The 54,899-nt window shown below is 48.4% G+C and carries 60 protein-coding genes, 2 tRNA genes, 1 rRNA gene, 1 other RNA gene, 1 pseudogene and 2 other annotated features; of the genes and pseudogenes, 15 read left to right on the forward strand and 50 right to left on the reverse strand.

The genetic code is table 11. The features are described 5' to 3' along the window. Positions 1-192 precede the first annotated feature (192 nt). The 11 genes from spoVG to metG all read right to left on the reverse strand — a co-directional run bounded on the left by spoVG (position 193) and on the right by metG (position 9,555). Positions 193-480 carry a septation regulator SpoVG gene (gene spoVG, locus JOD01_RS18095; protein WP_204519702.1) on the reverse strand — a complete coding sequence of 96 codons (288 nt, stop codon included), beginning with the start codon at positions 478-480 and terminating at the stop codon, positions 193-195. Positions 481-609: 129 nt separating this feature from the next. Then, the gene (locus JOD01_RS18100; RefSeq protein ID WP_204519703.1) at positions 610-999 is read right to left on the reverse strand and encodes a RidA family protein; all 390 of its coding nucleotides are present in this window, start codon (positions 997-999) and stop codon (positions 610-612) included. A gap of 6 nt (positions 1,000-1,005) precedes the next feature. Beyond that, positions 1,006-1,833, reverse strand: coding sequence for a pur operon repressor (gene purR / locus JOD01_RS18105; protein ID WP_204519704.1), 828 nt, complete (start codon positions 1,831-1,833; stop codon positions 1,006-1,008). 55 nt (positions 1,834-1,888) lie between these two features. Next, entirely contained in the window at positions 1,889-2,767 is an 879-nt protein-coding gene (gene ispE, locus JOD01_RS18110) for a 4-(cytidine 5'-diphospho)-2-C-methyl-D-erythritol kinase (RefSeq protein WP_204519756.1), read from the reverse strand. Positions 2,768-2,915: 148 nt separating this feature from the next. Beyond that, positions 2,916-3,098: a small, acid-soluble spore protein, alpha/beta type gene (locus JOD01_RS18115; RefSeq protein ID WP_204519705.1), complete on the reverse strand. Its 183-nt coding sequence runs from the start codon at positions 3,096-3,098 to the stop codon at positions 2,916-2,918. Between the two features lie 109 nt (positions 3,099-3,207). Continuing rightward, a complete protein-coding gene (gene veg / locus JOD01_RS18120) occupies positions 3,208-3,480 on the reverse strand; it encodes a biofilm formation stimulator Veg (protein WP_204519706.1) in 273 nt (90 codons plus the stop codon). 204 nt (positions 3,481-3,684) lie between these two features. Next, positions 3,685-4,578 (reverse strand): 16S rRNA (adenine(1518)-N(6)/adenine(1519)-N(6))-dimethyltransferase RsmA, encoded by an 894-nt coding sequence (gene rsmA / locus JOD01_RS18125; protein WP_204519707.1) that lies wholly within the window; start codon positions 4,576-4,578, stop codon positions 3,685-3,687. Further along, a complete protein-coding gene (gene rnmV, locus JOD01_RS18130) occupies positions 4,575-5,129 on the reverse strand; it encodes a ribonuclease M5 (protein ID WP_204519708.1) in 555 nt (184 codons plus the stop codon). Before rnmV ends, rsmA begins: the two co-directional genes overlap by 4 nt. Positions 5,130-5,293: 164 nt before the next feature. After that, a complete protein-coding gene (locus JOD01_RS18135) occupies positions 5,294-6,394 on the reverse strand; it encodes a 3D domain-containing protein (RefSeq protein ID WP_204519709.1) in 1,101 nt (366 codons plus the stop codon). Between the two features lie 341 nt (positions 6,395-6,735). After that, positions 6,736-7,503 carry a TatD family hydrolase gene (locus tag JOD01_RS18140; RefSeq protein ID WP_204519710.1) on the reverse strand — a complete coding sequence of 256 codons (768 nt, stop codon included), beginning with the start codon at positions 7,501-7,503 and terminating at the stop codon, positions 6,736-6,738. 21 nt (positions 7,504-7,524) lie between these two features. After that, entirely contained in the window at positions 7,525-9,555 is a 2,031-nt protein-coding gene (gene metG, locus JOD01_RS18145) for a methionine--tRNA ligase (protein ID WP_204519711.1), read from the reverse strand. Positions 9,556-9,639: 84 nt separating this feature from the next. Next, positions 9,640-9,889, reverse strand: a binding site (T-box leader). Between the two features lie 421 nt (positions 9,890-10,310). Between metG and JOD01_RS18150 the strand changes: the two genes are divergently transcribed. Next, on the forward strand, positions 10,311-10,559 hold the full coding sequence (locus tag JOD01_RS18150; protein WP_204519712.1) for an AbrB/MazE/SpoVT family DNA-binding domain-containing protein: 249 nt from the start codon (positions 10,311-10,313) through the stop codon (positions 10,557-10,559). A 70-nt stretch (positions 10,560-10,629) separates the two neighbouring features. On the opposite strand, the gene rsmI is transcribed toward JOD01_RS18150, so the two are convergent. From rsmI to JOD01_RS18210, 12 genes are all read right to left on the reverse strand, one after another. Further along, on the reverse strand, positions 10,630-11,556 hold the full coding sequence (rsmI, locus tag JOD01_RS18155; protein WP_204519713.1) for a 16S rRNA (cytidine(1402)-2'-O)-methyltransferase: 927 nt from the start codon (positions 11,554-11,556) through the stop codon (positions 10,630-10,632). Then, the gene (locus JOD01_RS18160) at positions 11,531-11,854 is read right to left on the reverse strand and encodes a GIY-YIG nuclease family protein (RefSeq protein ID WP_204519714.1); all 324 of its coding nucleotides are present in this window, start codon (positions 11,852-11,854) and stop codon (positions 11,531-11,533) included. Before JOD01_RS18160 ends, rsmI begins: the two co-directional genes overlap by 26 nt. Next, complete coding sequence (locus tag JOD01_RS18165) at positions 11,829-12,596, reverse strand: tRNA1(Val) (adenine(37)-N6)-methyltransferase (RefSeq protein WP_204519715.1); 768 nt, start codon at positions 12,594-12,596, stop codon at positions 11,829-11,831. The genes JOD01_RS18160 and JOD01_RS18165 overlap by 26 nt, the downstream gene beginning before the upstream one ends. Before the next feature lie 83 nt (positions 12,597-12,679). Further along, positions 12,680-13,057 (reverse strand): DNA replication initiation control protein YabA, encoded by a 378-nt coding sequence (gene yabA / locus JOD01_RS18170; RefSeq protein WP_204519716.1) that lies wholly within the window; start codon positions 13,055-13,057, stop codon positions 12,680-12,682. A gap of 35 nt (positions 13,058-13,092) precedes the next feature. Beyond that, positions 13,093-13,911, reverse strand: a complete 819-nt coding sequence (locus tag JOD01_RS18175; protein ID WP_204519717.1) for a PSP1 domain-containing protein — start codon at positions 13,909-13,911, stop codon at positions 13,093-13,095. Positions 13,912-13,914: 3 nt separating this feature from the next. After that, on the reverse strand, positions 13,915-14,895 hold the full coding sequence (gene holB / locus JOD01_RS18180) for a DNA polymerase III subunit delta' (protein WP_204519718.1): 981 nt from the start codon (positions 14,893-14,895) through the stop codon (positions 13,915-13,917). Positions 14,896-14,908: 13 nt separating this feature from the next. Beyond that, positions 14,909-15,355, reverse strand: coding sequence for a YaaR family protein (locus JOD01_RS18185; protein ID WP_204519719.1), 447 nt, complete (start codon positions 15,353-15,355; stop codon positions 14,909-14,911). Between the two features lie 50 nt (positions 15,356-15,405). After that, positions 15,406-15,735 carry a cyclic-di-AMP receptor gene (locus tag JOD01_RS18190; RefSeq protein ID WP_204519720.1) on the reverse strand — a complete coding sequence of 110 codons (330 nt, stop codon included), beginning with the start codon at positions 15,733-15,735 and terminating at the stop codon, positions 15,406-15,408. A gap of 143 nt (positions 15,736-15,878) precedes the next feature. Further along, positions 15,879-16,514, reverse strand: a complete 636-nt coding sequence (gene tmk, locus JOD01_RS18195) for a dTMP kinase (RefSeq protein ID WP_204519721.1) — start codon at positions 16,512-16,514, stop codon at positions 15,879-15,881. Between the two features lie 47 nt (positions 16,515-16,561). Next, positions 16,562-18,037: an aminotransferase class I/II-fold pyridoxal phosphate-dependent enzyme gene (locus JOD01_RS18200; protein WP_204519722.1), complete on the reverse strand. Its 1,476-nt coding sequence runs from the start codon at positions 18,035-18,037 to the stop codon at positions 16,562-16,564. 123 nt (positions 18,038-18,160) lie between these two features. Beyond that, positions 18,161-18,343, reverse strand: a complete 183-nt coding sequence (locus JOD01_RS18205) for a sigma factor G inhibitor Gin (RefSeq protein WP_204519723.1) — start codon at positions 18,341-18,343, stop codon at positions 18,161-18,163. A gap of 35 nt (positions 18,344-18,378) precedes the next feature. After that, positions 18,379-19,410, reverse strand: coding sequence for a hypothetical protein (locus JOD01_RS18210; protein ID WP_204519724.1), 1,032 nt, complete (start codon positions 19,408-19,410; stop codon positions 18,379-18,381). 134 nt (positions 19,411-19,544) lie between these two features. Here JOD01_RS18210 and JOD01_RS18215 point away from each other — a divergent pair, with 134 nt between their 5' ends. After that, a complete protein-coding gene (locus JOD01_RS18215) occupies positions 19,545-20,063 on the forward strand; it encodes a hypothetical protein (RefSeq protein WP_204519725.1) in 519 nt (172 codons plus the stop codon). Positions 20,064-20,065: 2 nt separating this feature from the next. Here JOD01_RS18215 and JOD01_RS18220 read toward each other — a convergent pair whose 3' ends face one another. The 8 genes from JOD01_RS18220 to ffs form a co-directional block, all read right to left on the reverse strand. Further along, positions 20,066-20,332 (reverse strand): pro-sigmaK processing inhibitor BofA family protein, encoded by a 267-nt coding sequence (locus tag JOD01_RS18220; protein WP_204519726.1) that lies wholly within the window; start codon positions 20,330-20,332, stop codon positions 20,066-20,068. Next, positions 20,314-20,577 (reverse strand): YaaL family protein, encoded by a 264-nt coding sequence (locus JOD01_RS18225; RefSeq protein ID WP_204519727.1) that lies wholly within the window; start codon positions 20,575-20,577, stop codon positions 20,314-20,316. Before JOD01_RS18225 ends, JOD01_RS18220 begins: the two co-directional genes overlap by 19 nt. A 17-nt stretch (positions 20,578-20,594) precedes the next feature. Next, positions 20,595-21,563 carry a CPBP family intramembrane glutamic endopeptidase gene (locus tag JOD01_RS18230; protein ID WP_204519728.1) on the reverse strand — a complete coding sequence of 323 codons (969 nt, stop codon included), beginning with the start codon at positions 21,561-21,563 and terminating at the stop codon, positions 20,595-20,597. Positions 21,564-21,698: 135 nt separating this feature from the next. Continuing rightward, the gene (recR, locus tag JOD01_RS18235) at positions 21,699-22,295 is read right to left on the reverse strand and encodes a recombination mediator RecR (protein ID WP_204519729.1); all 597 of its coding nucleotides are present in this window, start codon (positions 22,293-22,295) and stop codon (positions 21,699-21,701) included. Between the two features lie 38 nt (positions 22,296-22,333). Further along, positions 22,334-22,645: a YbaB/EbfC family nucleoid-associated protein gene (locus tag JOD01_RS18240; RefSeq protein ID WP_204519730.1), complete on the reverse strand. Its 312-nt coding sequence runs from the start codon at positions 22,643-22,645 to the stop codon at positions 22,334-22,336. A gap of 24 nt (positions 22,646-22,669) precedes the next feature. After that, positions 22,670-24,373, reverse strand: a complete 1,704-nt coding sequence (dnaX, locus tag JOD01_RS18245) for a DNA polymerase III subunit gamma/tau (protein ID WP_204519731.1) — start codon at positions 24,371-24,373, stop codon at positions 22,670-22,672. A gap of 200 nt (positions 24,374-24,573) precedes the next feature. After that, positions 24,574-26,010 carry an ATP-binding protein gene (locus tag JOD01_RS18250; protein WP_420829103.1) on the reverse strand — a complete coding sequence of 479 codons (1,437 nt, stop codon included), beginning with the start codon at positions 26,008-26,010 and terminating at the stop codon, positions 24,574-24,576. Between the two features lie 238 nt (positions 26,011-26,248). Beyond that, positions 26,249-26,513, reverse strand: an RNA gene (gene ffs / locus JOD01_RS18255) — signal recognition particle sRNA large type. A 306-nt stretch (positions 26,514-26,819) separates the two neighbouring features. Here ffs and JOD01_RS18260 point away from each other — a divergent pair. From JOD01_RS18260 to JOD01_RS18275, 4 genes are all read left to right on the forward strand, one after another. Beyond that, positions 26,820-27,485 carry a PspA/IM30 family protein gene (locus JOD01_RS18260; protein ID WP_204519732.1) on the forward strand — a complete coding sequence of 222 codons (666 nt, stop codon included), beginning with the start codon at positions 26,820-26,822 and terminating at the stop codon, positions 27,483-27,485. A 100-nt stretch (positions 27,486-27,585) separates the two neighbouring features. Next, a complete protein-coding gene (locus JOD01_RS18265) occupies positions 27,586-27,987 on the forward strand; it encodes a DUF350 domain-containing protein (RefSeq protein WP_204519733.1) in 402 nt (133 codons plus the stop codon). A gap of 33 nt (positions 27,988-28,020) precedes the next feature. Continuing rightward, complete coding sequence (locus JOD01_RS18270; RefSeq protein ID WP_204519734.1) at positions 28,021-28,524, forward strand: DUF4178 domain-containing protein; 504 nt, start codon at positions 28,021-28,023, stop codon at positions 28,522-28,524. Between the two features lie 12 nt (positions 28,525-28,536). Next, on the forward strand, positions 28,537-29,304 hold the full coding sequence (locus JOD01_RS18275; RefSeq protein ID WP_204519735.1) for a DUF4247 domain-containing protein: 768 nt from the start codon (positions 28,537-28,539) through the stop codon (positions 29,302-29,304). Positions 29,305-29,328: 24 nt separating this feature from the next. Here JOD01_RS18275 and JOD01_RS18280 read toward each other — a convergent pair whose 3' ends face one another. Continuing rightward, positions 29,329-30,714: a sensor histidine kinase gene (locus JOD01_RS18280; protein ID WP_204519736.1), complete on the reverse strand. Its 1,386-nt coding sequence runs from the start codon at positions 30,712-30,714 to the stop codon at positions 29,329-29,331. A gap of 29 nt (positions 30,715-30,743) precedes the next feature. Beyond that, a complete protein-coding gene (locus JOD01_RS18285) occupies positions 30,744-31,433 on the reverse strand; it encodes a response regulator transcription factor (protein WP_204519737.1) in 690 nt (229 codons plus the stop codon). Positions 31,434-31,596: 163 nt separating this feature from the next. Here JOD01_RS18285 and JOD01_RS18290 point away from each other — a divergent pair, with 163 nt between their 5' ends. After that, positions 31,597-32,322, forward strand: coding sequence for a C40 family peptidase (locus tag JOD01_RS18290; protein ID WP_239565569.1), 726 nt, complete (start codon positions 31,597-31,599; stop codon positions 32,320-32,322). 113 nt (positions 32,323-32,435) lie between these two features. On the opposite strand, the gene JOD01_RS18295 is transcribed toward JOD01_RS18290, so the two are convergent. Together JOD01_RS18295 and JOD01_RS18300 are read right to left on the reverse strand one after the other, a co-directional pair. After that, positions 32,436-33,032: a DedA family protein gene (locus JOD01_RS18295; protein WP_239565570.1), complete on the reverse strand. Its 597-nt coding sequence runs from the start codon at positions 33,030-33,032 to the stop codon at positions 32,436-32,438. 215 nt (positions 33,033-33,247) lie between these two features. After that, positions 33,248-33,811, reverse strand: a complete 564-nt coding sequence (locus JOD01_RS18300; protein WP_204519759.1) for an FAD-dependent oxidoreductase — start codon at positions 33,809-33,811, stop codon at positions 33,248-33,250. Between the two features lie 181 nt (positions 33,812-33,992). Here JOD01_RS18300 and JOD01_RS18305 point away from each other — a divergent pair, with 181 nt between their 5' ends. After that, a complete protein-coding gene (locus JOD01_RS18305) occupies positions 33,993-34,379 on the forward strand; it encodes a VOC family protein (RefSeq protein WP_204519739.1) in 387 nt (128 codons plus the stop codon). Positions 34,380-34,430: 51 nt separating this feature from the next. Here the strand turns inward: JOD01_RS18305 and JOD01_RS18310 are convergent, their stop codons facing one another. From JOD01_RS18310 to JOD01_RS18325, 5 genes and pseudogenes are all read right to left on the reverse strand, one after another. Next, positions 34,431-34,517 (reverse strand): YjcZ family sporulation protein, encoded by an 87-nt coding sequence (locus JOD01_RS18310; RefSeq protein WP_204519760.1) that lies wholly within the window; start codon positions 34,515-34,517, stop codon positions 34,431-34,433. 105 nt (positions 34,518-34,622) lie between these two features. Then, a complete protein-coding gene (locus JOD01_RS19785) occupies positions 34,623-35,147 on the reverse strand; it encodes a GNAT family N-acetyltransferase (RefSeq protein WP_239565572.1) in 525 nt (174 codons plus the stop codon). Next, positions 35,136-35,543 (reverse strand): annotated as a pseudogene (gene fosB, locus JOD01_RS19790) (metallothiol transferase FosB); the annotation flags it as partial. The gene JOD01_RS19785 and the pseudogene fosB, both read right to left, overlap by 12 nt. Before the next feature lie 172 nt (positions 35,544-35,715). Beyond that, complete coding sequence (locus tag JOD01_RS18320; RefSeq protein WP_204519741.1) at positions 35,716-36,693, reverse strand: sporulation protein; 978 nt, start codon at positions 36,691-36,693, stop codon at positions 35,716-35,718. A gap of 86 nt (positions 36,694-36,779) precedes the next feature. Further along, positions 36,780-37,811, reverse strand: coding sequence for a YeiH family protein (locus tag JOD01_RS18325; protein WP_204519742.1), 1,032 nt, complete (start codon positions 37,809-37,811; stop codon positions 36,780-36,782). Between the two features lie 138 nt (positions 37,812-37,949). On the opposite strand from JOD01_RS18325, the gene JOD01_RS18330 reads away from it, so the two are divergent. Beyond that, positions 37,950-38,837 carry a LysR family transcriptional regulator gene (locus JOD01_RS18330; RefSeq protein WP_204519743.1) on the forward strand — a complete coding sequence of 296 codons (888 nt, stop codon included), beginning with the start codon at positions 37,950-37,952 and terminating at the stop codon, positions 38,835-38,837. Positions 38,838-38,989: 152 nt separating this feature from the next. Beyond that, entirely contained in the window at positions 38,990-39,616 is a 627-nt protein-coding gene (locus JOD01_RS18335) for an FMN-dependent NADH-azoreductase (RefSeq protein WP_204519744.1), read from the forward strand. A 118-nt stretch (positions 39,617-39,734) separates the two neighbouring features. On the opposite strand, the gene JOD01_RS18340 is transcribed toward JOD01_RS18335, so the two are convergent. Beyond that, a tRNA-Ser gene (locus JOD01_RS18340) sits at positions 39,735-39,826 on the reverse strand. A 149-nt stretch (positions 39,827-39,975) separates the two neighbouring features. Between JOD01_RS18340 and JOD01_RS18345 the strand changes: the two genes are divergently transcribed. Next, positions 39,976-40,692 (forward strand): pseudouridine synthase, encoded by a 717-nt coding sequence (locus tag JOD01_RS18345; RefSeq protein WP_204519745.1) that lies wholly within the window; start codon positions 39,976-39,978, stop codon positions 40,690-40,692. A gap of 44 nt (positions 40,693-40,736) precedes the next feature. Here the strand turns inward: JOD01_RS18345 and tadA are convergent, their stop codons facing one another. Continuing rightward, positions 40,737-41,201, reverse strand: coding sequence for a tRNA adenosine(34) deaminase TadA (gene tadA, locus JOD01_RS18350; RefSeq protein WP_204519761.1), 465 nt, complete (start codon positions 41,199-41,201; stop codon positions 40,737-40,739). Positions 41,202-41,498: 297 nt separating this feature from the next. Between tadA and JOD01_RS18355 the strand changes: the two genes are divergently transcribed. From JOD01_RS18355 to JOD01_RS18365, 3 genes are all read left to right on the forward strand, one after another. Next, positions 41,499-42,626: a copper resistance CopC/CopD family protein gene (locus JOD01_RS18355; RefSeq protein WP_204519746.1), complete on the forward strand. Its 1,128-nt coding sequence runs from the start codon at positions 41,499-41,501 to the stop codon at positions 42,624-42,626. A gap of 30 nt (positions 42,627-42,656) precedes the next feature. Continuing rightward, on the forward strand, positions 42,657-43,280 hold the full coding sequence (locus JOD01_RS18360; RefSeq protein WP_204519747.1) for a YcnI family copper-binding membrane protein: 624 nt from the start codon (positions 42,657-42,659) through the stop codon (positions 43,278-43,280). 176 nt (positions 43,281-43,456) lie between these two features. Continuing rightward, positions 43,457-43,963, forward strand: coding sequence for a ribonuclease H-like YkuK family protein (locus tag JOD01_RS18365; RefSeq protein WP_204519748.1), 507 nt, complete (start codon positions 43,457-43,459; stop codon positions 43,961-43,963). 47 nt (positions 43,964-44,010) lie between these two features. Here the strand turns inward: JOD01_RS18365 and JOD01_RS18370 are convergent, their stop codons facing one another. From JOD01_RS18370 to guaB, 7 genes are all read right to left on the reverse strand, one after another. Continuing rightward, entirely contained in the window at positions 44,011-46,857 is a 2,847-nt protein-coding gene (locus JOD01_RS18370; RefSeq protein ID WP_204519749.1) for an Ig-like domain-containing protein, read from the reverse strand. Positions 46,858-47,094: 237 nt separating this feature from the next. Further along, positions 47,095-47,171: transfer RNA gene (locus JOD01_RS18375), tRNA-Arg, on the reverse strand. A 99-nt stretch (positions 47,172-47,270) separates the two neighbouring features. Next, positions 47,271-48,551 (reverse strand): serine--tRNA ligase, encoded by a 1,281-nt coding sequence (gene serS / locus JOD01_RS18380; RefSeq protein ID WP_204519750.1) that lies wholly within the window; start codon positions 48,549-48,551, stop codon positions 47,271-47,273. Between the two features lie 63 nt (positions 48,552-48,614). After that, positions 48,615-48,842 (reverse strand) — a binding site (T-box leader). Positions 48,843-48,974: 132 nt separating this feature from the next. After that, positions 48,975-49,553: a pyridoxal 5'-phosphate synthase glutaminase subunit PdxT gene (gene pdxT / locus JOD01_RS18385; protein WP_204519751.1), complete on the reverse strand. Its 579-nt coding sequence runs from the start codon at positions 49,551-49,553 to the stop codon at positions 48,975-48,977. 10 nt (positions 49,554-49,563) lie between these two features. Then, complete coding sequence (gene pdxS / locus JOD01_RS18390; RefSeq protein ID WP_204519752.1) at positions 49,564-50,454, reverse strand: pyridoxal 5'-phosphate synthase lyase subunit PdxS; 891 nt, start codon at positions 50,452-50,454, stop codon at positions 49,564-49,566. Between the two features lie 107 nt (positions 50,455-50,561). Continuing rightward, positions 50,562-51,866 (reverse strand): D-alanyl-D-alanine carboxypeptidase family protein, encoded by a 1,305-nt coding sequence (locus JOD01_RS18395; protein ID WP_204519753.1) that lies wholly within the window; start codon positions 51,864-51,866, stop codon positions 50,562-50,564. 157 nt (positions 51,867-52,023) lie between these two features. After that, complete coding sequence (gene guaB, locus JOD01_RS18400; protein WP_204519754.1) at positions 52,024-53,484, reverse strand: IMP dehydrogenase; 1,461 nt, start codon at positions 53,482-53,484, stop codon at positions 52,024-52,026. 173 nt (positions 53,485-53,657) lie between these two features. Between guaB and JOD01_RS18405 the strand changes: the two genes are divergently transcribed. Next, the gene (locus tag JOD01_RS18405; RefSeq protein ID WP_204519755.1) at positions 53,658-54,626 is read left to right on the forward strand and encodes a YaaC family protein; all 969 of its coding nucleotides are present in this window, start codon (positions 53,658-53,660) and stop codon (positions 54,624-54,626) included. Between the two features lie 186 nt (positions 54,627-54,812). Here JOD01_RS18405 and JOD01_RS18410 read toward each other — a convergent pair. Beyond that, a 23S ribosomal RNA gene (locus JOD01_RS18410) occupies positions 54,813-54,899 on the reverse strand; the annotation flags it as partial.

A 54,899-nucleotide genomic window follows, 5' to 3' on the forward strand; every position in this document is an offset into this window, starting at 1 on the left:
ATATTCCATCACTCTTTCAATTCATTGTTACCGTATAATTCGGCAACACCGTGGGAAAAGCCTGCTTAGGCGGACTTTTTCACCGGACTTTTAGAGAAAATAAAAGTCATCAGACTCCATTTGGAATCTGATGACTTTCGGCAGTGAGTTTCTTCAGAAGTGAAGTTGGTTTTGGTGTTTGTCCTGATGGTATTAGGCGCCAGCTTCAATCGTGCTGTCTTCTTCCAATCCAACACGATCATATTCTGCCAATACTGCTGCTTGGATCTTTTCGCGCGTGGCCGATGAGATTGGATGGGCAATATCGCGGAATTCGCCATCCGGCGTGCGTTTGCTGGGCATGGCGACAAACATGCCATTGTTGCCGTCAATCACACGGATATCATGAACCACAAATTCATGGTCGATGGTAATAGAAGCAATAGCTTTCATTCTTCCATCGGTATTTACGCGGCGAAGTCTAACGTCTGTTACTTCCATCAAGTTCACTCCCTTTATCTATACAGCGTTTTGTAATACTTCCACATGCTGGGTAAATATTCCTTCTTCACTTCCGAAAAAATGTAAAAAAATCGTAACGATTTTTCCAACATTCTTCTGAAACCGCTACTATTCTCCCAAATATGCGATGATTTCGATCTCAACTTTGACATCCTTCGGCAACCGAGCGACTTCGACAGTGGAGCGAGCCGGTTGATGCGAACCGAAATATTGTCCATAAATCTCGTTTAAGCGGGCAAAATCATTCATATCTTTAATAAAGACAGTCGCTTTTACTACTTGCGACAGTGACCCTCCGGCCTCAGCCAGGATCGCTTGCAAATTTTGGAACACCTGATGGGTTTGCGCTTCGATGTCGCCTTCCACCAAACTGCCATCAGCTCGCAGAGGGATTTGCCCGGAAGTAAACAAAAACGGCCCTACTTTTGTCGCCTGACTGTACGGACCAATGGCTGCCGGAGCCTGTTCGGTTGCAATGACAGAAATTTGCTTGCTCATCAATGATCATCCTTCCACGGTAAAATAGCTGCCTAGTTCCAGCGCAATTTGCTTTTCTTTCAAATCTACTTCCTGCAGTTTGGCCAATGAGATATATTCGTCGACCAATCTTTCGGACACATCGGCTGTTTCTACCAAAACACCGCAGCCAACGACCGTTGCCCGGAACTCCTGCAACAGGTCAATCATGCCTCTGACAGTTCCGCCCGCTTTCATAAAATCGTCGACGATCAGCACCCGGGACTGTTCGGCCAGCGCACGACGGGCCAATGACATCGTTTGGATGCGTTTGCTGGAGCCGGAAACATAATTGATGCTTACAACAGACCCTTCCGTTACCTTGTTGTCCCGTCTGACAATCACAACCGGTTTATTCAAATACGCAGCCGTCGCATAAGCAAGCGGAATCCCCTTGGTCTCCACCGTCATCACTACATCAGCTTCTTTGTCAGCAAACACTGTAGCAAACAACTTGCCGATCAGCTGCAATGTCCCAGGGTCGCCCAAAATATCGGACATATACAGATAACCTCCGGGCAGCAACCGCTCCGGTTTGGCCAACTGTTCCAACAAGCCGTGCATAAATTGTTCCGCTTGTTTCAATCCGAGCTGCGGAATGTATTTGACACCGCCGGCTGCCCCGGCGACCGTTTTGAGCACGCCGATCCCCTGCTCCTCAAACGCCTCTTTGATGATCGACAAATCTTCGCTGATCGACGACTTGGCCGAACCGTATTCTTCCGAAAAGAAAGTGAGCGGGATCAAGGTATGAGGATGCGCCAGCAAATACTGGGTCATATCGACCAACCGCGCGCTCCTACGCAACTTTTTCATGAGTACTCCTCCAAAACCCGAATATTTTATGTAAATGTACCATTATCGTACGGATTTAATCAAGTACGTCCGTTTCGTTGCCGCCCAAAATGCGTGCCGCATATACATCTTTCACAAAGCCGCGCAAAGCATTGTAAAGACGCTGTGCCTTCATCTCTTTTTGGACGAGCGCGTATACGGTTGGCCCACTGCCCGACATCAGCACACCTTCAGCTCCGGTTGCCAACATCAGCTCTTTGATTTGCCGGACTTGAGGATACAGTTTCATCGTTACCTCTTCCAGAACGTTGCCCAAGCTTTGGCACATCATCGAGAAATTTTGCTCTTCTATCGCCCTGATCATGTTGTCGGTAGCGGGATGTGCCTTGATTTCGTTTACACGCAAGCCGCCATATACATCTGCAGTGGATACCCCTACCGGCGGTTTGGCCAGTACAACCCAGCAAGGAGCCGGACTGCTTAACGGAATCAGTTTCTCTCCTCGGCCTTTGGCCAAAGCGGTGCCGCCGTAAAGACAGAAGGGAACGTCGGAACCTATCTCCGCTCCGATCTGAGCCAGCTCTTCCATCGACAGTCCCAGATTCCACAAACGGTTCAAACCTCGCAGAGCAGCTGCGGCATCGCTGCTGCCGCCCGCAAGGCCCGCTGCAACAGGTATTTTCTTATCTATGTAAATCCGAACGCCTTTTTTGACACGGTATCGCTCTTTCAACAAATAAGCCGCTTTAAAAGCATGGTTACGAATATCATCCGGAACAAAACTGGCAGAGCAATCCAATCTAATCTCATCGTGATCGAGCGGGATCAGATCCACCCGATCCGCCAGATCAACAGTAGTCATCACCATTTCAACTTCGTGATAACCATCGGGACGTTTATAAAGCACGTCCAACGTTAAATTAATTTTGGCTGGCGCTTTGACCGAGACCCGCAAATTGTTCACCTCTGCCTACATACTCCATGTTCTAGTCTCTTATTGTATCATAGGAATATTCTCCCATGCTAGTTCCTCCAAAAAATATGGCCACACTGACGTGCCGACGCAAAAAAGCCGGGTTCCCCCGGCCTGGTCATCAGCGAGATTATTTGGTGTTCTGCTTGGCCAATGCTTCCTCGGCAATCTGGATAGCGCGTTTCACCAGGTTTCCGGCATCACGAGTTGTGATGCTGCCCCACCCTTCATTCTTCACGGTGTCGTATATCCCCAGTTCTTTGGCTAATTCCATCTTCAACTGCTCGGACATGATGCCTCGTCTGCGACCCATCGCCAACATCCTCCTTTTCTCGCTGACAACGGTTAGTATGTGCGGTTTAAAAGAAAAAAACCGCTCTAATCAGCCATAACGACCTTCATAGAGCGGTTCCTAAGAAAAACTACTGTTGAATAAACGTAATGCGAATGTGCTCATCTTCTCTGCACACCATTAATTCGACTGTTTCAGTAAGAATGTCAGCATAGCTGTAAGAGACCCGTTCGAACAACTGGTCATCATCCAGCTTAACAACAAACACTGATGGATAAGTTTCCTCGAGGATGCCCGTTCTTTCAACGGTCTTGCGGCGACCGCCATTGGCCCGAAGCAAGATACGCTCACCAATGTGCTCGTCCAAACTGCGCTTGATATCAAGTAACGCGTTTCTAGCCATTGTTCCATCCACCTCGCTTGTTTTTATTATAACAGCCTACAGTTATTTTGTCAAAGAAATTTAAAATTATAGCAACCAGATTGAGTTTTTGTCAACGGGATTTTTTTCGTGAAAGCCGTTGACATTTGTCGATTTCTCAGTTTGGGTTTCTATGCAAAAAAAGACCCCTCATTTTTTCTGCTGAAAAATGAGGGGTCAGCTCGTTTACGGGAGTAATTTGGCGGCAAAAATCTCATTGCTAAGTCGAGCAAACTCTTCAATCGAGAGAGTCTCTCCGCGCCGCTCCGGTTCTATTTCAACTCGTTTCAACAACTGTACTACTTGTTCCTTTTGTTCTTTTGCAAAGAGCTGCCCGACCAGATTATTGATCAATGTCTTTCTGCGTTGGGCGAAGCTGGCGCGAACCACCTGGAAAAACAGCTTCTGATCCGCCACTTCCACCGGGGGTTTTTCCCTCACCGCCAGTTTGATTACCGCTGAATCCACGTTCGGTTTCGGCACAAAAACACTGGCGGGCACAACCATCGCCACTTCAGTCTCTGCATAAAACTGTGCGGCTACGCTTAACGAGCCGTAATCTTTACTGCCTGGTTTTGCTGCAATCCGGTCCGCCACTTCCTTTTGGATCATGACCACAATATTTTCAAGCGGCAGCCGCTCTTCCAGCAGCTTCATCAGAATCGGGGTTGTCACATAATAGGGAAGGTTGGCCACCACGCTGATCTTCTCGTAATGACTCAACTGATCACGGATTAACTGATGCAAATCCAGCTTCAATACATCTCCGTGAACGACACGGAAATTATCGTACGGTGCCAGTGTCTCTTCGAGAATCGGCAAAAGCCGCTGGTCGATTTCGATGGAAACGACCTGACCGGCTTTACGGCACAATTGCTCGGTCAAAGCGCCGATTCCCGGCCCAACCTCAATCGCCGCCTTTGCTTTCGTCAACTCCGCAGCAGAAACGATATTATGGAGGATATTGGTATCAATCAAAAAGTTTTGCCCAAGACTTTTCTTGAACGAAAAGCCGTACTTTTCGAGGATTTGTCTGGTGCGGGTGGGAGTTGCAATATCTTTATCCGCATATTGGCTCACTTCGTTGTATCCCCCTTGTCGATCCTGTCCATGGCATCGATAAACTCTTCCCGGCTGATCTGGAAAGCATTTAAACGATGCAACAGCTGCTTGGCATTGGCATACCCAACGCCGAGGATCTCTCCCAGTTTCAATCGTCGTTGCTTGGAATCTGGACCAGAGGTTAACCCAAACGCCACCATATCGTCTGCTGTGATTTGTCCCGCCGATTCCGCCATCTCCGTCCGCACCTCAGAAAGCGCTCGAATGATCACCTCGGGAGAAGCGTTCTCCACACCGATGTCACCTTTCTTGGTACCTTCCGCCTGGTTGATAAATGCATGTTTGCAGCCCGGGACCTCGCGGCTGATGATCTTGCGGATGCGCTCTCCCTGGTAATCAGGGTCGGTGAAAATGATGACTCCTCTCTTTTCCTGAGCCAATTTAATCTTGCGGATGGTACCGGCGTTGATTGCCGATCCGCCGGTTTCAATCGTATCCGCATTTACAGCACGTTTAATAGCAGCCGTATCATCTCTGCCTTCCACTACAATAAGCTCTTTGATTTTCATCTGTCCTGCTCCTGTTTCCAGTTGATCTACCTTAGTTTCCCGAAAAGCGCCGTTTTTTTTCACTTTAAACGTAACGTTTCCCAACCAAAATTCGTCTAATTAATTAAACAGCTTACCATACCGCCCATTAAAACAAAAGACAGGGAGCAACCCCCTGTCCCCTGTCAGTCGGGCTTTTGCGGCCCGATAATATAGACTGTCTTACTTCGCTTTCGTCCAAACTGTACTGCTTCTGCATGATTATCGAAGAACACGTCAATTTTATTGCCATTGACAGAACCGCCGGTATCCTCTGCATGTCTGAATCCGATCCCTTCGATATATACCCACCAACCAAGTGGGATGACATCGGGATCGACGGCGATCGTTCTTCCTTCTACTGCCTTGACGCCTGTTGCCGTACGTCCATATCCTGGAGAATTCGGACTTTTTCCTCCCCCGGCCGGCGTATATGCCGTCAAGGTGACATTGTTCAATACCCGTTTTGGCCTAAACACCTTGCCGCCGCGGGAAACAATTCCTGCTGCTGCAACAACTTGTTTTGCTGTTACTGCGGTCTTGCTGGCAGCCACTGCCGGAGCTGCACCAACCGCAATGATTTTATCGCTTTTCGGTGTTATTACCTCTGTTTTTACTAATTCGCGGGCTATTTCTTTCCCGTTGGCCATCTGAAGCTTATAATGCAGCACCGCTTTCCCCGGCTGGCCATTCTGCAAGATTCGCGTCTCTCCTTTTGTCAAAGTTGGATCGCTCTTGCGAATTTCCTGAAAAGGTACCTCTTGCGTAACTTGAACCACTTTTTCGGCGATTCGGGTGATGCTGATTTTCGTATCCTTGGATACGGTGGAGGTTAACGCCGGTTCCACTTTATCGTTTGCCCCCAGCGTAATTCCCGCATCTCTCAGTACACCAGCAACATCCTTGCTACGTGTATGTACCTTCTTCGTCTGTCCATCGACTTGGACAGCCACTTCCCAGCTCGTATGCAACTCGATCACTAATGCGTCTGTAAGCTTCGTTTCCGGCTTTGGATTCAACACATCGGTTTCATTAACAGGTATTTTTTGTTCGGAGAGAAACTCTCCAACGGTATTCGCTTCTGTCTGAAATTGTTTTGTCACTCCGTCAAGATTTAACGTTACCTGTTTTGGCTGGGTAGTCAGGATAGAGAGGCAGCTTACGACGGATAACAACAGAAGGGCTAGTCCGCATGCAGCAACGATCAATAGCCGCTTGTGTGTCATCCAGATCTTGCTTAACTCCATTTCCCACACTCCTTTGTCATTGTGAAAGGGAGCAACCCTTCCAAATCAAGCCAGACTTTGGGTAATGAGACAGTCGTTATGATTTTATGCAACTTTTGTCCCCTTGTCAAATCGGCAGTATCTTTCTTAAAAACTAAGTATTACATTAGCAAACCAAAATTGCGAATGATAGGGGGTTTCTGTCGACGCTCTCTGTCGAGTGTGGTTTTTCGTTCGACATTGTCCAGTCTATGCGAAAGTTATTTCATCCAGAACCGCAGAAACGCACAAAAAGAAGAGACACCCCCTCTCCGCTGAAAATAAAAAAGAGAGCACGCTGTTGTTCGTGCTCTCTCATTGCTTTAAGGTAACCGATAGACGGTCCTTGCGTTTTCTGACGTAATTTTCGCCAATTCCTCATAGGAAAGTCCGTGAATTTCAGCCAGTTGTTCCGCTACATAGCGAACGTATGCCGATTCATTGCGTTTCCCTCGAAACGGATGAGGTGTCAAATAGGGCGAATCCGTTTCGATCAAAAGACGATCCAACGGAACTTTGGCCGCAACTTCTTTCGGTTGCTTGGCATTTTTGAAGGTGACCGGCCCGCCGAATGAAATGAAAAAATTCATATCCAACGCAAGTTTGGCTGTTTCCCAGCTGCCGGAGAAGCAGTGCATAATCCCGCCGACATCACCAGCCTTTTCTTCCCGCAAAATCTGTATTACATCTTGGTGCGCTTCCCGATTATGAATAACGATTGGCTTTTGAAGCTTGCGCGCCAGACGGATTTGTTTGCGGAAGACTTCAGCCTGGACGTCACGCGGCGATGTGTCCCAATGATAGTCGAGCCCCATCTCCCCGATTCCCACTACTTTGGGATGGCGCGTCAGTTCCTCAATCCAGTCAAGATGCTCGTCCTTCATATCTTTGGCATCAACCGGATGCCAACCAACCACCGCGTAAATGAAGTCATAAGTCTCGGCCAACCGGATCGTGCTGGGGATCGTCTCCGCATTGAATCCGATATTTACAATCGTCTTCACGCCATTCTCCAGCGCTCGCGCAATCACCTCGTCGCGATCCTCCGCAAATTCCGGGGAGTCGAGGTGTGCATGTGTATCAATCAACAACGGTCTATTCCACCTTCCCGATTATTTTACGATAGCTCCGTTCGGCATGCTCGGATCGACCGTAGCCAACGTTAACTGATCGTTCACAGAAGCGGCGAGAATCATCCCTTGCGACAATTCGCCGCGCAATTTTACCGGCTTCAAGTTGGCGACTACGATTACCTTCTTGCCTACCATTTCCTCCGGTTTGTAATATTTGGCGATACCGGATACAACCTGGCGCTGTTCATAACCGAGGTCGAGTTGCAGTATCAGCAGTTTGTCCGCATTTGGATGTTTCTCACAAGCGGTAACCTGCGCGACCCGCAGCTCCACTTTGCCAAAATCGTCAATTCCGATTTCTTCTTTCGTATCGGCTGGTTTCACCGGTTCCTCCTTGGCTTGCGCGGTATTCGCATCTGCTGCAGCAGTGCCTGCGGCGAGCGCCTCTTGTTTCTTCTTGTTTTCTTCCGCTTGACGGCGCGCTTCCGCTGTCGATTCATCAATAAAAGCTAACTCTTGTTCAATATCCAGCCGCGGGAACAGTACCTCGCTGCGGTCAACCCGTTGACCAGCCGGCAACAATCCCCATTTCCCTGCCGAATCCCAGCTTTGCACTTCGGCGTGCTGTTCAATGCCCAATTGACGCCAAATGCGGGCTGGAGCCTTGGTCATGAACGGCTGGATCAATACGGAGATGATGCGAATGCTCTCTGCCAGGTTATACAGCACAGTCGCCAAACGCGGCTTGGTTTCCTCCGATTTGGCCAAGTTCCATGGCAGTGTCTCGTCAATGTATTTATTGGTTCGGCCAATCAATTCCCAAATATGGTCGAGCGCATTGCTAAACCGCATTTCGTCGAGGTGCCCTTCGACTGTGGCTTTTGTCTGTTCAGCCAGGGCAATCAGTTGATCATCATACTCTCCCGCCTGCGCCGGCGCCGGAATGATACCGTCGAAATATTTTTCAATCATGGCCGTTGTCCGGCTGACCAGGTTGCCGAGATCGTTGGCCAAATCAAAATTGAGTCGTTGAATAAAGATTTCCGGAGTAAATACCCCATCTTGTCCAAACGCGATTTCCCGCAGCAAGAAATAGCGAACCCCGTCGGAACCGTAACGGTCAATCAGCAGTTTCGGGTCAATGACGTTTCCTTTGGACTTGGACATTTTGCCGTCAGGCATCAGCAGCCATCCGTGGCCAAACACTTTCTTCGGCAAAGGAATATCAAGCGCCATCAACAAAATTGGCCAATAAATCGTATGAAAACGCAAAATATCTTTGCCGACCATGTGGACATCAGCAGGCCAGTAGCGATTATATTTGCTGTCGTCATCCGACAGATACCCCAAGGCGGTTATGTAGTTGGTCAATGCATCAATCCAGACATAGATGACATGCTTGGGGTCGCTCGGCACTTTTATGCCCCAGTCAAAAGTGCTCCGCGATACGCTCAAATCTTGCAATCCCGGTTTGAGGAAGTTGTTGATCATTTCGTTGCGCCGTGTTTCCGGTTGGATAAACTCGGGATGTTCCTCGATAAATTGCAACAATCTGTCTTGATATTTGGAGAGACGGAAAAAGTAATTTTGCTCTTTTACTTTCTTCACTTCGCGGCCACAGTCCGGACAGAAATACCCGTGATCGGTCTTGGCTTGCGTCTCCGTCCAAAAGGCTTCATCTGGCACACAGTAATATCCTTCGTATTCACCCAGGTAAATATCGCCTTGATCGAGCAACCGTTGGAAGATTTTTTGGACAATGAGTTCATGTCTGGGCTGGGTAGTGCGAATAAAATCATCGTAGGAAATATCGAGTTTCTGCCATAAGTCTTTAATCCAATCCACGATTGGATCGATAAATTGCAAAGGCTCAAGACCTTCGGCTGCGGCACGTTCTTGCAACTTTTGTCCGTGCTCATCCGTCCCTGTTAGAAAGTAAACATCATAACCCCGCAAACGTTTGTACCGGGCCAAAGCATCGGATGCGATGTTCGTGTAGGCATTCCCGATATGCAGCTTGTTGCTTGGATAATAAATCGGTGTCGTAATGTAATAAGTTGGTTTGCTCATTTGGGTTCCTCCCTACATAAAAAAACAGTTTTTGAGAAAAACAGGGCACGCGCGTACTGAGAAAATACAAAAAGCCCATCCCGTGATTGGGACGAGCTTGATTCTCGTGGTACCACCCAATTGCTCCACTCTCTCGCGAAAAGTGGACTTGGCAAGTCGCGGACGACCCCTCCTATAACGCAGGAAAAACGTTGCTAGCTTGCCAACGCTCAGCATTGGTTCACACGCAAAAACTCCGGGGCCATGTTCAACTAACGCGCTTATACCGGTTTGCAGCTACCCCGGCTCTCTGAAATAAGGCAGTTTCGTCTACTCTTCCCTTCATCGTCGTAAAAGTATCTACTTGTATAAATCTTATTTTACTCTACGACGTATACTTGTAAACCTGTTTCAGAAAAAAGCTGGAAAATTGCCAACGGCGCAGACCGCATAATAAAGAATTTTTTGTCGAAAAACCGACAATAATTCGACATAATTCGATGTTTTTTTCTTTCGGTTTTCGATTTGTTTACCAGTTATTATTTTCCATATGGCTGCGCAAAAAACCGCCGGCATTCAGGAAATTCCGTATGAATTCAAGTTATATTAGGCTTTCTAATAATTACCATTAAAAAGAATTGCAAATATTGTATTGACACCTCTGGGAATCGCTGGTATGATTTATTCAAACAAATTTTGTCGAATATTGACGATATTAACAGATATAAAGTCGCTTAAAATCGACAAGCGCTACTTTTAGAGAGGAGAACACTTACATGATGAAATCAACAGGTATTGTGAGAAAAGTAGACGAGTTAGGTCGTGTTGTGATTCCGATTGAATTGCGCCGCACATTGGGTATCGCTGAAAAGGATGCGCTGGAAATCTACGTTGACGGGGAACGGATTATTTTGAAAAAATACGAACCCGCTTGTATCTTTTGCGGAAATGCAGATCGCGTTTCTCATTTTAAAGGAAAAATCGTTTGTGAAGATTGCTTCAACGAAATGCCCGTTCGCAAGTAAGCGGCCGGCGCTGATGGTCTACATAAAAAAATGGGCAGGGAGCGATTCCCTGCCCATTTTTTTATGTTTTCTATGAATCTGCCGATGTCTCGTCTGCTTCTTCCGCTTCAGCGTTATGGTGATACTCGTAATATACTTCGCGCTTGGCCAGACCGCGATCCTCTGCAGTCTTCTTCACCGCTTCCTTGGTTGACATCCCTTGTGTGCAGTAGTGATCGACATGTTGTGGAATGCTCAACTCCTGCCACCAGCTGTTCTGTTGATCGGCTAAAGCGGACAACTGCTCAGCGGACGGTGACCAACCCGCAACCACCACGCAAAATTCCCCGCGGATTTCCCCGGTCCCTAGCCACTCGCTCAATTCGCTCAACGTCCCGCGGGCAAACTCCTCATACCGTTTTGTCAGTTCTCTGGCGATAACCGCTTCCCGATCCCCCCAGACCTCAAGCATCGCTTCCAATGTCTTGGCGATCCGATGCGGCGCTTCATAAAACAGCAGCGTCTCCGGATAACGTTGCAAGCGCACCAGTTCTTCCCGCCGCTCTTTTTTCTCGCGAGGCAAAAAACCGTAGAACAGGAAGCGCTCTGTGGGCAGACCGGAGGCAATTAAAGCGGTTAACGCGGCATTTGCTCCCGGAATCGGCACGACCGGATAACCAGCGGAAACGGCGTCTCTGACAAGGTCGGCTCCCGGATCGGAAATGGCCGGAAGTCCCGCATCACTCACCAGCGCTATTTTTTTGCCTTCCTCCAACAATTGGAGCAGACCGGCTCCACTTGCCGTTTTGTTATGCTCGTGATAGCTGACTGTCCGCTTTTCAATTTGAAAATGTGTCAACAATTTGCGTGTTTGCCTCGTATCTTCACATGCAATCAAGTCCACTTCGCGCAAAACCGCCAGCCCTCTGGCCGTCATATCGTCCAGATTGCCAATCGGCGTGGCAACGAGATACAGGATACCCGATTGATCGTTATGAAAGCTTCGCTGCACATTCATCCGTGTCCACATCCTTTAATTTTTCAAGGCCTTGCACTTTGACCAGCAGTTCCTTTTGTTCACGGGACAGCCGCTTGATCGCTTCCTCCCGCCTCTGTCCCCAGGAGCGGCTTTCTCCTTCTTCCATATAAACAAGTTTGACCGGCCCGCGCCCTCGTGTATATTTGGCTCCTCTGCCTGAGTTATGCTGATTGATTCGTCGAAGCAGTTCGGTCGTGTATCCGGTATAGTATGTATTATCCGCACATTGCAAAATGTATACAAAATGCCCTTTATGTGAGGGAATCCCGCTTTCCATAGTAAATTTCCTGCAACTCCTCGCAATAAACCTCGCCATGGTCGTAGACGATCAATGGCGGCTGAATCCGCAATTCCGGCTTACCACCGCGAATTCCTTCGATCAGCATCATGTTCGGTTCCGCATCTTTGCGCGGATGCACAAACCGCAGACGTTTCGGTTCAATCCCATATGTCCGCATCAGCGAAATAATCTCGATTAAGCGAGTCGCCCGATGGACAATGGCAATCTTTCCTCCGTTTTTGGCCAGTTGGCTGCTGACTCGAATCACGTCCTCCAAATTCAGCAAAACTTCATGGCGAGCCAAGCGTTTATGGATATTCTCGTTCTTCTCGCCGCCATTATCCGGCATATAGGGAGGATTGCACGTGATCAAGTCAAACTGCCCATGGCCGAACAGTTTTACCGCCTCCTTCACATCCCCGTGCACCAGCTTGATTCGCTCCTCCAGACCGTTCAGCTTCACGCTGCGACACGCCATATCATACAGTCGCTCCTGAATCTCGATGCCGTGAAAAACCGCTTCGCCTGACCGTGTGCTCATAATCAAGGGAATCGCCCCATTGCCCGTACACAAATCTACTACGCGTCCCCGGTGGGGTACGGAGGCAAATCTCCCCAAGAGCACAGCATCCATGGAAAAGCAAAACACTTCATGGCTTTGAATGATTTTCAGATTGTGCGTCAACAAGTCATCAATCCGCTCGGTCTCCCGCAAGGTGACATCATGTTCCCAATTCATACAATGAGCGCTCCTTTGTTGGCTGCTGTTCAGAAAAAGCGACCTGTCCTTCCGCAAGGTTCAGGTCGCTTTGATTATTTTGCTTATTTACTGGTTCCTCCGCTGAGAAAAGAAAGACAAAACAAACAGTCTCCCTCTTTGCGCAAGCTTCCGTAATGTACGTTGCAGATATGAAATCCTTCTGCGTACAACCGCGCCAGGTTGTCGTAACCTTCACCGACGACAACCTTCTTCTCCCTCCGCTTCTCGGCAGGAGATGTTTTCAGCTTCTGATCTTGCGGCTTCGCACTTGCTTCTTTCGTTTCAATCCGGTTTCGGAGATGTTGATTCTCAACATGAAGCGCTGCATTTTCCTCCATCAGATTGACGATCACATCTTTCAGTTCTCCGATTTCCCGATACAAATCACCAATTCGTTCTTCTATACTCGCCATCTTGACGAAGATCTCACGTTTATCCACGTCTTCACCCCATCTCCGGACCGATGCACTTACACTCAATCTATCACTTCTGGAAATCCTACAACAATTTCATCAAGGGCAAATTCCAATATGCGAGTTGTCTCGTTTAATTCGATTTGAGCTGTCGAATCAAGAATATTAACAGAGACTACTTTTCCTAATCCCAACGGTGTAGTTACCACCGTACCCAAATCAGGCAGTTCCTCTTTCGTAGCCTCGTAGTTGTCGTTTTCATATTTCAAACAGCACATTAAGCGTCCACACAAACCGGATATTTTGGCCGGATTTAACGAAAGATTTTGATCCTTGGCCATTTTAATCGAAACTGGCTCAAAATCGCCGAGAAACGTTGAGCAACAAAGCAAACGGCCGCAGGGTCCAATGCCTCCCAGCATTTTCGCCTCATCGCGAACGCCGATTTGTCTCAGTTCAATACGCGTCCGGAAAACGGCAGCAAGGTCTTTGACCAGTTCCCGAAAATCAACTCTTCCGTCTGCGGTAAAGTAAAAAATGATTTTATTCCGGTCAAATGTATATTCGACATCAACCAGTTTCATCTCAAGATTGTGCTCTTTAATTTTTGTTTGGCAAATGGCAAAGGCGTTTTTGGCGGCCTGCTTGTTTTCTTCTACTTTCAACGCATCCCGCTGATCCGCAATGCGAATCACTTTCTTTAAAGGCAAGACGACATCGTTTTCCGATACGCTCTTTTGTCCGACGACCACTTTTCCGTACTCGATTCCTCTGGCCGTCTCGACAATCACATGCGAATCCTTTTCAATTACCAGCGAATCGGGATCAAAATAATAAATTTTTCCCGCCTTTTTGAATCGTACACCTACAACCTCATACAAACATTATCCCTCCTGGATTTGAAGAACCAACCGCTCCAACGCCAATTGGGGACTGGCGTTTCGCTCTATCCGATTTTTCGTATCCATGACCACTTCCATTGCGTGCAAAAGCTCTGCTTTGGTCCAAGCCAAGGCCTGTCCTTGAAGCACATCCTGTTGGTCGCTATTGATGAGATAAGCGAGTCTTCCAACTTGCACGTATAAAATATCGCGAAGCCAAAGGATGAGCAAATCCAGAAAGAGGGGCAGTTCCTCCTTTAATCGATCATTTTTTTGCCAAAAATCTTGTATAGTAAACAACACCGTTGAATTCGGCATCTTGATATCCTGAATTAATTGTATCATTATATTTCGGAGCTGTGCAAACCATTCTGACTGGCTAAGCGCCCGCGCCTCATCCAAATATGTTGTTATTTGGGAAGCTGCTTTGGCCATACCTTCCGCGATTCCCTCTGCTCGCAGCTTGTCTGCGATCCAGTCAGGAGGCAACGGCGAAAAAGAAACCAGCTGACACCGCGACAAGATGGTCGACAACAGCGCATGGCTGTTTTCCGTAAGCAAAATCGCGATCACTCCGGAAGGCGGTTCTTCCAAAAACTTCAGCAAGCTGTTTGCTGCCTGTACGGTCATCTTGTCAATATGTTCAATAATGTATACCTTATAAAAAGACTCTACCGACCGCATTGCCATTTCCTTTTGCAAGGCGCGGATCTGGTCGATCTTGATCGAGGCCCCATCGGGAGTAATAATATGGACGTCAGAGTGATTCCCGGCATCAATACGACGGCATTGCAGGCACGCGCCGCATGCATCTCCCTTGTTTTCCGTGCAGAACAGTGATTTGGCCAGATGCAAAGCCATCCGCATTTTACCGGAACCTCTCGGACCAGCAAACAGATAAGCGTGAGCCAACCGATCGTTGCGCAAGCTGGCGGCCAACAGTTCGGCTACCCTCGGCTGTTCAGCGAATTTCTTCCATGTCATCTTTTTTTCCTGCCTAAAAATACAGATTTATTAACAGTCCGCGAATTTCGCCGATCCGTGCCAACAAATCGATCGTGGGAGCCTGTTCAGCCAGCAGCTGATCGGCCATCTCCAACAACTGACCATCGACTTCCTTGATAATTTTATACAAGCGGCTTCTGCCGCGTCGGTTGACGCCGCGCCGATCGTCGAGGGCGACACCATATCTGACGGCTTCTTCCATGAATCGCTTGACCAGCGCTTTATATTGATAAAAATCGCGGACGGAACGGGAACGGGCGAGGAGCTGTCCCTGTCTGTCAATATCGTTAAGAAGTTTTGTTATCCGCTCTTCCGACATCCGCTGGTCTTCGCTTGAGACCAAATCACCAAAACTTACCTTCTCCAGATGTTGGTTTTTGCGCGGATCATTCGTTTTGACAGGCTCAATTTTTGCTCGCATTCCGTCACTAATCTTCATATTGCTACCTCCGCCGATTTCCGGTCACGAACCATCTCAAACTATAAGGATTAAAACGAATGGAATTGTTCCACGTCAAGCACGAACACAGCGGCACCGCCCACCTGGACTTCCAGCGGATAAGGCATAAAAGAATCAACTGCATTCCCTAGCGGAGATACTGGTGTTACCATCTGTTTTCGCGACTTGCAACTGTGCTGAATAATATCAATCACATCTGGTATCTTTTCATCAGTGGTTCCCACCAGAAATGTGGTGTTCCCCGCACGCAAAAAGCCACCCGTACTTGCTAGTCTGGTTGCCCGATAACCTTTTTTTACCAGCATTTGTGATAAACGCGCGCTGTCCTTGTCCTGTACCACGGCAATCACCATTTTCATTGTATCTCACCCTTTCCGCTTTGTTTATGTTACTTTCTGGGAAGCAGGATACTGTAATGACTTTTGATATATTTATGTCGGCTGTGCTCCAAGTGAAACTGATCTATTGATAATATTATACAGCATGTACATAGTAAATTTGATTAAAACATTTTTAAACGGTGCCTGAGGATGTTTCGAACTTCTGCGATGACATCGTCAAGCGGCTGATTTGCCTTGATCACCTGAATACGCTCGGGGAACCTTTCCACCAGTCGCAAGTATCCCTCGCGCACCCGATGATGGAAAGCCAAACCTTCCAGGTCAAGCCGGTTTATCTCCCGCTGCTTGTTCGCATGTATCCGCGCCAAGCCTTCCTCCGGCAAAATATCAAAATACAAGGTCAAATCGGGCATATGCTGTTCAATCGCAAACTGATTAATTGCGAACACTTCCTCTACGCCCAATTCTCTGGCAAACCCTTGGTAGGCAAGACTGCTGTCAATAAACCGATCGCACAGTACAATCTTGCCGGCTTCCAAAGCAGGAAGTACTTTTTCAACCAAGTGCTGTCTCCTTGCCGCTGCGTACAGGAGCGCTTCCGTGCGCGGGTCCATGCTGGTGTTTTTTTTATCGAGGATAATCGCACGAATCTGTTCCGCGATCTCTATCCCACCCGGTTCTCGCGTCAGGACAGCGGCATACCCGCTATTTTTCAAATCTTGTTCAATCCGCTCCAGCACAGTGGTTTTGCCGGCGCCCTCGCCCCCTTCAACAGTGATAAATATCCCTTTATTCACACAGATCCCTCCAGCTGTTATCCATACTGCCATCACTCGAAAATTTGTTATTCAAGCACCCCGATCATCTGCAGGGAGGAATCATGTATCCCCTGGAATCTCGCACCGCCCTTGCGAAGTTCGCCCAACAGCGACAGCACGTCAGCGTCAATCCGTTCCCCTGGCACCAGCAGCGGAATCCCTGGCGGATAGGGGATGACCATTTCTCCACAAATGCAGTCTTCTGCTTCTTCCAACGGAACGAACCGTTTCTTTCGTTCAATCGCCTCATGCATCGGGACAAGCTGTACCCGCAAGAAATCGGAAGTCAGCACGCCCGTTTGAAAAATGACTGCCGGATTGCTCTCTGTCATCGGCAAGCAACTTTCCAAGGCTTGATACAGTTTGTCTAGGTCCTGTTGGCTGGTTCCGTAGGAAGCAACCAGCAGCAAATGCCGCAGTTCAGCCAATTCGGGATAAATTCCGTGCTCTTCCAATCTTGTTTGCAGCTGATATCCGTTCAGCTGTGCCGTCTGCAAACAGATTAACAGCTTGAGCGGATCAAGCGTAGTATAAACGCTGTTTCCCGTCATCTCCGCCAAACGGAGCCATGTCCACTGACGCAACCGCTCGCGCAGATGAGCCACATTGGCAAGCACCCGATCCAATGCTTTGGCCCCCTCCAGCACCATGTACCTTCTGGCCAAATCAAGCGACGCCATCAAAGGATAGGAAGGGCTCGATGATTGGAGCATGGACAAAATCCGGTAAAGTCGATCCCGATCCAACAAAGTTCCTTGTACATGCAGCATCGACGACATCGTCATCGCTGTCCCCATCTTATGAGTCGACTGCACCGCGGCATCAGCCCCCGCCTGCATCGCTGACTGCGGCAAAGCCGGATGGAGCCCGTAATGAGCACCATGCGCCTCATCAACGAGCAATGGCACACCGTGTCGGTGTACCGTCGCCGCCATTTTTTCCAGATCAATCCCCATACCGTAATAGGTCGGATTGGTCAAAAATACCGCTTTGGCATCGGGATGTGCCTGCAAAGCTCGTTCCACATCCTCACGCCGCAGACAGGCTGCCACTCCCGTCTCCAGATCAACCGCCGGCACGAGGAATACCGGTTCCGCCTGTGCCAAAATGATTCCATTGTAGACCGATTTATGACAGTTGCGTTGCACAATTATTTTTTCACCCGGTTTGCAAACCGCCATGATCAGCGCGATGTTGCCAACTGTACTCCCCCCGACAAGAAAACGGGTCTGCTCAGCGCCGAACGCCTCCGCTGCCAGCATCTGCGCCTCTTCAATGACTCCATCCGCATGATGCAAATCGTCCAAACCGGATATTTCCGTCAAATCAAGCGGCAACAATGTTTGAAACCGCGCTTTTCCTACACGGTCAAAACTGCGGCCCATTTTATGGCCAGGAACATGAAAGGGATGGGGATCACTTCCCGCATGGCGCTCCAGAGCCTCGTAAAGCGGGGCACGCAGCTGTCTTTGAAAAAATGATGTTTCTTCTCGCCGTTCCATTGCTCCCGACCTCCTGCTATCTTTCCTGATCCATTGTAACATGAAGCACAGCGGTTTTGATGCCATCCAACTCGAAAAAGGACACCGGGCGCCCCGATGTCCTTTTATGTTCCATTCCAACGTTTATGCATTTTTTTTCAACCAAATTTGCCTCATTTGGTGAATGAAAAACGGATACTTCGCGTCATTCACATCTGTTTTGACCATCTCTTGCTCACATGGCTGACAGATGAACTGTTCACAAATGGCGATGCCGACTTCCCGCTCTTCGCCACAGACGATACAGCACTGCGTAACCCTTTCCATAGATGAACCCTACCCTCTACATAGTCTAACAACCATTATATCCCATTATAATCAGTTCCATACCAAACGTTCGTGTTTTGCCCAAAACTTCGGTACAGAAGACCATAGGCGTCAGACTCTTGCAAAGGGTAACAACAACAAAGGTCAATGATCAGCGGTTTTCGCAGCCGTTTTCGTATGTCAGCCAAATCGAGGGACAACAGCTTCTCGTTTACATCGACAATCAACAACAAATCAGCCTGATCGAGCGCTTCTTCCGCCGTCTCGCACCAAAGCCAGCCATCGGGCAGCTTGTTCGGTTTTTGCTGCCGGTTCGGGCGAAACCAGCGGACCTGCATCTTTGGCAATGATTGCAGCCAAGCACCGTCAACCAGCCTGTCCGCCCAGATCGCGATCGTTTCCAGCTTCGTCCGCTGTCCAGCTCTTTGCAGCTCTCGTCGCAACCACTGCTCCTCAAACGGCTGAAACCCTGATTTCCCAGAAAAAACCCAGCCCTGTCCAATCCGTTTATCCATCCCCAACCCCTGGGCAACGACCTGCAAATTCGCACCAGATCGGTCACAGTGTTCTCCCACCAACTGGAAAAACCTGTTTTTCCACAAAAGATAAGCAGTATGCTGGACGGCGATTTCCCCCGCTTCGACTCTCCGACAGACCATCGTGATGATTCCGGCTTCAGCCAGAAGACGACGAAGCCGCTTCACCCAGCCGCCGTTGCTCCCGGCATCGCCGCCAATAACCGCTCGCTCGCCCTGGTCCAGAAAAAACAAGCGAATCACTTCAGCGGCAATCGCTTGTTTCCGCAACGATGCTTGCAGTTGATCGGCAAACCGGACGGAAAAATGCGGCCCTGCTGCCAGAATCAGCGGATTGGGATGGGTGATCTGCGCTAAACCTTCAGGCAACAGACTAACCTCTTTCTCATCGATCAACAAAATCCCTGCCGGATCGCCATTCGCTTGGTTGCCTGACTGAAAGGAAAATCCGATCCGACGCAATTCGCTGTACAGCTCGCCAGAAGAAGACCAGGAGGGGGAGGAACAAATCATTATGATGGGCATTTCCATTGAAACAGCTCCCTCTAACAGTGTGACTCGCGACCATCATATCAGCCGCCCGCCCGATTTCCTGCTTCTCCTCGCCTTCCCCTTGTGCGATAATGATGAAAATAACTGGTTATCAGCTGATCGGAGCAACGAACATGAATGAACAAACTATTTACAGTTACAAATTGTTGTATCGCTTTCGCTGGCGTTTTCTCGGATATCTGTTTCAACTTCTTTTGCTGCTGGGCATTCTCGCGGCAGTATCAGTCGCCAGCCATATAAAGTTTGCCAAAATGGTTGTCTCCTTATCCATTATTGTGGCAATTCCCTTCATTCACCACCTCCTGTTTCGACTGTATGCATATTTGCGCAGACATTCGGTCAAGCTCTCTCCCGACATGCTTTTCTCCGCCTGGTGGGGCTCAGGAACACCCGTACCTTTACGGCTTTCCGTCTATCGGGAACTGGAATTGACCGTCGTTGCGGGAAGCGTCCTTGTCGGATCTGCCTTGTATCCCTGGCTGCCCTCTCCCTACGGAATCACCTTGTTGACCGCATGTCTGACCGCAGCCTTGCCGCGTTTGCTCGGTGTGATCATCTCCTTGCGCCAACCATCCAGCTGTTCCGTCAAATATGAAACGAAGAGCATCGCTTTCTTGAAAACGGATGGCTAATGTTACAACAAAAATGTTTTGATAATGAGCAGCGCAGCCAATCCCGGCAAACGCAGCAAGCCTGTTAACAGTGCCGTAACCGGATTGAGTGGCAAATGAAAGCCGGCCATTTCACCAACCAGATTGCAAAGCAGCAGGAGAACGGCTCCAACGACGGTTTGCAGCGCCAGTTGACCAATCCAGCGAAACGGCCGGGTCACCGATTTCCCCAAGGCAATCAAACAGAGGACACCGATGATGATGATCGCAATCATCCATTCCGTACCCATTCTCCGCTTCCCCTCCCTTGTGCAAGATACTGCATTTTGACTTGTTGCAGCAGAAACGTATAGCGTTTTTCTTTCAACTGCAATTGATAGATCCATTCATCAATTTGTTCATGCTCGTCTGCAAGCTCAAATGCGCGTTGTGCCTGTTGCCAGATCCGTTGGGCTTCTTCTACTGCGTCGAGAAGTGAATCATCGTCCCATTTGCAGCTTGATTTCAGTTTTTCTTTGCGAAACCAATCCAACATCGATCCCCTCTTTTGCCTCAAAATAAATAAGACAAGACGCTCCCCAGATTGTTGAAGCTGTGCAGGATAACAGACCCCCACAACGATCGGAACAAATGGCGCGTGATTCCCAAAATAAGTCCGATCGCGAACAACGGGAAAAAGAGCGCGATATCTACATGAATCAGGGCAAACCAAAAACTGCTGACCAAGATACCGAAAAATGCCCCCCAGCGTTTGACCAGGTATGTTTGGATGAGGCCGCGAAACAAAATTTCTTCCGCAATCGGCACAATGACTCCGATTGCAATCAGCGATGCCCAGCCATTCAGCCAGTCGGAGTTTTTCGCATCGGTTACGTCCTGCTTGATTTCCGCTTCGCGTTCCGAATCGGGCGAAAGATGCAGCCACTCCGAAACCGGTCCGGTAACCAAGTGGTCAACGCCTACCGTGATCACAAAAAAGAGCACAATCAAAGAGACGATCATTAGTACCGGCCGCTTTGGCCACTGAATACCAAGCAACCGCGTTCGGCCGGAAAACCAGAACGCCGTAACCAGCAGGATGAACAAGTGCAGCGAAATCCCCTCGATGATCTCTCCGATACTCCCTTCGGAAAAAAGCGGATAAGGAAGAAAACCGTACAAAAGCAGAACGGTCATCTGAAATGCTTGCACAAAGGCAACCATATACAAAAAATCAGTTCCGGTTAATGCCGAGCCATCCCTGAACAAGAACCCGCTCCGCCTGTCCAACCCAAGCGTAACGAGCAGCATCAACGCTGCGAAAAGTTGAAATACGCCATAGGCCAAGATAAAAATTGCCGCCGACGTCTCCGTCACTTGCCCTTGCGTCACCCGCCAATAGCCTCCCGCTTCCGGAACGATGCGGATCATGGAGAGTTCAAATAGCAATGTGAGCAAATAGCAAACAAACAGCACAATTGCCCATGGTTTTGACTTTTGCTTGGCGTTCAATGGTGTATACAGCTGCAGTCTGGTTTGCATTTCTTCACACTCCTATCAAAATTTATGTGAGCGTTCGGCAAAAAAGTAGCACAATTTCCGAAAAATTGAGCGGTCAGACAATGAAAAACCAGCATCGGTTGATGCTGGCCAAATAACACATATTTCAGTGGGAAATCAGACCTCGCGTCGCCCCTCCAAGGCTTTGGTCAATGTCACTTCATCGGCGTACTCCAAATCTCCGCCGACCGGCAACCCGTGAGCAATGCGGGTAACACGGATGCCAAAAGGCTTGATTAACCGGGAGATGTACATGGCGGTAGCCTCTCCTTCAATATTGGGGTTGGTGGCAAGGATCACTTCTTTTACCCGTTCGTCGCTTAATCTCTTCAATAAGTCGGGAATACGGATATCCTCGGGCCCAATTCCATCCATTGGCGAAATCGCGCCTTGCAGGACATGATAGTACCCGTTGTACTCTCTTGTCTTTTCCATCGCCACGACGTCCTTCGGCTCCTGCACAACGCAAATGACCGAAGGGTCACGCCGTTTGTCGCTGCAAATATGGCAAGGATCGATGTCGGTAATGTTATTGCAAACGGAACAGTAGTGCAGCTGACGTTTGGCGTTGACCAATGCTTTTGCCAGATCGAGCACGTCATCCTCTTTCATTCCCAGTACAAAAAACGCCAGGCGGCCTGCCGTTTTTTGACCGATGCCTGGCAACTTCATAAATCCTTCAATCAATTTTGAGACCGGTTCGGGATAAAACATCGTTTCTCTACTCCTTTAATGCCGCGCCTTGCCCTGCCTTAGAACAAACCGGGAATGTTCATGCCTCCTGTAAAGCGGCCCATCTCTTTGCCAACCAACTCATCGACGTTGCGCAGCGCATCATTGACTGCAGTCAAAATCAGGTCTTGCATCATTTCAATGTCATCCGGATCGACGACTTCCGGTTTGACAGCAATCTCCAAAATTTGTTTGTGGCCGTTTGCTCTCACAACGACCGCACCGCCGCCAGCGGAACCTTCGACGACTTTCTCTTTTAACGCCTCTTGTGTCTTTTGCATCTCATCTTGCATTTTTTTTACTTGTTTCATCATTTGCTGCATGTTTTTCATGGAAAATCTCCTCCTTGGCAATGGTTACTCTTTTATTTCAAGCAGTTGTTCACCAACCAATTTTAACGCTTCGCTGACAAACGGATCGGCATCCGCTTCCGAAGATTGCTCGCCAGGTTGGCTGCTTTGCGCCTCGATTTCTTTCCAGTCTTCCTCCATCACGGAGAAAAACTGCAATTCTTTGCCCGTCGTCGCTTGAATGACCCGCTCGACGATTCCCCGCAGCTCCGGCTCCATTGTCTTTTCACAATGGATAGGGCTGGTGAAAGCCACTACCACCGCCCGGTCGCTGGCTGCGACAGGCTGTCCGTTGATCAGCCATGCCTGAAACTGGATTTTAACCTTTTTCACTTCGGCCAAAATTTGACTCCAGTTTCCGATAAGCTGCTGCGTCAAAGCCCGATTTGCAGACTGAGCCGTTTCGCGCACTTTATTCAGCGAGCTTCTGCCGCTTCCGCCACTTCCCATCGGTGCACGCCGCTGAGTTTGCGGAGCTCTGGTCTCTTCCACCTGTGTCGCGGCAGCAACGGTAACGCGCCCCTGCAGCAACTGGTTGACTCTTTCCTCCAGAATCTGAATCTTTTTCACCAACTCCGCCACATTTTGGCCGGTATTCTCTGCCACTGGCGTCTGCTCCCGACTTCTGCCGAGTTCACACAGTTTTACCAATGTCATTTCAACCAAAACGCGTGCTTGCGATGACCATTTCAGCTGGCTCAACGCCTGATTTAACGCTTCAATCACCTGATACAATACCGGCAAGGAATATAAGCTGGCAACACCTGCAAACTGTTCATCAATCAACGTCCGCTCAACGATCTCCTGCAGATTGGGAGCGGTCTTGAACAGCAGCATGTCGCGATAATAATACAACAAGTCCTGCAAAAATTGCTCAGGGTCCTTTCCTTGTACCATGACCTGATGGAATTGTTCCAACAACCCGCCTATATCCTGTTCGGCAATTTGCTTGGCAAGCAAGGAGAAATATGTTTGCGAGACGGTACCTGTAATTAATACGAGATCACGCAAGGTGACCTGGTTGCCGCTGAAGCTGATCGCCTGATCCAGCAAGCTTAAAGCATCCCGCATCCCGCCTTCAGCCAGCTTGGCGACCAGATGCAAAGCCTGGTCTTCCACTTCCACCTGTTGTTCCTGGCAAATTTGTTTCAGATGAACGACCATCTCCTGCAAGGCAATTCGATGGAAGTCAAAGCGCTGGCAGCGAGAAATAATCGTCGCCGGAAGTTTATGCGGTTCAGTCGTAGCCAATATGAAGATGACATGCGGCGGCGGCTCTTCCAGAGTCTTTAATAACGCATTGAAGGCCTCTGTCGTCAGCATATGCACTTCGTCGATAATATACACTTTATATCTGACATCGCTTGGCGCAAATCTCACCTTGTCTCTGATGTCGCGGATCTCCTCGACACCGCGGTTGGAAGCGGCGTCAATTTCCAGAACGTCCGTCACGGAGCCATCGGAAATCGCCCGACAAGTGGCGCACTGATTGCAGGGTTCACCATCCTGCGGCTGCTCACAGTTAACGGCTTTGGCCATGATCTTGGCCGCGCTGGTTTTTCCTGTTCCCCGCGGACCATTAAACAGATAAGCGTGAGAAAGCCTGCCTTCTCGCAGCGCGTTGCGCAATGTCGTCGTAACGTGCGTTTGACCGACGACATCCCTAAAGCTTTGCGGTCTGTATACGCGATAAAGCGCTGTATAAGCCATGGTTTACCTCCCGTCTGCCCAGTCCTTGCGCCGTTCTGCTGACAAAACCTATATCCTTCTCATTATATACTAACTCCCCCGCCTTTTCCAAAGCAAACTTGCTTAGAAATCATCGGGAAGACCAAGCCCTTTTTGCCGATGGCCGAACATTTTCCATACAAGAAAAAACCCCTGCCGTTACGCAAGGGAGACGATCCCGATCACAAATAGGGAAGCAGGATGTGAAAAGTGGTGCCATACCCTTTGGAAGAAACGCGAATCTGTCCGCCGATATCATGCACGATTTTTTGGCAGACCGACAAGCCCAATCCGGTTCCTTCTTCTTTTGTGGTATAAAACGGATCAAATATTTTATCGATGATATACGGGGGAATACCCGGACCAGTATCATGGATGTTGATGCTGACCCGATCGCCTGATTCATCATAGTGATAAGAAATTTGCAATCTTCCCCGGTCGCCCATCGCCTCAATGCCATTTTTGCAAATGTTCAAGAAAACTTGTTTTAACAATTCATTGTCTCCCACTACCAAGGGGAACTCGCCTTTGGACAGCAACTCCACTTCGATCCCGTTTAACAGCGCTTCGCTCTCCACTATCGGCATGATTTCTTCAAAAACCATATTCAAATCAACGAGAGCATATTGGACATCGCGGGGTTTGCTCAACAGCAAAAACTCACTGACCAGCGCATTGATGCGATTGATTTCGGTCAGCATGATTTCCGTATAGGTTCGCTCCCGCTCCATCCGATTTTCGGCAAAAGTCTGCAAGAACATCTGCAGGAACCCTTTGATCGAAGTCAGCGGGTTTCGTATCTCGTGAGCAGCTCCGGCGGCAATTTGCCCAATCATGGCCAGACGATCGCTTCGTTCGATTTTCTGCTCAAAAGAGCGAATGTTGGTAATATCTTTGAAAAAAACGTAAGCACCAATCGTTTTTCCCGTTTCATCCTGCAATACATTGGAATCGACCAACAACTCGTAGCGTTGATTATTGTTGGTCCAGGAGGTGGCGATGTTTTGGTGGCGAACTCCCCGCAAGACTTCTCGTTTGATGAGTCGATGTTCTTCGGGAATTCCGGCAAAGACGAGGTCGATATGTTTGTTCAATGCGGACAGGCGCTCAATGCCCAATAGGCGGCAAGCATTGAGACTGATATCAACGATGCGGGCTTCCGCATCCAACAGCACAAGCCCGAGATTGGCCTCACTCATCAGCTTGTGCGCCATCCGCTCCGGCAATGTGCTGGCGGTCGCTTCGCGAGTCAATTGAAAGAAATGAATCGTATACAACGGCGCCCCGCTTTGCTGCAACATGATCATGGCCAGCGTCCTGCGGCGATTTCCCGCTTTGTCCTGCCACTCCACTTCCATCGGGCTGCCTGTTTCCGCTTCCTGTTTTAGCCATTCTCCGTACAATTGTTCGATTGTCCCTTTGTATCCGCACAGAATCCGGCTGAATGGCTGCTTGCGAACCTCCTCTTCGGAATAACCCGTCGCATAAAGAAACGGTTCGTTGCCCTCTACAATGAGACCGGTTTGATCGATGACGAAAACGGCATGAGGTAGTTGCTGGATAGACTGCTGCATTCTCTTTGCTGTGCCAGATCGTTCAGAAGAATCGATTGTTTTCACAGTAGCTCCCCCTAACCCTGACGTTTTTTCCCGAGTGTAGAGCCAAATTCTGCTATGTTTAGGGGTATTCGTCAGAGAAGCGCGAAGCCCTTCCACTCCCCGCCAGCTTGGCCAAGAAAATGTTTCGATACATTCCGCCACGAACTAACAAAAACTGCACTTTCCGGGGAGAAGGCTTGTTTGCCAACAAAAAAAGCACGCTGGGTATCAGCATGCTTTGCATATATGTATGTAGATGCCGTGCACCTATCTTCGATAATTCCCATCCAAGCGTTACTTATGGCAATGGCTCGGACCAGGCTACCCTGCGGCACACGCAAAATTCCACTTATGGCTGCTTCCTTCCGGACCTGACCAGGTTCATGGGTTTGCGTTGCACAGGACCCAATCTTCAACACCACCGCCATAAGGCAGCCTCACATGAGAAAACCTCTGATAGGAATTCAATCCTGCTATTGCGGATTGCAGGTTACAGGGCACCGCAACCTCCCCATCTAGCACGGCAAAGTTTATAAACGTTGTTAGGCAACCCCAACCGGGTTTGCTTATATAGAATAACAAAGTTAAAGCGCCACCGCAAGTAACAAAGCCATCCAATAGCGGAAAAGCAACCCAGCGGGCGCGGATAGTTGCGGAAAAACCGCCTCGTTGTTTTCAGCGAGGTATTTTCAGCTTGTATGGAATGATATGCTTTGATCATAAATCAAATCTTCACGACCGTTTGAAACTTTGTTGCTCAAGGTTCGTAAATAACAATCGTGAGGCAAAAACTCTTTTAATCAGTATAACCGAAAAGGGAGGATTCTCTTATGTCTATTTTTAAACGACTTCGTGATCTTACAATGGCAAATTTGTATGCTTTAATCGAAAAAGCGGAAGATCCAATTAAAATGACTGACCAATATTTGCGCGATATGCAAGATGATCTGGAAGAAGCAGAAAAAGCCGTAGCTGCTCAAATTGCGCTGGAGAAAAAGTTCAAACAATTATATGAAGAACAAGAAGCGCTTGTGAAAAAACGGGAAGAGCAGGCACATATTGCCGCTCAAGCGAAAAATATTGATTTGGCACGGCGCGCGCTCGAAGAGAAAAAAGCAGCCGAGCAAAAAGCAACGGAATATAAGGCCAGCTATGAGCAAAACAAAGCCGCTGCCGAGAACTTGCGCGAGAAACTGGCCGAGATGCGCAAACAAATTACCGAGCTGAAAAATAAACGGGAAACCTTGGTCGCCCGCGTCAACGCTGCCAAAGCGCAAAAAAATATCAACAAGGCAATGGCCGGCTTCGGCTCCGACACCGCAATGGCCGGGCTGAAACGGATGGAAGAGAAAGCTCTGCAGCTGGAAGCGGAGGCTGAAGCGAGCGGTGAGGTATATAAAAAGGAAAAATCGCTTGATGAAGAAATCGCCGCTTTAAACAAAGACCAACAAATTGAAGATGAACTTGCCGCTTTGTTAAAAAAATATGAGGGGTAAGCCGCCTGCGCGGTACCCTCTTATTTTGCATGAAACTTCATCCATCCCGACAGCTTCCCTGTCTGTCGGGTGATCTTGTTTTTGGGGAGGCTAGCTTTCGATGATCCTGCAAATCCTTGGCATGATAGTCTGGGCAATCGCCGGGGCTATACTATTGACCGTGCTGATGTGGATTGATTCACTGTTTACCAAATACAAAGACCTCGCGGAAATCAAAAAAGGCAACATGGCCGTAACCAGCCGCTTTGTCATGAAGCTATTTGCGCAAGGTTATATTTTATCTCAATCCATCGCCAAATCCGATGACCTTTGGCAGGCAGTTTTGGCTTCAGTCGTTTCTTTTGCCATTTTGCTTGTCTTGGAGAAACTGGTTGAATTTTTCTTTCGGAAGTTTGCCGGCATCGATTTGGACGAAGGAACCAAGCAAGGCCAACTTTCCTATGCGTTGGTTGCCGGCACCTTGCACATCGTCGGCGCGCTTGTATTGGGCGCTTATCTATAATTGATCGGATGAGCTTGAAAGGAGAAAGCAGCAATGAGCCTGATGAAACGTTTTTCCAATCTGTTTAAAAAAGCAGAACCGCCTCTCCCTGAGAAATCGATTTTGACCGTAGGTCCGGGAGATGTAGTTGACGTATCATTAGTCACCTATCAGGTAACGGGAAAAACACAACATTTTCAAAGGAACACTTCTTTTTTAACCTTGCAAGATGGCAATGATATCAAATATTTAAAAGTGGAAGAACGCGAGCGGACTTATTTTGAATTGTATACGCCGATCGATGGCCGGCTGGAATCAGCGGATGAAGTCCCTGCAATCATTGAGCTGGAAGATGCGGTTTATCATCTGGAGGAGCAATTTTCTGGACGCACTTCCGCCGTCGGAAAAACCCCGTTCCCTGGCGGAGAGCAGTACGTCTGGGAATACCAATCGGATAACCGCCGGCTGTTGCGGATTGAGTGGCAAGACGGTCGATTTATGCTGTACGAAGGAGAGAGTGTAATTCCTGCCGACGTGCAGGTATTGCGCGGAACATAGAGGTGATTTATGATGGGTAATCGCTGGAGTGCCGTGATCAAAAGTTTTCTGACCATGGCTCTCTTCGTTTCCATTTTGTCGGGATGCGGCAGTAACAACTCGGTTGCCTCCAATTACCCTCTGGAACAGGTTACGCAGAATGGGGGACAGGTATCCCGCGTTTATCGCGCCGAGAATCAATCGGTTCCCGAGGTAGCCAAGATATTGGCTGCTGAAAACAAACCAAACGAGATCTCCAAAGAAGATCCCGACCATATGTTTTTGATTTATGATGACGAATGGTATCATCTGCAAAAAGACAGCAGCAAACCGGCTGACACTCTGATCGAAGTCGATTCCAAACAATTTGTGCAGCAAAATTATGATTCCTCTTTCTTGCAGGGATATATCCTGGCCAGCTTGCTGGATGATCTGTTTGATTCCCGCGGTACGTCAACAGGCAAATATCGAGGGTACAGCTCCAAAGATATTTATAAGCCGGATGTCGTGTACCACCAGCCAACTGCAGCCGAGAAGAAAACATATCCGCCTGTAACCAAGGAAGGGAAAGGCTCGATTATCAAGCGCAGCTCCACGTCGGCCGCTTCCTCCAAATGGTTTGGCAATACAGACAGCAGTTCATCAACGAATCGTACGACCAGTTCGAGTACCGGGAAGATTATCAAATCGTCTGAAAGCAGCAGCGGAAAGAGCTCTTCATCGATCTTTTCCCGCCCGAAAAGCAATTCTCCCCCGAAAACAATCTTCAAACGTTCCGGTCGAATTACAAAACGCCGTTAACCCGCTTCCTGATGAAAGCGGGTTTTATTCTTGTTCGTTTAATTGGGCGCTCGGAAGGGTGACGTGTACCTTTGTACCGCCTGTGACGGTACGCTTGATGGAGATATGCCCGCGATGCAGTTGAACGATCGACTGGGCAATAGCCAAGCCTAACCCGCTTCCGCCATTGCTCCTTCCCCTCGCTTTGTCTACGCGATAAAATCGATCAAAAACATGCGGCAGTTCTTCTTGGGGAATGCCTATCCCGGTATCCTCCACATCAATACAGACTACATCTCTTTCCGTATAGGCATATACCGATACACTGCCTTTTTCCGTATACTTTTTGGCGTTATCCAGCAAGATATCGAGCAGTTGGCGAATGCGTTCGCGATCGATGGCGACCAACAGCGGTTCTCGCCATTGAACAGTCAGCTCGATGTGATGGGGAAATACCGACCCCCACGCTTGCTTCACTTCCTGCAAAACAGGAACCAGCGACTGAATTTCGATATTTTGAATTGCAAAAGGAGCACGTTGAACTTTGGCAAGGATGAGCAAATCTTGTATCAACCTGGAGAGACGGCCGCACTCTTGCTGGATGGCGGCCAGCGCTTCTTCGCGTACCTCGGATGTATGTTTTCCCCACCGCTGAAGCAGTCGGACGTAACCATCAATAATCGTCAAAGGTGTTTTCAATTCATGGGAAGCATCAGCGACAAACTGCTGCTGCCTCTTCATCGATTCCTCGACGCGATCAAGCAAAGAATTAAACGCAGAGACCAATTCCCCCAATTCTGCGGCTACATGGGAGTCGGACATACGTGCGGACAGTTGGTGTGCGTTCATGTCCCTGATGTGAACAACGAGACGGTCCAACGGTTTCAAACCAAGTTTGGTCATGGCATATCCGCCAAAACCGGATAACAGCAAGGCCCCAAACGAGGCCAAAAATAGATTGATGAACAATATCCGAATAAACGAGTCCAGCGGTTCCTTTCTTTCAGCAATTAACAGCCAAATGTCGCTGGCGGTCACGGGAAGATGAATTTTGGTCCGGTAAATAATGGCATCTGCCTCATCCGCTGACCAAGGATTTTGCTCCCATCCCGCTCCCGTAACGGAAGCCAATTTGGTACCATTGATGTCAAGCAGCAGGATCGCTTGATTGCTGTCTGTATAATTGGTCAGCAGCCTGGTTAAATAATCGGGATTGAGATAGCTCTCTTCAACAATCTCGGTTGACAGGTCGGCTCCGATCGCTTTGGCCTTTTGCTGCAGCAACCTCTGTTCATGCTGGCTGAGAACCTTCATCATGTTCCACAGCAAAAACATATTGAAAGCGACCAATAGCACAACCATCAAAATCACAAACAAAATGGTCAGCCGCCATTTAATTGATAATCGCTGAAATCGGCCAAAAATCTTCAACTTCTCTCCCCCTGTATGTAGGGCTAGGACTATTCATTGCGCACCGTATAGCCAATCCCGCGTACGGTATGAATCAGTTTGGGGTGGTTATCATCCTCCAGTTTGTTCCGCAAGTAGCGGATATACACATCGACGACATTTGTATTTCCGGTAAAATCAAACCCCCACACTTCCGTCAGCAGCTGTTCTCGGGATAGTGCCTGTCCCTCATGCTCGACCAAATGCAACAACAGATCAAATTCTCTTGGCGTCAGGATGATTTCCTCATCCTTGCGAAAAACCCGCCTGGCTTTCGGCTGAATAGATAAGCTGCCTACTTGGATCAGATCGGATTCTTCCGCTGTGTTTTTGCGCAAATGGACGCGAATCCGCGCAAACAGTTCTTCAATGGCAAACGGCTTGGTCAAATAATCATTGGCACCACTGTCCAGACCGGCCACTTTGTCGGGAATCTCGCCTCTTGCCGACAGCATAATAATCGGTACCTCGTCCACTTCGCGAATGCGGCGACAAACTTCCAAACCGGACAGGCCCGGGATCATCACATCCAACAAAATCAAGTCATAGTGCTTCTCGAGGGCGTACTGCAAGCCGGTTGGACCGTCCCAGGCCACATCCAGATCGTAACCTTCGTTTGACAGTTCCAATTGCAAATATCGCGCCAAATTGCGTTCATCTTCAATCAACAGCAAGAAGCCTTTGCTCTCGGTCGTGGACATGGTACACCTCTATGCTCAAACTGTTATGGTTCTAGTTTCACCAACTGGTAATTTCTGATTCTCAGCAAATTCTAATGTTATTCTTCAAGTACTCTTAGTTTTTATCTGTATGATAGTTTACATAACCAAGCGAAACTCAAAAATAGGGAGGAAGATTACGACTATGAAAAAATGGACAACCACAGCACTTTCCACTCTGGTTTTGGGAGCATCTTTGTTTACGGTTAACGGACAAGCCAGCGCAGCAACAACGGATACTGCCAATGTCACCTCCTACCAAGTCAATGAAGCAACAACCAACAGCTTTTTTAATCAGAACAATTTTCTTAATTATTTTTATTCCCATAATCGTTATTTTTCTCAGCCGGCTGCTCCAACTGAAGTGCCGCAAGCAGCTCCTGTAAAACGGACGGATCGGAGAAAAGCACCACAGGCGACTCCGGTGAAGCAGCCAGAACACAACGAAACAATCGCCAAACCGGTGCAACAAGATAGCCAAGCAACAGGGAGTATCGGCGATCAAGTCATCGAAGCAGGAAAGAAATATTTGGGGACACCGTATCGTTTTGGAGCAAGTTCCAATACGACAAGTGCGTTCGACTGCTCTTCTTTTACCCAACGGGCTTTTAAAGATATCGGCATCTCCTTGCCGCGAAATTCTCGCCAACAGTCGACAGTAGGGGAAACCGTCTCGATTGACCAACTGCAAAAAGGCGATTTGGTCTTCTTCCGCACCGCCGGCAGTTCTTCCTCACGCATTACTCACGTCGCTATTTATGCGGGAAACAATCAGCTTCTCCATACGTTTGGCGATCCTGGCGTAACGTTTACCAAATTTGCGGGAACCAATTGGGAAAAACGCTTTGTTACAGCTCGTCGCGTAAGCTAACCCGATGATGCTGCCAAATTTGAAAAATAGAAAAAAGGGGTGAATCCATCGCGGAATTCATCCCTTTTTTGCGTTGCGGCCAGGCGATTCGTTGCGAAGTTTATGACAACGACTTAAAGCCATTGCCGGCGAACTCGAACCCATCCCCATACCGCAAGAAGTAAAACCGCGGCGGCCAATAAGGCATACCAGCCATAAGTCCTGACCATGTCGGCAATCAGCAATAGATTGCCTCCGAAAAAACGGCCGAGTAAAAAAAACAGAAGCGTCCAGACAAAGCCCGTGCTATACGAGTACAATGCATAACGGGCAAAAGGAAAGTTGGAGATTCCCAGCAAATAAGGCACGACATGCCGTACAACCGGCAAAAAATAGCTGAAAATAAGCGCATAGTTGCCGTAACGCATCAGCAATTGCTGCGAACGACCGATATACCTGTCCATCTTTCGCCGACGATTCAGCCGTTCCAGAATCGGCATGCCCAGTTTCCGCCCCAGTAAGTAACCTAAAGACAAGCCGGAAATCACACCAAGGTACGTGACGAGAAAAGCGGGTATCGGGTCAAGCAACTGAAAGGAAGTAACCAGTCCCCCTGTCATGACGACCACTTCATCGGGAATCGGCATCCCGACGATCCCTAGCCAGAGAGCGAAATACAACGCCATATATCCGTAATGCTCAATTCCCTGTAACAAAACTGCAAATTCCAACGGTTCCCCCTGCTAAGATAAGACATCTATTAATGACTCGCTTATAATTAAGAATACGAAGAAACACGTAAAAGGATATCAGCATTTGCCTAAAACATCGATCGAGAGCAGCGGTCGCACTTCATCGCTGATAAAGAAACGGTATGTGTTCAACACAAACAAGGACCTGGTTTTTGCCCAAGTCCCTGTCCGCCTGTATTCAATCTGTATCCCTACTACGCCTTCAGCACGTCGTGGTCCACATAGCGTTGACCATTCAATTCGCTGATGACATTGATGGCAACCTTGGCCCCATCTCCCGCGGTAATAATCGTATGAACACTGACACCCGCAACGGTGCCCGCCGCCCATACTCCCTCCACATTGGTTTTGCCGGTTGCATCGGTTTGAATAATCGTTTTAATGCGCGGCTCTGTGCCCTCAACAGTGGCGATCCCCGCTTTTTCAGCCAGTTCTGTCAGTGCGCCGGTTGCCAATATGACATGTTTTCCGGTAAATTCACCGGTTTCCGTTTTAACCACGATACCGGCTTCGCTTTTTTGCAGGTCGGTTACCTTGGCCTCGACCAGCTCGGCGCCAAACTTCTTCGCTTGTTCCTTACCGATCTGAATCAAATCCGGGCCGGTGATTTCCATGACTCCGTAATGATTTTCAATCCAGGCCCGTTTGGTCATACTTTGATCGCTGTCAATCAACAACGTTGCTTTCCCGGCTTTCGCGGTAAACAGTGCTGCGCTTGCTCCTGCTGGCCCTGCACCAATAATGATCACATCATGCATCTCCGCACTACCCCTTTTCATTCAACTTTTCCTGCCTACAAAAAGTATAACAATTTTCGCCAAATGTTTGGAACTATTTGTTTCTTCAAAGTTGCTGCGATAATTCCTCCTTGACAACTCAAAATTGTCTGAATTAATATTCGTAATTATCCAAATTAAATTTCATTGGAGGAATCTCGCTATGGCTGGGAAAAGGATAGATCACGTGGGGCTGATTGTGAAAGATATTGATCGAGCCATTCAGTTTTACCAAGAGGTTGTCGGTTTTCAATTAAAACAGCGGCTTGTCCATACAAATGGAGTATTCCAACTGGCCTTTCTCGGATTCAATCACTCACAGGAGACGGAATTGGAGATCATTCAAGGCTACAATGACCATCTCCCCACCGAAGGCAAAGTGCATCATTTGGCTATCGCTGTTGACAATATCGAAGAAGAATTTTCCCGACTGCAGCGGTTGGACAAGGTACAGTTGATTGATCAAGAAATTACAACATTGCCAAACGGTTACCGATACTTCTTTTTTTATGGCCCCGAAGGGGAATGGATTGAATTCTTCCAACGCTAACAGCAAATCCGCCCGGACCCCCAGGCGGATTTTTTCCTTCTGCACAGCGTTTTAACAATCTTCCGCTGCCCCAATGATCACGAGCAGGATAAATAATACGAGAATCAGAACGAAGTCATCGAAATTGCCGCAACCCATAACTTCTCCCTCCTTCCTTCTAATCCCTACAAAGATATGTGGAAAGGAAGGGGACTGCTGTAGTTCGATGACTATCTTTGCAAAAAATCCACAGTGAATGAAAAGCTACGCCAAGGGAAGATACAGCAAATGTTGCGGGCCTTTGGCTCCCATTCTCGTTTCCCCTCGATCTCGAAACCCGACCTTCTCATATAGCCGCTTGGCCGGTAAATTTCGCATGTTCACAGCAAGCACCACTTCCTCCTTCCCTGGAAAATGCTCTGCCACAAATGCGGGCAGCAGCCCCATACCAGCTTTGGCGTAGCCTTTCCCTTGCTTGCGAAAATCAATCAAAAACGCCCGTAATAAAAGCGCTTGCGGATTGTCCGTAAAAGGAGCAATTCCTTCCCCTTCATGCAAAATGAAAAAGCCGACAGGTTCGTCGCCGTCGAGAATGACAATCGGATAACGATGCGGGTCGCGGAGCGCTTCCTCCAATACCCAGGCAGGCAAGGCCGTAAATTCCAACTGGTTGTCCGGGAGTTGAAAAGCACGCAATGCCGCCTCGTATTCCGCTCTGTAAAAATCAAGCTTGATCGCGGCTGCTGTTTGGACGTCACTCGCTTCCCCCGCTTGCGGGTAAAATGTCATATGCCCCTTAGCCTCCCGATAATATTGCAGTCGGTCCTGCAACGTTCCGGTGTGAAACTCAAATTTGTGTCCATCCGGATCGGTAAAATACAAGGAACGTTTGTCCCGTTCGTCTCGTTCCCTGCCAGGCAATATATGTACTTGCAAATTTCGCAGCTTTTCATGCAATCGGTCAAATTCCTCTTCGGTCACGCTGAATGCGATGTGCGTATAAGATTGATGAATCTCCGTTCGCGGGATATTCTCCTCTACATTGACTGCCAACCACAAACCATCGAGATCAAAATAAGCCAGTTTCTTCCCTTTGACCAACAAACGGGCGCCCAACACTTCTGTATAAAAACGAATGGCCTTGTCCAAATCGGAGACTGAAAACAGCAAATGATTGAGCTTCATTGATCTCTCCTCCATTCCCATCGTTCACAAGCAAAGTATAACAGTTCTTGCTTCCAGCTAAAACCAGCCGGAGTATAAATTTGGAAAGGTTTAGCCAACGTTTGAACCCGGCAAAAAAGACGCACCACCATCAGCGATACCGCCGGGTGATGCGCCCAGATCGTCAGCATTTTTACAAGTCGCCAAAATCACCAAAATCGCCAAAGTCATCAAAGCCGCCATCCGTATCCTCGGCCTCTGCATCGACTTGCTGGTCTTCCCCAAACATGTCAGCCGCATTGTCGCCAAACTCAGACATGAGTTCACCCAGCAGCATGCCGCCTAACAAACCGGCAGCCATACCGCCGAGCATGCCGCCTATTCCGTGACCTCCTGCTTGGCGGGCACCGGCGTAGGTTTGCATCGGCACATACGGAATCGAAGCGGGATTTTGGACATAGGTTTGCAATTTTTCCATTAAGAATTGCTCCAAATCAGCTTCCTTCCCGTCTTCCAGCAAGTCGTGCGAAACAACAATCTCCGCGCGCTGATCCCTGTTGCCAAAGAAACCGGTTTGCGGTATGTCCAAATGAGTCAGCAAGCGCAATTCTCCCGGCGCTTCATAGAAGATAATCTCCAGTCCATTGAGCGGAGCTCCCAGCGGTTTCCCCGGAAAAAAGGAAAATGCTTGACCGTACGGTGTCAATCGGCCCGAGTCGGGCTTTTGCCGGAAATCATGGCGGGCCAACGCCTGAAACACCTTGTCAATATGCGCAGGCGGCAAAATTTGCAAGGAATCCAAATCGGTCGGGTCCATCGCCATTTCGACATCCAGCTTCGTTTGCAGGAAATATTGAATCGATGGCGTAGAGACGGCCAAACCAGCGGGAAGCGTATAGGTAAAAGGTATATCCTGAACATAAGGTTTGGGCTGAACCATGAATCCTCTTAGTACAGGAATCGTCGCCACCGCACGCTGCTCTTCCCGCCCCCGGATATATGCTTTCATCAAGAGCACTACACTGAGGTCGGAAATTCGTTGCTCGACACTGCCCCCTTCAATATGGATCACACCGGTAACCTGATCACCGATGTGATAAGCCATCCGATCCAACCGCAAATCTACGGTCGCTGCCCCGACGCCAAACTTGGCCATGATCTTTTTAAACAACTGAACCCCTCCTTATATTGGCATTCACTTATATGTTTATCATACACTTTTTTTGGCCTCAATTTGTTACATATTCGTTTAAACTTTTAGGCAATTACCAAATACGACAACAGTGAAAGCAAGATTGAGGTCAGCAGCATTGCCAGCAGCGGACGAGCCGCTTTTGTCCGCAACGCATGCAAATCGACATTTAAACCAAGGCCGACCATCGCCATTGTCAAAATGAATGAGGAAACGGACGTAATGCCCGTAAGCAACGATTCCGGCACATGGATCACCGGGCCAAAAACGTAGCTGCCTATAATACTCATCGCGATAAAACCAAGCAAAAACCAGGGAAATTCCACTTTGCTTTGCCCTCTCGTCTTGCCAAACCGCCTCATCCAGACCATCAGTACAAAACATAACGGGACAAGCAACAACACGCGTCCCAGCTTGGCCAGAAGGGCGATAGCCAATCCATCCTGGCCTGCAGGCGCCGCGGCGAGGGCGACATGAGCCAACTCATGCAAACTTACACCGGACCAAATCCCGTACTCTACCGGCGAGATCGGCAACAGGGGGCGAACGAGTGTATAACACAAAGCAAACAGCGTCCCGACAAGCGCGATAATGCCGACACCGATTGCCGTATCCTCCTCTTTCGCTTTGATCAACGGCGAGACAGCAGCGATCGCCGCTGCACCGCACACCCCTGTGCCCACTGCCAACAACAAACATAGAGCAGGATCCGCCTTCAATCGTCTTGCCAACCATAGGGTGACAGCCAAGGCGAACACAATAGTTCCCGCTCCGTATAGGAGCAAATTGACTCCTTGATCGAGGACAACCGAAATATTTAACCGCAGGCCATACAAAATGATTGCCAGCCGCAGCAGTTTTTTAGCGGTATATTGAATCCCCGGCCGCAGCGGCTCGGGGTATCCCCACAGCTGTCGATAAACGACGGCAACAAGAATGGCGCAAGCTAATGGTCCCAGCCGGTTTACACCGGGAATCAGGGAAAGGCCATAACCGATCCAGGCGATGATGAAGGTAAACAAGACTCCGCCGATCCAAGGAATGACCGTGCTATTTTTGTGGGGTTGGGGCATACTGCCCGTCAGTTGTTTCACCATTTTTCACTCCAGACATTCATTAGCGATTGCTTTCAGCATAGCCGAGTATTTACCATAAGCAAAATAAATCATTATGATACCGATGATAATTATTTATGTATTATAGTGTGTAAACAAAAGCGAAAGAAGGAACAAGGAATGGACCAGCAACTGCTCATATTTGTTACGGTCGCCGAGCGGCAAAACTTTTCTCGTGCTGCCGAAGAACTGCATATGACTCAGCCCTCTGTCAGCCAATATGTTCAAGCGCTGGAGCGTTCGCTCGGCACCCGGCTGTTGGATCGCAACAACAAGTATGTCCGTTTAACCAAAGCGGGTGAGATTGTCTATCATCATGCCAAGGAGATTTTGCATTTATCGGCACGCATGAGGAATATGGTCGATGAACTGATCAATGTCCCCAGCGGAGAGCTATCAATCGGAGCGAGCTATACATTTGGCGAGTACGTCCTTCCTCACGCTATCGCCCGTCTGCGTGAAACTTATCCGTTGATCAAACCATCGATTATCATTCACAACACCACCGAAATCGTTGAGCTTGTCGTCAAGCGTGAATTGGACGTGGGGATCGTTGAAGGTGACTACCGGCATGAAAAGGCAGTTTTCGAACCTTTTGGGGATGATCAGATGTACTTGATCGTTTCTGCCAATCACCGATTAGCACAAAAGCCAAACTTATCTGCCGGGGACTTGCAAGGTGAAACCTGGATTGTTCGCGAGAAAGGCTCCGGCACAAGAGAAGCGACGGAAAAAATGTTTGCATCGTTGTCGCTCTCTCCGGCACATATAATGGAGTTTGGCAGCAATCAGATTATTAAAGAATCGGTAGAAGCTGGGTTGGGAATCAGTTTTCTTTCCTATTATGCCATTCGCAAGGAGTTGTTACTCGGCACTTTGCATTTGCTGCCCTACCCCGGCATCCCCATTACACGAACGTTTTCATTGGTTACGCAAGCAAACGCGTTGCAGACAAAAGCGTTGGCGGTATTTCTCGATTTGCTCCGTTCAATGGACAGATTGACGTAAATTGCAGGTTTTGCACATGATTGAATTGACAGAATTGCAATAGGTTCCTTATAATTTGTATAGTATATTAAATTGTTATAGCAACTTATTAAAGTTAAGAAATATTTTTGCGGTTGCATAACAACACACACATTTTTAGGAGGGTACCCATCATGGCGAAAGTTTTATTTGTTAAAGCAAACTCGCGTCCAATTGAGCAAGCGGTCAGTGTGAAGCTCTACCAGGCATTTTTGGATAGCTATAAAGAATCCCACCCGGCAGACGAGATTATCGAACTGGATCTGTTCAAAGAAAATTTGCCTTACTACGATACCGATAAAATCAACGGTATGTTTAAATTGGGCAAAGGGATGGAATTGACCGCCGAGGAAAAAGCAGCAACCGATGTCGTCAACAAATATTTGGATCAATTCCTCGCCGCCGACAAAGTGGTATTCGCTTTCCCATTGTGGAACTTCACTGTACCTGCTGTATTACATACCTACATTGACTATCTTAGCCAGGCAGGCAAAACATTCCGTTATACCGCTGAAGGTCCGATCGGTCTGGTAACCGACAAGAAAATTGCCATCCTCAATGCCCGCGGTGGCGTCTACTCGGAAGGTCCTGCGCAATCTGTTGAAATGGCCGTCAACTTTGTTTCTGCCGCACTCGGCTTCTGGGGCGTTCAAAACATCACCAAAGTGATCGTCGAAGGTCACAATCAATTCCCGGACAGAGCAGAAGCGATCATTCAAGAAGGGATCGAAAAAGCCAAAGAAGCAGCACGCACTTTCTAATCCGGCAAACTGCAAAAGAGGATTGCATCATAGCAATCCTCTTTTTTTTGCATAAAAAAAGCACATCCCTGTCAAGACCGACAAAGATATGCTTGGGTAACCACTGATTAAAAAAATATGGCGGAGAGAGTGGGATTCGAACCCACGCACGCCTCACGACGCCTAACGCATTTCGAGTGCGTCCCCTTATGACCACTTGGGTATCTCTCCAAGGCAGTTATAAATATAACAAATTATTTTCGCTCTTGCAAGATGTATATTTTTCCAAAGACTTGATTTGTCTGTTTGGATCAGCCAATATAGTAAAAGCTAGAAAACAGTCCGTTTACTTGTTTTATACAGGAAGTGAGGTAGCGATCGTGAAACGGGAACGACTCGATAAAGTGCTGGCCAATATGGGCTTTGGCACAAGGAAAGAAGTAAAACAATTAGTCAAACAAGGCTTGATCCAGGTCGATGGCGAAACGGTGCAAGACCCGGGGATGCACGTTCTCCCGGAGGAACAGGAAATCAGCGTGGAAGGTGAATCGATCCAATTCAAGCGCTGGATTTACGTCATGATGAACAAACCACCCGGTTTTATTTCCGCAACCGAAGATGCTCGCCATAAAACCGTGGTCGATTTGCTTCCCTATGAATGGGCGATCAAAGTTCATCCCGTCGGCCGGTTGGACATCGACACCGAGGGACTGCTGCTGTTAACCAATGACGGCCAGCTCTCTCACAACCTGCTTTCACCCAAGAAAAAGGTGGACAAGGAGTATTTTGCCCGGATCAGTGGCCGTGTGACCGCGCAGCATGTCGAGGAATTCGCCCGCGGAGTCAAGTTGGATGATGATTTTACCACTCTGCCTGCCCGGTTGGAAATTATACAATCCGGGGAGATTTCCGAAATTAAGGTAACGATCATGGAAGGCAAATTCCATCAAGTGAAACGGATGTTTGCCGCATTTGGTCTGGAAGTCATTTACCTAAAACGGCTGCGAATGGGACCGTTGTTATTGGATGAAACGTTGGACCTCGGTGAATTTCGGGAATTAACCGAGGAAGAACTGACAGCTTTACGCCAAGCCTAAAGCCGCCTGCTCAGCCAAACCGCAAAGTTGGCTTGAGCAGGCGGTTATTTTTTGCGCAACCCTCGGAAAAACTGTTTTAACATCAGGCTGCATTCCTCGCCCTTTATGCCGGCAACGACCGGCACTTGGTGATTAAACCGGGGTTCCTCCAGCAAATTCATCAATGTGCCGGCACAGCCGGCCTTTGGATCTGCAGCACCGTAGACGACTTGCTCGATTCTGGCCTGGACAATCGCCCCTGCGCACATCGGGCACGGCTCCAATGTCACATATAGCGAACAACCAATCAGTCTCCATCCGCCCAATCGCTCGCTTGCCTGTCGGATCGCGATCATTTCCGCGTGAAGCGTCGGGTCTTTCTCTGTCTCCCGCAAATTATACCCGCTCCCGATTACCTCGCCGTCCTTGACAATTACCGCACCGATGGGGACCTCGCCCAATGCCATCGCCTTCTTCGCTTCTTCAATCGCTAATTCCATAAAATACTGATGGTCGGGTTGTTGAGTCATATCTTGCACGGATTACGTCCTTTCCTTGTTTTTGCCATCCATAGTGTAGCATGATTAAAAACTAGTTGCGATCCTTCTTCAAGCAAGTTATCTTCAGTGTTCACCAACTGTTCACGATCGGCTCGCAAATATGGCCCGTCTGAGTCATTGTGATCTCTAGTCCGCTTTGATTAAATGATGAAGGACATTCCGAAAAACTGAAAGGAGGGACTTGCTACGAAAAAACTTGCTCTTTATTTTACCATCTTCCTTGCCCTGATTCTCTCCTTCACATCACGAGTATCTGCACACGCAACCTTGCTTGAATCGTTTCCCGCCGATGGAGAGGTTGTGCAAAAGAGTCCGGACCAAATTACTCTGCGGTTTAGCGAAATTGTTGAGCCGGATTCATTTTCGCTTGCTTTATATGACTGGAAGGGAAAGAAAATTTCCACCGCGGCTCCACAAATGGTAAAGGGCGATGCCACGCAAATAACGGTTCCGCTTCGTTCTCTCGATCAAGGCAGCTATACAGTGGAATGGAGCATGGTCTCCGAAGATGGTCACCCTGTAAAAAGTTCTTATATCTTTTCTGTTGGTCAAAAATCACCCGAGGTAGCCCAACCAGCTGAGCAGCAACCACAAATGGCCTGGCCGGCCATCCTCGTTGGCCTTCGCTTTTTGACGGAAATTGTTTTGCTGATTGGCTGCGGACTCGTTTGGAATGACTGGCTGTCCCGGGCCTATCGCGTCCCCGAGCTGCGTAAGTTTGTCAGCTATGTATGGGCGCTGCTGCTTCTTTTACTGCTTGGGCAATTGTTCGTTTACGCTATGTCGATTGATACGGTCACCTTGGATATTCTATTGGAGTCTCCCTTTGTCCGGATGGTTCTCATTCAACTGCTTCTGCTGATTCTGATGGCCATTCCCAATATGGTAAAAGGTTGGTATCTGGGCATTTGGCTCTTGCTCGGCGGCAGCCTGGCTTTTGGCGGACACGCCTGGGGGATTGAACCGGTTGGACTGGCTCTTGCGGTGCGTTTGCTGCATCTGCTGTCGATCGCTTTTTGGTTGGGTGCGCTGTTCAACCTGATCCTTTGCTTCCGGAAATCCGAAGGTTCCCGTCAACCAGCCTTGTTGACGCTTCGTCGTTATTTTTTAAACGTGTTGCTCATTTCCTCTATTGCGGCCATCATTAGCGGATTATTGATGAGTCAAATGCAAGCAAATTGGGCGGCCATCATCAGCAGCAGCTCGCTTTGGGCTCTTCTGCTCCGTTGCAAAGTCATCCTTGTCCTGTTCATGCTGCTGCTTGCCTGGATGCAAACTCGCCGCTGGCGAAAAGGTGAGCTTCTTTCTCGCGACATGCTGCGTCTCGAACTGATCATCGGGGCAATCGTTTTGTTAGCCGGCGTGTGGATGAGTCAAATCAATTACTCGCTGTAATCTTACATCATACTTTTTGGAGGTATTGCCATGAAACGTTTTCATAAATTATCCGTCCTTGCCGTACTTGCTCTTGTGCTGTCCCTTGCTGGAACGGCAAGCGCTCATGTAACAGTATGGCCGAAAGAATCGACCGCGAACGCTTATGAGAAATATACCGTCCGGGTGCCTGTCGAAAAAGAGGTCAACACGACAAAAGTCCGCGTGGAATTCCCGACCGGTGTTACGGTAAGCACGGTCCAGCCAATCCCGAACTGGTCATATACGTTTGAAAAAGATTCGGAAGGACGCTTTACCGCGATCACCTGGACGGCTGAGAACGAGGGAATCAAAGCCCATGAATTTGCTGAATTCAGCTTTCAAGCCAAAAATCCGAAGGAAGCCGGCTCTTTATCCTGGAAAGCTTATCAAACCTACGCAGACGGTTCTGTGGTCGAATGGACTGGAGCACCCGAGACAGATACACCGGCAGCTGTCACCACCGTAAATGAAGCGGCAGCAGGAGCTGACAATCACGATGCCTCCCACGATGCCGCTCCGACTGAACAAAGCGGAGGAACAGGCACCGGCAATACGTCCAACACCGTCGCCCTGGTGTTAGGCGGTTTGGCTCTGTTGCTTTCCTTGATTAATCTGTTCCGCAAAAAAGCGTAAGATTGCTAAACCCCGTTCCATAAGAACGGGGTTTTTATTATGAAATTGTTGTAAAGAAACTCACCCCCATCTCTTTTTGGCTTGCTCCCTCCATATAGTAGAAACAGGTCTGCACTTGCCGCACGCTCACATACTCCCCGCATAATTACATACATTAAGGAAAAGGAGGGATACAAGTGGGGGTAACCTCTAGCCATGAACAGCAGGTCGAATTTGAACTGTTTCACAGCCCGTCGAAAGGCCCCTTGTCCAAGGAGGCTGTCTTCTCCGAAATTGAACATACTGTCGTTGACCAAATCGAGCATTATGAGGTAATTGTCGGAGCGGATTCCCAATTGCGCCGCAGCAGTACCTCGTTTGCGATTGTCATTTCGCTCATCCAAAAGGGGAGAGGAGGGACCTTCTTTTATCACACGTTTCAGCGTCACCATTTTCCATCCCTGCAGCAACGAATTTATTCGGAAGCTTTTTACGCAGTTGGACTAGCTTCTGAACTGCGTCAATACTTCAAAGAACGTCAGATTGAACTGCCGATTCGTTTGCATTTTGACATCGGCCGAAACGGCCCTACCAACAAATTTGTCGGCTACTTGCTCAGCGTCGCCAATACGAACGATTTTCCCGCCGATATCAAGCCTGATTCCTTTTGTGCTTCCACGATTGCCGATAAATTTACGAAATAAGAAAGCAGGCATCGTCAGCTAACCGCGATGCCTGCTTTTCCCTATATTTATGGGCGAACGATGACAACAATCGTGACTCTTTTTCCCGCATAAGTGGCGGTGATCATCGCTTGTCCCGGTCCGTTAGCCTGTATAATTCCGTCTTTGGCGTCGGCAACCAAAATTTTGCTGGTCGCCCAGATCGCCGGAACAGTGACATTTGCTTCGCTGTTATCCATATAGGTCGCGGTCAAAGTCACTTGTTTCTTTTCGCCAGTCTTCATTTCCAACTTGACGGCACTGGCTTTTAAATACTTCAAATTGTCGTTTTCAATCGGGATTGTCAGCGTTTTGCCGCCATATTTAACCGACAACGTCGTTTTTCCTGAGCCAGTCGCGGTCACAAGGCCATCGACCACATCGGCAATCTTGTAATTGCGCGTCGTCCAATCCGCTTCGCTGGAGACATCGCGAGTCGTTCCATTGGAGTAAACAGCCGTTGCCACCAGTTGTTCCGTTTGCCCTGTTTTCATCATCAGGTACCGTTTGTTTAGCTCCAACTTTTGCACAACTTCGATTTCCACCGGAATGACGAGTGTTGCACCCCCATACTTGGCCGTAATCGTTGTCTTTCCTGTGCCATTGGCAGTAACAGCGCCGCTCGTAACGGATACGACCTTGGTGTTTCCGGAAAACCACTCGGCCTCTTCGGTGACATCTTTCACAGAACCTTGGGTAAACGTTGCCGTTAATTTAATCTGTTTTTGGTCGGTTAATCCCATGACCAGTTTGGTAACGTCAGCGGTCAAGGTTTTAGCCACGCCCACTTCAACGGGAATGGTAATGCTCTTGTTTTTGTAAGTGGCGGTGACATTCGTTTTTCCGCTTGCTTTTGCCTTGATCAGGCCATCCAGTACGCTTGCGACATCCTCGGCAGCAGATACCCACTCCGCCTCTTCGGTCACATCCTTTGTGGTTCCGTCGCCAAAGGTGGCAGTCAAGGTCACTTGTTTGCTTCCTGTCTCGTCAAGAGCCACCCGTGTATCACTGGCCGATAAATCTTTGATCACTCCCACTTGAACGGAGATCGTTGCCGAACGATTCAGATATGTAACGGTTATTGTGGCGGTACCGATTCCTGTTCCATCCACGACGCCATCGGATACTTCAGCCACATCCTCATTGCTGCTTTTCCATTCCGCTTCCTTGGTCACATCTTCTTTTCTGTTGTCCGCATAGACTGCATAAACCGTTACTGCCGCCGAGCCGTCATCCTGCAAAATCAGCGAACTATCGCTCACTTCAAGCTTTCGCGGAACATCGACATCAACGACGATCGTAACCTTTTTGCCCTGATAGGTGGCGGTGATCACTGTGCTGCCGGCCTCATACGCACTAATTTTCCCATTCTTGACATACGCCACGTCTTCATTGCTGCTTGACCAGTCAGCTTCGCTGGTCACATCGTCGGTTGATCCATCCGCATAGGCAGCGGTCAGCACCAGCTGTTCACTGTCGCCGACTTGCAAGGATATATCCTGCTTGTTCACTTCCAGATTCCGCGGTATATCCACATCAACCGAGACCTTCACCGACTTGTCTCCATATGTGGCCGTGATCGTCGCTTCCCCGGACCCAAACGCTGACACTTTGCCTTTTGCAACATAAGCCACATCTTCATCGCTGGATGTCCAAGTTGCTTCGCTGGTCACATCATCGGTTGATCCGTCGGCAAATGTGGCGGTCAAAGTCAACTGCTCGCTTTCGCCTTTGTGCAAAAATAAATCCTGTTTGTCAATCTCAAGCTTTTTCCCCGTACCTACATCAACGGAGATGGTCACTTCTTTGGTTCCATAACTCGCCGTCAACGTTGCTTGACCCACAGCGTAGGAGCTTACTTTTCCCGTACTGTCTACATCAACCACGTCCGGATTGCTGCTGGACCATTTTGCTTTGTTAGTGACAATCTCACTGGTGCCGTCGGCGTAATATGCTGTCAATGCCACGTCTTCGCTCTGATTGATTTGCATGATCAGACTGGGCTTATCCACTTCCAGCCGCTTGGCAATATCGACTTGAACCGTGATCGTTGCCGTTTTTCCTCCATAAGTGGCGGTGATCGTCGCTTCCCCAGTTCCGTAAGCGGTGATCAATCCTTTGACGACATCGGCTACATCGTCTTTATTTGTGCTCCATTCCGCCTTGGCGGCTACATCTTCCACTGTTCCATCTTCAAACGTAGCCATCAAGCGAATCTGCTCTGTACCTTTATTCCTTAGAAAAATACTTGTTTGATCCGGGTCAAGCCGTTTGACCAGATCCACTTCCACCGGAATCGTCACCGATTGTGTTCCCAAAGTGGCCTTTACGCTCGCCGTTCCTGAGCCTACCCCGGTAATCAAGCCATTTAAAACATCGGCTACATCTTGACTGTCCGTGGTCCACTCTGCCTTGGCAGTTACGTCCTCGGTCGTCCCATCTGTATAAGTTGCCGTCAGTTTCACTTGTTGCTGATCTCCCGTGCGAAGCGTCACCTTCTGTGCATCCTTGGTCAAAGTACGCACCTTTTTGCTAATCGCCACCGTGACGACCACTGTCTTCGTCATGTACGTCGCTGTGATCGTGGCCGTCCCTTCCTTCTTCGCCGTCACCGTACCGGCATAGACGGAGACCGTATCATCCGGAGTTGACCAATCTGCTTTGATGGTTACATCGGAAGTCGCACCACTTTCATATATAGCAGTGGCTGTGAGCGATTGTGTATCCCCCACTTCCATAGTCAACGAGTTTTTTGAAAGAACCAGCTTCGATATTTCATCCGCATATGCTGAAGGTATGCCGGCGGGATTCAAAAAAATCGAAACCACCAAAAGGATTGGCAAGATCTTCAGCAACACTCCCCGTATTCCTATCACCTTGGTATCTCCTCCATTCGTTTTTGTTTGTCGGTAATGGGTAGACTTTACAATATTGTTTTCGGATAAATTTGCCAATGTTATGAATGATTTCTGTAAAGCAAGCGGATTTGCTTTGTCAAACTTGCAAGGCGGCATGACGATGAACGTGTTGGCAAACGGACTGCCGGTGTTGACTGAATCACAGAATATTGCCCGGGCAAAGAAAAAAACCGCGTGCATCACGCGGTTTTTCGATGGCGTCCCCGAGAGGATTCGAACCTCCGACCTACAGTTTAGGAAACCGTTGCTCTATCCTGCTGAGCTACGGGGACATCGACTCTACCGTTTATTATAGGAGGGAACACCGCTTTTTGCAAATTGAAAACGGCGAGCAATCAGTTGCCCGCCGTCCAATCCGTTTTGTTTCTACCCTAGTTGATGGACAGTTTCTCGCGGCCACCGAAATAAGGACGCAGAACGGTTGGGATGACAACCGAACCGTCTTCTTGCTGGTAGTTTTCCAAGATAGCGGCAACGGTACGGCCAATCGCCAATCCGGAACCGTTGATCGTATGCACAAACTCCGGCTTCGCTTTGCTGTCGCGACGGAAGCGAATATTGGCACGACGCGCCTGGAAGTCTTCAAAATTGGAGCAAGAGGAAATTTCCCGATATGTTTGCGAGCTGGGAATCCACACTTCCAAATCGTACTTTTTGGCAGCGGTGAACCCAAGATCACCGGTGCACATGCTCAGAACCCGATACGGCAGTTCAAGCAATTGCAATACCTTCTCGGCATTGGCCACCAGTTTGTCCAATTCCTCATAGGAGTCTTCCGGTTTGACAAACTTAACCAACTCCACTTTGTTAAATTGATGCTGGCGGATTAACCCGCGAGTATCGCGTCCAGCCGATCCTGCCTCGGAGCGAAAACATGCGCTGTAAGCGGCATAGTAGCGCGGCAGTTGTTCTGCATCAAAAATTTCATCGCGATGCATATTGGTTACCGGTACCTCCGCCGTCGGAATCAGGAAATAGTCCAACCCATCCAGTTTAAACGCATCTTCTTCAAATTTGGGCAATTGGCCGGTTCCCGTCATGCTGGTCCGGTTGACGATATACGGCGGCAAAATCTCCTCGTAGCCGTGCTCACCTGTGTGCAAATCGAGCATGAAATTCATCAAGGCCCGCTCCAACCGTGCACCCAACCCTTTGTAAAAGACAAAGCGGCTGCCGGTCACCTTTGCTGCTGCTTCAAAATCGAGGATGCCCAATTCCTGAGCCAATTCCCAATGCGGTTTTGGTTCGTAAGCAAAAGTCGGGGGCGTGCCCCATTTGCGGATTTCCACATTGTCTTCTTCGCTGGTGCCTACCGGTGTGCTCTCATGTGGTATATTGGGCAAGCTTAACAAGATCGTCTCCAGCTGTTCGTCCAATTGACGCAGTTCTTCGTCCAATGCTTTGATCCGTTCGTTTACTTCTTTCATTTCGGCGATCAAATGGTCCGCATCCTCTTTGTTGCGTTTTAGCACGGCAACTTGCTCGGACACGGTATTGCGTTTGTTTTTCAGTGTTTCGCCTTCCTGAATCACCTTTCTGCGCTTTTCATCAACCTCGGCAAACTGATCCAATGCTGAAATATCTTCATTTCGATGGGCAAGCAGACGTCTTACCCCGTCCAAATCTTGGCGTAACAACTTTACATCTAACATAATCGTACCTCCAGCTTCGATAAGGATATCCATTATTGCCACAATAAAAAACACTCAGCCCCGGTAAGGGACGAGTGTTAGAACCCGCGTTGCCACCCTTTTTGGCTGAACTTTCTACCAGTCAAATACGCTCAGCCCTCTCATTCACGTCATAACGGTACGCGTGCCGGACGAAGTTATTTCCCTCGCCACTCCGGGATGGATTCCTGCTGCTTGTTGGATCGGTTCTCACCCGCCACCGACTCTCTTGACCAAACTACGCAGAGTACTTGTTCCCGTCAACGTTTTGTTCAAATAAGTTTCTGCTTTTATTCTTCAAATTTACTACAACTTATATACCTATGTAAAGTCAACAAACCCGTTCGATTTGATTAGCAAAAAGAAAAGAACCAGCGATTTTCACTGGTTCTTTGTCCCTTCAAATCAAGAGCGGTATTCCTTGACCATCTCCAAAAAGTACTTGTGGAAACGGTAATCTTCCGTCAATTCAGGATGAAAGGCAGCGGCCAAATAATGTCCTTCCCGCGCTGCGACAATTTTCTCCTCATGTTTGGCCAATACTTGACCGCGATCGCTGATTTCCATAATATACGGCGCCCGGATAAAGACAGCGGGGAAATCAGAAGCAACGCCGGCAATCGGCAATTTGATCTCAAAGCTGTCTTTTTGACGTCCGTAGGCATTTCGTTCCACTTTTATATCCATCAACTGCAAATGAGCGTCGTCCTGACCATTGATCCGTTTTGCCAACAAAATCGCCCCAGCGCAAGTGCCGAAAATCGGTCGCTGCTCTAGTCCAAACTTGCGGATCTCTTCCATGAAGCCGTATTTGTGCATCAGTTTGCTGATGGTGGTGCTTTCCCCACCGGGAATCACCAATCCGTCGAGATCATGCAAATCATCCACTTTTTTCACGGTGCGTGCTTCCGATGCCCCCGCCAATTCCAACATGCGGATGTGCTCGGCCACAGCTCCTTGTAAAGCCAATACACCTATCTTCATGAGAGTCACCTTACCATCCGCGCTCTTGCATGCGATCTGCTTCGCGAATTTTGGAAATCTCAATACCGGTCATCGCCGTGCCTAAACCTTTTGATACACGTGCGATCAGTTCGTAGTCAGTGTAATGGGTTGTGGCCTCAACAATCGCCCGCGCAAATTTCTCCGGATTTTCTGATTTAAAGATACCCGAGCCAACAAATACACCATCTGCCCCCAAATGCATCATTAAAGCTGCATCAGACGGAGTCGCTACACCGCCAGCAGCAAAATTGACAACTGGCAGTTTGCCATTTTTATGAACATATTCAAGCAAATCGTAAGGTGCGCCCAGATTTTTCGCTTCTGCCATCAATTCGTCATAGGACATCGATTGGACTTTGCGAATTTGTGCCTGAACCGTCCGCATATGACGTACCGCTTCTACGATATTGCCTGTTCCCGGTTCCCCTTTGGTTCGAATCATGGAAGCTCCTTCACCAATCCGACGGAGTGCTTCCCCAAGATCACGCGCACCGCAAACGAATGGCACGGTAAACTCTTTTTTATTGATATGGTAGAGATCATCAGCGGGTGTCAACACTTCGCTCTCATCAAGATAGTCGACTCCCATTGATTCCAATACACGGGCTTCTACAAAATGTCCAATCCGCGCTTTGGCCATAACCGGAATGGATACGGCTTTCAATACCTCTTCCACAATGGAAAGATCGGCCATCCGGGCAACGCCACCGGCCGCACGAATATCAGATGGAACCCGCTCCAGCGCCATTACCGCTACAGCTCCTGCTGCTTCCGCAATCTTCGCTTGTTCTGCATTTACGACGTCCATAATCACGCCGCCTTTTTGCATCTCCGCCATACCTCTTTTGACGCGTGTGGTTCCTACTTGTGCTTCTGACATATTGTCAGCCCCCTTTAAAAAAAGTTAAACAATAATCAAAGTAATATTGTTTAGTATACAACTGCGTGAGTAAGTTTCAAGTTATTTCTATCGGATATATCAGCTTTTTACTTTCCACCCAACATATTGCTGATAAACTCAAAAATACTCCGGAACAGCAGGCGAATCCAGCTTGCTTCTTCCACATCTTGCGCTGCTACGAGATTGTATCCGCTTTTTTGCGCATCCTCTGGCCGCAAATACTCATCGGTTATTCCTTTGGCCTGGTAAACCACTTGTCCAATCACTTGCCCTTTTTTGATGGGAGCGGTTAAATCGTTGAAAGTTACCGTCGGCTGATAATTTTTTTCTTCCCCGATTTTTGAGACCAGTTGAATATCATTTTCCGCAACGGCCGGGACGCTTAATTCAACCCCTTTTTTCACTGGCGCTGTCTCAAAGCCCTTAATCGCGCTATCTTTCTCCTGGACTTTGGTCAGCTTGAAGTTGCTGAATCCGTAGTCCAACAGTTTTTGCGTTTCCACAAAGCGTTTTGTTTCAGACTCTGTACCCATGACGACGCTGATCAAACGAATGCCGTCCCGTATTGCCGTTCCCGTGAAACAGTACTTAGCTTGATCGGTATAACCTGTTTTTAGTCCGTCAACTCCCGCATACTCATTCGGCAATCCGGGGAGCATCCAGTTATAGTTTGCTTTTTTGAGCGGATTTTCTGTCCCTTCGCGGAAAGTGAGACGGGGAATTTTGGAGTATTCCAATGCCTCTGGAAAATCGGTAATCAGCGCACGAGCGAGAATCGCCGCATCGCGTGCGGACATGACGTTATCCTTGTCGATGCCTTTCGGACTATACGGTCCTAATTCATTGGCGGGCAGACCGGAAGCCGTGGCAAAAAATGCCGTTTTCATCCCCAGTTCCTGCGCCTTTTTGTTCATCATCGCAACAAAATTGGCTTCACTGCCCCCCACTTTTTCGGCTAACAGGACAGTCGCGTCATTCGCTGATGCGATGGCCATTGCCTTATACAGTTCCTGTACTGTGAACTCCTCACCAAGATTCAGGTAAACACCTGCCGAATCAGACATCTTGGCAATATAAAACGCATATTCGCTAACTGGAACTTTTTCATCCCAGGTTATTTTCTTTTGTTTTAATGCTTCCAAGACCAAATACTCCGTCATCATCTTGGTCATGCTGGCCGGTGGCAAGGCTATGTCAGGATTGTTACTGTACAAAATTTTCCCGGTGGAAGCCTCAACCAAAATCGCCGATTTTACCGCCAACTGCAAGTTTGGTTGAACTGCTTCTGCCGCGTTCGCTGCTTGTAAGCTTGTCCCCAGCCAAAACAGCGTAAATACAGCGACAGAAAGGAATAATCCTGTAAGCCGCTTCGTCCATTTCATTCTGATCATTTTTCCAAACACTCTCCCTCTCTGTCGTTCTTATCTGTCAATACCCAAGCACTAGTTTACCATAAGATATCGCTTTGATTGAAGTTGCTTGAGACCGAAATGTCCCCCAAAATTAGGAAACCCCTTTCCAAGTATCCTTGGAAAGGGGGCTGACCAATTAGGACAAGGAGTAGTTTGGAGCTTCTTTCGTAATTTGAACATCGTGTGGATGGCTTTCTCGCAAACCTGCTCCGGTAATTCGAATAAATTGAGAGTTGTTGATTAATTCTTCGATTGTCTTCGTTCCGCAGTATCCCATACCTGCACGCAGACCACCGACCAATTGGAACACGACATCCGCCAAAGGCCCCTTGTAAGGAACACGTCCCTCAATTCCTTCTGGTACAAGCTTTTGTGCATTTTCCTGGAAGTAGCGGTCTTTGCTGCCTGCTTTCATTGCGCCGATCGAGCCCATGCCCCGATAAACCTTGAATCGACGTCCTTGGAAAATTTCAAACTCGCCCGGGCTTTCTTCGGTTCCTGCAAAAAGGCTACCGATCATAATCGCCGACGCACCGGCACCGATCGCTTTGGTCAAATCGCCGGAATACTTGATTCCGCCGTCGGCAATAACCGGAACTCCGTATTGTTGGGCAACTCTTGCGCAATCATTGATCGCGGTAATCTGCGGTACACCGATCCCCGCCACTACACGGGTTGTACAAATCGAACCAGGTCCGATTCCGACTTTGACAACCGAAGCACCTGCTTCAATCAAATCGCGTGTCGCTTCGCCTGTTGCTACATTTCCGGCCACAATCGTTAAATCGGGATACAAAGACCGCAACTTTTTGACCATTTGACTGACATTAACGTGATGTCCGTGCGCTGTATCCACTACCAGCAAATCGACGCCCGCTTCGACCAATGCGGCAGCGCGATCCAGGGTATCTGTGGTGACGCCAACCGCTGCTCCGCACAACAAGCGTCCTTGTTTGTCTTTAGCCGCGTTCGGGTATTGAATCGCTTTTTCAATATCTTTAATGGTAATGAGTCCCTTGAGTACATTCTGTTCGTCAACCAATGGCAGCTTCTCGATCTTGTGTTTTTGCAAAATCTCTTCCGCTTGTTGCAAGGTAGTGCCGACAGAGGCCGTTACAAGGTTGTCTTTTGTCATCACTTGGGTAATTGGTGTTGAGAAATCGTGTACAAAGCGCAAATCACGGTTGGTGAGGATACCAACCAGCTTGTTGTTTTCGTCTACAATGGGGACGCCGGAGATCCGATATTTTCCCATTAAGGCATCTGCGTCTGCAACGGTATGATCAGGAGATAATGAAAAGGGGTTGGTGATAACACCGCTCTCGGAGCGTTTTACCCGGTCAACTTCGCTTGCTTGCTGCTCAATCGTCATATTTTTATGAATAACCCCGATACCGCCCTGTCTTGCCATCGCTATGGCCAATGCGGATTCCGTTACTGTATCCATACCCGCACTAATTAACGGAATATTTAACTTCACGTTTTCGCTTAACTTTGTTGTGACATCTACATCTCTTGGTAAAATCTCTGATTTTGCCGGTACGAGCAATACGTCGTCAAACGTCAGGCCCTCCTTGGCAAACTTATCCTCTCTCACAGTACGTTACCCCTTTCTCCTAAAATATTTTATCGCAAGTTTAACAACCACATAATTTAATGTCAAGAAATCCTTATAATGTTCGGTGACTCAGGGAATTATACAGATAAATCGAAAAATAAACAGCACAATAAGTTTAATAAACCGAATATTTTACAGAGGTGATTGGAGCAATGGATGATCAGTGGGAACCCATTTGCTTTTTGGAGGCGGAACCAAACGCACGCCGGTTCCTTACCGACGCGTATCAAGCAGCCGGAATCGATAATCCGCAGCGCCTTGCCTTCCAACAGAGCACCCGGTTCGTTTATACCTGGAAACAGGCACGCAGCTTGTATCAAACCGCTTCACAGGCAGAGTTGCTGATTCAGCCCCTGCTTCTTTTTTACGGGTGCCGGTCTTTATTGAATGGTTTATTACTGAGCAGAGATCCGTTCTTTCCGCAAAGCAGCAAAGTTCTCCAGCACGGTCTTACAACCCGAAAGCTAAAACGGAATCCCTATCACTTTCTTGAGGATGAAGTACGTCCCCAAAAGGAGGGGTTTTTTGCTCACATTACCAAGATTTACTCGCCTTTTCCTTTACAAAATCGGTATACCGTTCAGGAATTGCTCTGCTCTATGGTGTCTTTATGCGATGATTACTCGCTCATCGTAGGTGCAAGTCCCTGGCATTTAATTGAACCAGCGGATCGATTTGATTGGAGGCTTCCTAAACTCCCTAGCGGAGCACTCGCTTATTCGCTTGATACACTAGTTCAATATCTCAATCGGCATTCCCCTAAACATATTCAATTTCAGCCTGGACAAGCTGCCGAGACAGAGCACGAATACCATTACATAAGAGTGCAGTTTTTTCAAGAAAACAATGCCGCTTTAGAGCAGCACCCTTTGTTTACCCGAAACGATCAAGGTAAATGGTTTTTTTGGAATCGCACAGAAACGTCCCCCTTACCTATTTGGGCATCTCATTTTTTGCTTTTATACTTACTTGGGATGCTTTGTCGGTATGAAGCTGATGGATGGGGCGAACTGATACTGTCTCAAATGTATGCGGAAAAGTACTTAATTGAGCGATTTCTGTATGATCACCAATTGCACTTCCCCCGATTTATTGCTCAGGAAATAAAACAGCAGTTGTAAGCAAATATTTCCCTAATAAAAAAACCAGTTCGTAATGAACTGGTTTATATGCATACCTGCTTGTTCCTTCAAAACTGGATACGCAAGCTCGCATCAGCTTTTGTTCGCTCCGTTGCCCTCGTCCTTGCGGACTTCAGCCAAAGGTCGCTTATCAAAAGCGATACTGCGCAATTTGCTAAAGGAAATGTGGATAAGCCCTCGACCGATTAGTATTCGTCAGCTCCACGCGTTACCGCGCTTCCACACCGAACCTATCAACCTCATCGTCTATGA

This window comes from Brevibacillus fulvus, assembly GCF_016908525.1.
In the GTDB taxonomy this organism is placed as follows: Bacteria; Bacillota; Bacilli; order Brevibacillales; family Brevibacillaceae; genus Brevibacillus_G; species Brevibacillus_G fulvus.

Bases quoted from the DNA above. Each gene is read 5' to 3' on its own strand.
- JOD01_RS18300 (WP_204519759.1), bottom strand. From the start codon at position 33,811: ATGCATGATGTGATCATTATTGGTGCAGGGCCAGCAGGAGCAAGCGCA.
- JOD01_RS18160 (WP_204519714.1), bottom strand. From the start codon at position 11,854: ATGGAAAGCGGGATTCCCTCACATAAAGGGCATTTTGTATACATTTTG.
- JOD01_RS18215 (WP_204519725.1), top strand. From the start codon at position 19,545: ATGAATGAACAAACTATTTACAGTTACAAATTGTTGTATCGCTTTCGC.
- JOD01_RS18240 (WP_204519730.1), bottom strand. From the start codon at position 22,645: ATGAAAAACATGCAGCAAATGATGAAACAAGTAAAAAAAATGCAAGAT.
- JOD01_RS18325 (WP_204519742.1), bottom strand. From the start codon at position 37,811: ATGGTGAAACAACTGACGGGCAGTATGCCCCAACCCCACAAAAATAGC.
- JOD01_RS18275 (WP_204519735.1), top strand. From the start codon at position 28,537: ATGGGTAATCGCTGGAGTGCCGTGATCAAAAGTTTTCTGACCATGGCT.
- JOD01_RS18165 (WP_204519715.1), bottom strand. From the start codon at position 12,596: ATGAATTGGGAACATGATGTCACCTTGCGGGAGACCGAGCGGATTGAT.
- serS (WP_204519750.1), bottom strand. From the start codon at position 48,551: ATGTTAGATGTAAAGTTGTTACGCCAAGATTTGGACGGGGTAAGACGT.
- veg (WP_204519706.1), bottom strand. From the start codon at position 3,480: ATGGCTAGAAACGCGTTACTTGATATCAAGCGCAGTTTGGACGAGCAC.
- JOD01_RS18290 (WP_239565569.1), top strand. From the start codon at position 31,597: ATGAAAAAATGGACAACCACAGCACTTTCCACTCTGGTTTTGGGAGCA.
- pdxS (WP_204519752.1), bottom strand. From the start codon at position 50,454: ATGTCAGAAGCACAAGTAGGAACCACACGCGTCAAAAGAGGTATGGCG.
- metG (WP_204519711.1), bottom strand. From the start codon at position 9,555: ATGAGCAAACCAACTTATTACATTACGACACCGATTTATTATCCAAGC.
- tadA (WP_204519761.1), bottom strand. From the start codon at position 41,201: ATGACTCAACAACCCGACCATCAGTATTTTATGGAATTAGCGATTGAA.
- pdxT (WP_204519751.1), bottom strand. From the start codon at position 49,553: ATGAAGATAGGTGTATTGGCTTTACAAGGAGCTGTGGCCGAGCACATC.
- rsmI (WP_204519713.1), bottom strand. From the start codon at position 11,556: ATGAATGTGCAGCGAAGCTTTCATAACGATCAATCGGGTATCCTGTAT.
- JOD01_RS18265 (WP_204519733.1), top strand. From the start codon at position 27,586: ATGATCCTGCAAATCCTTGGCATGATAGTCTGGGCAATCGCCGGGGCT.
- JOD01_RS18310 (WP_204519760.1), bottom strand. From the start codon at position 34,517: ATGGGTTGCGGCAATTTCGATGACTTCGTTCTGATTCTCGTATTATTT.
- JOD01_RS18335 (WP_204519744.1), top strand. From the start codon at position 38,990: ATGGCGAAAGTTTTATTTGTTAAAGCAAACTCGCGTCCAATTGAGCAA.
- JOD01_RS18285 (WP_204519737.1), bottom strand. From the start codon at position 31,433: ATGTCCACGACCGAGAGCAAAGGCTTCTTGCTGTTGATTGAAGATGAA.
- recR (WP_204519729.1), bottom strand. From the start codon at position 22,295: ATGTTTTATCCCGAACCGGTCTCAAAATTGATTGAAGGATTTATGAAG.
- JOD01_RS18100 (WP_204519703.1), bottom strand. From the start codon at position 999: ATGAGCAAGCAAATTTCTGTCATTGCAACCGAACAGGCTCCGGCAGCC.
- JOD01_RS18135 (WP_204519709.1), bottom strand. From the start codon at position 6,394: ATGGAGTTAAGCAAGATCTGGATGACACACAAGCGGCTATTGATCGTT.
- JOD01_RS18330 (WP_204519743.1), top strand. From the start codon at position 37,950: ATGGACCAGCAACTGCTCATATTTGTTACGGTCGCCGAGCGGCAAAAC.
- JOD01_RS18305 (WP_204519739.1), top strand. From the start codon at position 33,993: ATGGCTGGGAAAAGGATAGATCACGTGGGGCTGATTGTGAAAGATATT.
- rnmV (WP_204519708.1), bottom strand. From the start codon at position 5,129: ATGAAAATCAAAGAGCTTATTGTAGTGGAAGGCAGAGATGATACGGCT.
- JOD01_RS18260 (WP_204519732.1), top strand. From the start codon at position 26,820: ATGTCTATTTTTAAACGACTTCGTGATCTTACAATGGCAAATTTGTAT.
- JOD01_RS18360 (WP_204519747.1), top strand. From the start codon at position 42,657: ATGAAACGTTTTCATAAATTATCCGTCCTTGCCGTACTTGCTCTTGTG.
- JOD01_RS19785 (WP_239565572.1), bottom strand. From the start codon at position 35,147: ATGACATTTTACCCGCAAGCGGGGGAAGCGAGTGACGTCCAAACAGCA.
- purR (WP_204519704.1), bottom strand. From the start codon at position 1,833: ATGAAAAAGTTGCGTAGGAGCGCGCGGTTGGTCGATATGACCCAGTAT.
- JOD01_RS18210 (WP_204519724.1), bottom strand. From the start codon at position 19,410: ATGGAAATGCCCATCATAATGATTTGTTCCTCCCCCTCCTGGTCTTCT.
- JOD01_RS18220 (WP_204519726.1), bottom strand. From the start codon at position 20,332: ATGGGTACGGAATGGATGATTGCGATCATCATCATCGGTGTCCTCTGT.
- JOD01_RS18225 (WP_204519727.1), bottom strand. From the start codon at position 20,577: ATGTTGGATTGGTTTCGCAAAGAAAAACTGAAATCAAGCTGCAAATGG.
- JOD01_RS18185 (WP_204519719.1), bottom strand. From the start codon at position 15,355: ATGAAGATTAGTGACGGAATGCGAGCAAAAATTGAGCCTGTCAAAACG.
- JOD01_RS18190 (WP_204519720.1), bottom strand. From the start codon at position 15,735: ATGAAAATGGTGATTGCCGTGGTACAGGACAAGGACAGCGCGCGTTTA.
- JOD01_RS18150 (WP_204519712.1), top strand. From the start codon at position 10,311: ATGATGAAATCAACAGGTATTGTGAGAAAAGTAGACGAGTTAGGTCGT.
- JOD01_RS18230 (WP_204519728.1), bottom strand. From the start codon at position 21,563: ATGCAAACCAGACTGCAGCTGTATACACCATTGAACGCCAAGCAAAAG.
- JOD01_RS18205 (WP_204519723.1), bottom strand. From the start codon at position 18,343: ATGGAAAGGGTTACGCAGTGCTGTATCGTCTGTGGCGAAGAGCGGGAA.
- spoVG (WP_204519702.1), bottom strand. From the start codon at position 480: ATGGAAGTAACAGACGTTAGACTTCGCCGCGTAAATACCGATGGAAGA.
- JOD01_RS18200 (WP_204519722.1), bottom strand. From the start codon at position 18,037: ATGGAACGGCGAGAAGAAACATCATTTTTTCAAAGACAGCTGCGTGCC.
- JOD01_RS18405 (WP_204519755.1), top strand. From the start codon at position 53,658: ATGGATGATCAGTGGGAACCCATTTGCTTTTTGGAGGCGGAACCAAAC.
- holB (WP_204519718.1), bottom strand. From the start codon at position 14,895: ATGACATGGAAGAAATTCGCTGAACAGCCGAGGGTAGCCGAACTGTTG.
- JOD01_RS18270 (WP_204519734.1), top strand. From the start codon at position 28,021: ATGAGCCTGATGAAACGTTTTTCCAATCTGTTTAAAAAAGCAGAACCG.
- JOD01_RS18115 (WP_204519705.1), bottom strand. From the start codon at position 3,098: ATGGGTCGCAGACGAGGCATCATGTCCGAGCAGTTGAAGATGGAATTA.
- JOD01_RS18395 (WP_204519753.1), bottom strand. From the start codon at position 51,866: ATGATCAGAATGAAATGGACGAAGCGGCTTACAGGATTATTCCTTTCT.
- dnaX (WP_204519731.1), bottom strand. From the start codon at position 24,373: ATGGCTTATACAGCGCTTTATCGCGTATACAGACCGCAAAGCTTTAGG.